Origin of the sequence: Geothermobacter ehrlichii (genome assembly GCF_008124615.1) — a bacterium.
GTDB classification, from domain to species: Bacteria; Desulfobacterota; Desulfuromonadia; order Desulfuromonadales; family Geothermobacteraceae; genus Geothermobacter; species Geothermobacter ehrlichii.
In genome coordinates this window covers 1-55,688 of the sequence record NZ_VNIB01000012.1, presented here as the reverse complement: position 1 = coordinate 55,688, position 55,688 = coordinate 1, and the positions used below count along the sequence as shown (strand labels likewise).

The window sequence follows — 55,688 nt, the reverse complement described above, 5'->3', positions numbered from 1 at the left end:
AACTACAAGCTGATCACCAACGCCGGCGGAACCCTGGTGGCCACGAACGAATGGCTGCCCATCCTGAAGGGCGTCCTGACTGCCATCGCTCTCGGGCTGACTCCGTTCATTGCCCTGTTTCTCCCGACGCCGCTGCTTGGCCGTGCGCTCAGCCTCTTTCTGGGCACGATGATCTGGCTGGTGTCCTGGGGTGTGATTGACGCCTTCCTGCACAGCTACGCCATCGACTATGCCGGCAGAGCCCTGGCCGATCTGGCGAGTATCGGGAACACGGCGAACGCCTTCGCGATGGACGCGTTCTTCTTCGCGCCGGGCGAGCTGGTGAAGGTCTTAGGTATGTTCGCCATCATCCGCAGCTCGGGGCTGATGCTGGCCACGGTCATGACCGGGATGCTGGTCAAGTTCGGTGGCCACGCCCTGGCCTCGATGGCGGGCAACCTGATGGGGCAGATCCAGGGCGCCGGACTCCAGGCAGCCCGCGTCACGATGGACCCGTCCGGCCGGGCGGCGGCCATCAGGTCCAACGTCGAGGCCATCCCCACCCAGGACATGGCCAACACCCACAAGTGGGGCTGGGGCTATGAGGGAATGCAGCACGCCGCCAAGCTCAAGATGATGCAGGAGACGGCGGCAGCGACAGCGCACGAACAGAAGGTGCGGGCCCTGCAGGAGATGGGACGTATCGGGGCCGGCGATCCCTATGGTGGAGCCGGTATGCAGGCGCTGGACGGCAAGTATCGGTCCGATACCTTCACGGACATGCAGGGGAACCCGATCCACTACAACGTCGGGGCAGGAGGCGTCGGGACGGAGACATCCCAGACCACACTTGCCAACGGCTGGACCCGGAAGAGCAGCGTCCGGACCCAGGGCGGGGAGGTGGTTGGCCAGACAACGACCTTTGTGGGGGCGGCCGGCACGATCACGGAGACGACAGGCCCGGACGGGCAGGTGACGACCCATGTCAACGCCCAGGGGCTGTCGGCCACCTTCGGCAAGGCGTACCAGGAAGCCGCCATAGAGAAGGGAGCGCACAGCCTGGCCACGGACAGGGGCTGGTCGCAGCACTGGCAGGAAGTGAACAGGGATGCCATAACCAGCGATGAGGCCCGGAGCTACCGGGAGGCGGTTTCCGATAGGATTGCCGATTCCGTGCAGCAGAAGGTTGAGGACGGGTCTGCGTTCAAGCAGGTGAAGGCAGAGACAAGAGAAAAAATGGTGGCTGCTGGTGTCAAGATCGGACTCGGAAAGACAGGGGAAGCCCTGCTTTCAGCGTTGACGCTTGGGACCGTGAGGATAACCCCTTCGGGAGAAGGGATGTATCGTTTGGCTGGCAAAGACGGCAAAACAGCGGAATTTACTGCCAGTGAATCTGAAATCAAGGCGCTGTCTCAGGAAATTGCCGGCATCCGGGAGGACGCGATTGCCAGGACACTGCGAACATCCGCCGGCAGGGACTATGCAGTGTCCTCCGCCGCGCGGGATAATGCCGCTGAAGGCTGGTCCCATGTGCGAGAGGCGATGACCCGCGACACGACTTCAACTGGCGTGACAATGGATCTGATGAAGGCATACGTCGACGACCGGGCGCGAAGTGACTATGGCGAGGTCAGCAACGAAACCCGGATGCGCGTTCTCGACGACATGAACAGGCAGCGCACCGGCTCCGGTGAGGGGCAGGACTCCCTGGCGGGCGACATCAACACCTGGGTGCGGAGGCGCTACGACGACTACCTGGACACTCCGCAGACAGGCAACCATGTGATGCGTGATATTGCCAGTATCAGGAACAGGGTTGGTGCGGGAATCGAAGGCCACCGGCAGGAAGGCTCCGGCGTTGTCGACCGGGCAAATGCGGCGGTTGGTGACAATTCTTTCAGCGATCCAAGACAGGGATTGAACGGGCCTGATCCTGAGAAGGCACAGCAGCGCCGGGAAGTGCGGCGTGGCGTCATAGACCAGATCTACCAGGACAACGGCAGTTTCGATTTTGGCTCGAATCCGCTCAAGCAGCTTGGGCGGGACGCGGCCAGCCCGTTTGTTTCACAGCCGCAGGAGCCGGACGCCAGGAACATGCCAGGCCTGGACCCGCAGGGTCCAGGGGAGCAGGCTCCGGAGCGGTGGCAGCCGCTACGGGGCGGGTCGGTGTTCGACGCGAACAGGCCGCCCCGATCAACGTTCAGGATGACGGAGAAGGAGCAGAAGAGGCTTGAAGAAATGTTGAAAAAGCTGGACTGGTAACCTGGAAAAGCCCCCTAAGATTCGGGGGCTTAATATTCATCCTCTCGGTAAAGATATGCTAGCGAACCAGGATAAGTTGGATCGTTTTGTCTGGAAAAATCCTCCATAGCCTCTTCCGTCGCCTCTTGGATGGCTTCCGCATTCTCCCGCAGAAACTTCTCCCGTTCCTGATACCGGTGCATATCATTCAGCGCCTTGGCGCGAAGCAGCTCTTCGTCCGTGCGATTGTCCAGGTGCTTGTCCACCGGGTCCTGGACGAATTCGTCATCAAAGGCCGGCAGCCGGAATTTTTTCAGCATGTTCAGGATCGACATGACGCCCTCCTTTCCGTGGTATCGGACGTTTCGGTGTCGAAGATTAACTCTTTACCAGAATATATAACACAGAGGGGAACCCACAAAGAAAAAGCCCGGCGCTTGACTGGGCCACGTAGAAGGGGGGAAGGTATCCGCCGATTCAGCGGCAAATTGACTCACACGGAATCCCATCCCCGTCTCTGTCCAGCCGGGTCAGGCCGCACTGGTTCAGGTAGAACATCGCCTCTTCGCACGACACCATCTCCCGGCAATATCTCTTCTGTCCACACCGGCCTGACGAAACCGTGGAAGATTGAGATGTCCGTTTCGCTTTTCCCCATCCGGCGCCATGCCTCCATTCCCACGGTGGGATCGGGTGCGGGTCGGACCAAAGACCCCGTTTGGCTGCTCTGGCTTCTGCTTCAAGCTTGAATAGAGCGGGGTCGTTTGCGTACCGGCGATATGCCCAGGCAAGACCGGCCTGCACCAGACGGCTGTTAAGGGTGGTGCCGTCATCAAGGAAGACCTTGCCAACGATACGGCCGTAGCGGTCCTTGGTGACCACATCGACTAGGACGGTTTTGCCGCCTACCAAGTCAAGGACGAACTTTTTGGCGGCTTGACCGAACGGTTGCCCAGGCTTCTTTGGCCCGTGACTGGTTTCTGGGCAGTCGATCTCGGCCAGGCGGACTTTTACTGCCTGACCGCTATCAAGAACCTGAATCGTGTCGCCGTCGGAGACTTTGATGACCTTGCCGGTAAATGCGAGGCAAGGAAGGGCTGTCAGGAGTGCTAGGGTTAATAACAAAACGACGAGCTTTTTCATTGAAAGTTATCAATAGGTGTTCTAGTAATTTCGACATGAAGTTCTTTGTCTATTCTGTAGGCCATCAAATTTATAACAGATCCAAGCAGACAATGTATTAGCCCTGCGACCTCAGCAATAGATATATTTATAATAGAATCGCAATCTATTTACATGATTATATCATAATGTCAGATGTCGGCTTTCTCTGCGGGACTATTCTTGTGTGCCGCAATAATTGTTGTTACACCCTTTCGCTATCAAGCAAAGCTTGATAGCGAAAGGGTGCGTTCATTGTCGATTGATTAATTTTGTCTGCCTTTTTCAATAATTTTAATTACCCTGTCTAGTAGATCCTTTAATATATTTGAGTCGGATGCCCCTTTTTTGGATGTTTCAACTCTTGAAGGAAGCGGATTCTCAAAAATTTGCCTTATAGTTTCAATTACAAATTGACGATGTTCTCCGTTTGAATCGGCAGATTCTTCTTTTAATTTTCTAACAAGATCAAGATATGGTGAGAGAGAAAATGATAGAGATGACTTAAAACCGTAAAGCTCTTCATACTCACGTTCTCTTGCATATTGATGTATGGAGTAGCCTATGAAAAAAATGATAGGAATGCTGACTGTGACACGTAAAAGGAAACTAGGGGCTTTGTAAAATGGGATGTCTGATTGAAGTGTTTGCACATGTTCAGCAATCCAGATAATGACAACTGCTTGAGCAACAATTGCTGCTGTAGTGAGGAGAGCCCAAACCCATTTTGAAAATTCTATCCTTTTTTTGCGTTTTTCAAAAGCGCTAAACAAAGATGCACCAACGGCTTTCAGTAAGTGTTCTTTTGTTTCGGCTTGTAATTCTTGATTTTTCGTAATTATTTTTTTAGTTTCTTCTTTGCAATATTTAACCGTAGTGTCCGCTAAGTTTCTGGACTCATTTATTGTATTCTTTGTTGCCTCAATTTCATTGAAGAATTCCCTTATTTTTGCTTCGATTGCACCTATGTCATCTCTGAGCTTCTGTGACGCATCCCTATTAGTTTGTGACTGATTCTTAAAGTTAGTAATTTCAGTTGCTTTTTGTGAGCTTTCTTCAGACAGCATCTTTAGTTCATTTAACAATTTTTCCGATTCAGTTTTTGCCGATTGTATTATTTTCAGGAAATTATTTGCATTTTGTTCGTGCTGTTCTGCAGAGTCACTACTTTTTTGCGCTTTCTTGCTTGCGCTGACTGCCTTTTCTGCTTCTTTGATAAGGGCAGAAAGACGTAAAGATTGTTGTTCTATCTCTTGATCGGATGGGCCAGTAGAGCGTGGGAATGCTTCTAATGCTAATAAAAATAATTTTTCTGCTAATTCATCGGTGCCATTTTGAATGGTGACATTCACATGGCCGAATGAAAGGTTGGAAGTCACAGTTACTGTTAAGTTATTGCTGCTTGGGAAAACAGCTCTGAAGTTCACCGTTGTAAATCGTTTGTCAGTAATTTGCTCAAACTCGTTACGAACCTGGTTCGGGTCGCCAGTCAATTGTATAGGAAGAACTCCGCCCGAAAATGTAATTGACTGGTTATGAATAGGACCAAAGTCCGATATTTCTTGCATTTGATCTGCAAAATCTAAAAACCTTTCAGCCTTAAGTATGTTCTCGGAGGATAACCATGATAGTTGACGTTGGTTTACTGGTTGTTGCATTTCTTGTGTTCCCTAATATTGCGATTAATTTTTTAAAATTTTCTGCCGTTTCTTTGAGTGTCAATCTGTGCTTTTCTTCAATTGCCCTACTATGACTTCTTATCCATAGGCAATGGACTTCAGTATCTATAATCGGTTTCACAGTTCAAAGAACAAAAGCCGCCCGAAAGGATCTCTCCCCGGACGGCTTTGTTCATCGTGTCATAATCCCCCCCCTCCTGCATGACAAGCTTTTGTTAGCGCTTTTTTATCACATTGTCAAGATTGTCTCGGCGCACCATTCCCCAGAGGTACAAGAACGTTTTGTTCTGCCAAGCTCCCTGTCATCTCTTCAGCTCCACCGGAATCTGCCGCGTGTACCTCGCCTGTCCACGCTCTACAATGTGGGCATAGCCGGCAGACGTAGAAATGTTGCTGTGCCCGAGTGTTTCCTGGACGGCCCGAATGTCCCTTGTCGCCTGGCAGAGCAGCGCCCCGCATGTATGGCGTAGGACATGGCAGGAAAGCCCCTCCAGTTTCAGACCAGCCTCGAGCAGATATAGTTAATGACCGAGTTCACGCCCTGCCTGGTGATCCGGCCCTCAGGATGCCCTCCCTTGCGGACCTGGACGAAGAGAGGTTGCCTCAGTTCGTCTCCGAAAACAGGGCCACGGGCTACAATGTGCCATCATCAAGTAAGACCTTACCAATGATGCGGCCATAGCGGTCCCTGGTGACGACATCGACGCGCACGGTTTTTCCGCCCACCAGGTTGAGGACAAATTTCTTTGCTGTCTGGCCAAAGGGTTGGCCGGGCTTCTTTGGGCCGTGGCTGGTTTCCGGGCAGTCAATCTCGGCCAAGCGGATTTTGACAGCCCGACCACCATCAAGAACCTGAATAGTGTCGCCATCGGAGACTTTGACGACCAGGCCGGAGAAAGAAGAGGCAAGGCTGGGAGGGGCGGTCAGAAACGCTAGGGCTAATGCCAAAACAATCGTTTTTCGCATTGAATTCGCCGGCTACTCTTTTGCGTTTACGGACTTTTTTACTCTTAACAGCCGGGGGCCTGATAAGTATTATGCGCCTCTCTACCTCCAGTAAACGAATGTTCCCATGCCGTCGAGGCCCAGAAGCTTTTTCATCTCGATCTCGGCCCTGTACCTCATACCTTTGTGATCTCCTTCGTCGTCAGTGAAAGCACTCAAGCGATATGCGTCCCGGAAGAAAAAAAACGCCGTGATCTCATCGCCACGCTCGGCAGCCTTCTTGCCGAGATTGAAGTAGGCTTGATTCCGGTATGACTTCAGCCGATTGGACAGTACGACGTAGGCGTCATGAAATGGAGCAACCTTTTCCTGCACGAAATCATACCGGTAGTTATCACGGTAGTACTGCTGGTATCCTTCAAGAATAAAACCTACGAAGTTGGCGGCTGCGTTTGCCTGCTGGGCAAGGTCTTCTAGTTCCTCATCAGCCTGCTCAGACAGCGGTCGACTAAGCAGGGCTTTTGCCTTGGACTCTACATCGGCCGGTTTCACGAGGCCATCAACGTTCCAGCGTTTGAGCATCTCAGACCGTGCCGCCTCGATGTCCTCGGACTGAGTATCTTGAGCAGGCACTTGAGCCGGAAGTAAGAGAAGTAGGACCGTTAAGACAAACATGATAGGTCTTGTGGGCATTGTATCCTCCTTATGGCGCAACAGGTTTCTTATGGCCGCATAACCGGCTGGCAATGGAGCGCAGCGGAATTGCCAGTCCGAGTTGATGCGGTTGTTATGTGCATGTTTTCATTATTCAAATTCTATGTTGGTAATCTTCGCGGAAACAGAACCTTCTTTCCATTCACTCGGGACAGAATCTGCTTTATAGAATTTACCTCTTTCCATTTGCCATATATAGTTTGGTTTGAGTGGCTTGTTATTGCCGCCGAACGAATATTTTGTGACCAAAACAGGATAATAATCTTCCTCGGCAATTATGGTGCCATTTGCATCTTTAAAATATACAGTTACTTCTACTTTTTTTAGGGTCTTATCGCCTTTATTTTTTATCTTAAACTCAACGCCTGGAACCTTTTTTTCTAAAAATGTGTCGTAATATCTAGCTTTTAGGTCATAAAGTACTACTTTTTTTATATACGCTTGTTTTTTCTCAAATGATTTTATCTCTTTTTTTGTTTCTTTAAGACCTTCTTTAGCGTCAACCATTTCTGAATCAAGCTCTAAAATCTGTTCATATTTCTTGACTGCCCCATGGAGTTTCTTTGATTTCTTTAGCTCTTCTGCTTCAGCCAAAAGTGCCTGAATCTTTGCCTGTCTTTCTTTTTTAATTTTTTCGGCTTTCCAGTCCAAAAACACCTTCCAGCCGTCTTCTTCCTTTACCAAATTGAAGGTTTCTTTCTTGGTTGTCAGTGGAACTTCACCACTTTCAAACTTTTTGGCCAATATTTTTTCCATCTCCTTTTCGTCTCCACCACCAAAAGCCGATTTGAATGCGGCCCCCATAACATCGGAAAAGATTGATCCAAAGTCTGGCAAAGTTATCTCGACATTTGCTGTAGCTGTCTTTTCTGATTTTTCAAGGCTTAAAATCTTGTATGACACCTTGCTGACAATTGCTTCAGTGAATGGACTATTTTTTTTCTCATTTTCCTTGAGATAACTTTGTAAATCCTTTACTGCCTTATCTGCGGCAGACACATAAGAATAGGATTCCTCGTATCTTCCTTTTAGGCAGGCATCCAAATATTGGTTCAAAACTTCATTTGGACTCGGGCCAGCTAATTTTTCACATGCCGTTATTGCCAAACAAGCAAAACAAATAATTGCAAGTTGAATTATTTTTCCACGCATTCTTTTCTCCTCCTTACACATAACTATTTATTATCTCTCCCCATCATTTAGCTTGGCGGCCTACCGTGATTCCACTTCATGCTATGCCTAGAGCATTCCGATCCGGCACTAATCCTTTTTTTCCAAATCATCCAATTTATTTAGCGTCATCATTTCCTCTCCAGCCTTCACTGGCAATCACGCATCTGTAGCAGGATTTATATATTTCACCCTGAAAGCACCAAGAATACGCTCATGGGTTATTTCGACCGTCCAACCCAGACAACGATCAATAGCACTTTTTTGGGGCTAGTCACCGTGCCTCATCACCTACGTAGCATGCAAATCCACACCATTTTGGGGACTATTGTATGGACTTGATCTCAAAAATTTCTCAAAAAAATCAAACTATGCTAGTCGTCCCCGAAAAACTCGGCAACTTACTCTCAGATGAGACTTAATTGACATCCAAAGCTTGGCTCTAGAGAAGTTATGCGTTCCACAAGAGCCGCCAAGGCAATTCTGGGCGACAAAAACGCCGATTTGAGCCGTACCTGCTCTTTGAAAGCAAGCCATAGTGAAAGAGATTGTTGTGCAATGCTTCAGCTCACTTTCGTCAAAGGCGTGTTTCAGGTAGTGCAGGCCCACCATCGGCCGGGTCGGTTTGCCGGGACGGCCTTTCTCGGAATAGAGGGCACCGAACTCCTGATCGAAGACCACCCAGTCGATACGATTGGCCAGGACAAACATCTCTGGGATGCCTATCAGATGAACGACTTGTTGGCGGTTCGCAGTGGCAACAACCCTAGAATTCGTAGTTCTATTGCCTAACCGTCCAAATGTCGTACTCGGTCATAGGGGTTGACCTCTTCCGCAAGAAAGAGTCAGCCTGCCGCTTCCCTTCGGTTGCAGTGCCCGCTTTTTTTATTGTTGTAATCCGCCAACCGCTGTCATTGAGGGAACTCTTAATGAGATCCAGCGGATTGGCGCGTCTGTCTGTGATTCCGCCGAATCGAATGACCATTATTGCATTTTCCACACTAACGTTCTTTGCATTGCGCCATACTCGACGCAGGTCCGCAGAATATTCCTCGGGGCTAGAATGAACAATTTGATTGCAATTGGTGTAGTTGACAACGTCGGGGCCACCGACAAACCAATTACGGAGCCACTGATCGGGAATGTAGGTCCGCATACCGTAATACGGAGGCGAAGTAATGACCCAATTGAAGCGGGTATCTGGTGATTCCGGCTGGAGGGACTCGGCCTTCCGGCTGTCTGCCAATCGTACTGCTCCAGTGGTATCGGATGACATGCTGTAGTAACGTTTCGCTCGGCGTTTGATCACGGCTAGGACATCGATGGGTTCAGGTACAAGCCCACGCTCCCGCCAATAGCGCGTAGCATAAGCAGGCTTGGGGGCGTAGGTGCGGGGACATTGGTTAGAGAAATAGCTAGGGAAAGTCTTTTGTTTTGGGCCGTGCAACGCGCCTAGGACTATGCCGCGGAGCGCAATGCGGGCGTCTGATGTGCAATCCTCTAGGAATGCCTCCCGGAATCGACACAGCGCGTCCAGCACGGTTGGATCAAACGCCCATTGCCAAAACTCGCCCTCCGGTATGTGACTCGCCTCACGTTCGGCTAGAATCCTCCGTGCTTCGTCGAGGATTTCCTCGACGCTCGCCATCACTAGCTTGGAGGCAGCAATGGCTGTGGCAACTGGACTGGAATCAACACCCAAGGACCGCAGGCCGACGAGTCGCGCGGCGAAATTGGTGGTGCCACGACCACAAAAGGGGTCAAGCACCACATCGCCTCCTCGTGCTTTCCGCTGCAGGATGTTGAGCGGGAAGTCGAGCGGGAACATCGTGAAATAGGGGCAGATCCCGTTTAGGGCGGTATTGCTGAGCTGAAAGCCGTAGGTCACTTGTTGGCCCTTATCCACGTTTTCCCCGTGGTCGGATTCTTAAAGGTCTCCCATGCTGCGGGCTGTGGTCCAAACACAGCAGTCATGGCTTTTGAGACAAGATTGTAGGCAAACTGACGTCGGTCTTCCAAGTGTTCTGGCAGGTGGTCAATCAGGAAATGTTGAACGCCATACCAAGGCATGCCGTTCGGAGACTCTAGCTTTTGGCGGATGTCTTTATCCCCCCGAAATGCTTCAATTGCCCGCTGCTCGATGTTTGCCATGACATCCACCGGTTCGGCTTCTTCTGCTTCTACCTCTGTAGGAAACAATGTGCCTGTACCTTTGGTTTCGGGATTGTGGGCTGTCTTTGCAATCTGTCTCATTTCAGTGAAGATGCTGCGCAGCGTCTGAGCGTAAGTGCGACCGGCGGGTTTGTTGTAGTCATGGTCCCGCATCGAGTACATCTTTTCGAATGACAGTGCGCGAAGGCTGACTGGATAGGGCTTGCCTCCCACCGAGCTCCAAAACACACCTTGCCCCGGGATGGGTTCGTTGAGAAGAGAGCTCAACAAATCGTCGCTAAAATGGGCATTGGCTTTCTTCAGTGAAGTGAGATCCGCTGCCGACAACAAATGGAAGATAAACCAGTTGTCGCCCTGACTGAGAATCTCGGAAGGGATGCTGCCTGGCTGTTGGGTGATCAGCAGTGCACCAAGGTCGTACTTACGACCCTCCTTCACCCAGGCGATATAGGGTTCGGCAGCCGGTGCATTTTCGTTCAACACCGACTGTGCCTCTTCGACAACTGCGATCGTCGGGATGGTCTTTGGATCGGCCGCTGTGAACTCCTGCTGGTTCCGATCGAAGATCCGGCGCAAGATCAGACCCGAGAGCACCAACGACTGGCCACCGCGCATCTGCGAGACGTCAATAACACACAATTTCCCCTCGGAGAGCGCATGAACCAGCATGTCCATGAGTTGGCTGCTTTTGTCATGTAGCATCTTCACGATTGTGGTCATGTTGCCTCTAGCAGCGAGCGCTTCAGCCTCTTGAGAGTCTTGCAGATCGAGAAGCTTTTTGAGCTCACCCAGATCTGCAGAGTTGCCGTTGGCATCAATCAAATCAACCAATTCCTGCCATTTGGCCTGTGGAAGCCCACGCAACTTCCGAACATTTTGCTGCTCTTGACGTTCTGGTCCGAGCGCAATTGCGATTACATCGCTTGGGCGTAGACGGCGAATGTCTAGCTTGATGCCGCCGGCGACAAACGATTGGTAGAAGGGGCTTGGATTTTTCTTGTCAGTAAAAACAACAACTTTGTCCTCAAGGGCGGGAACATCGCATAGACCAGGACGGCCCTTGTCGTCAGGCCAGAAATATTCACCATCGGGGTCGAAAATCACGGTGCCTACGGGAACTTGCTTGCCAGCGCGTTTTGTAACGAAGGGCGTTCTCTCATAAAGCTTCGAGAAAAGAAGCTTGTTGAGATTGGATTTGCCAAACCCAGCTCGTGCAAAGATGAAACTGCGGCGAGATACAAGAGATTCTATCGGGAATCGAACCAATACCTCCGGAGAAACCACCTGCATCCACTCTTGTGACTGAAATGAACTGTTTCCTGCTGCATATATGTACTCGCCGAAGGCTAGGTGGCCGATGGGCGCCCCATTGATGTTGTGGCCGGCGATCTCGCGTAGCACCTCATCGCTCGGAAAGGCTACCTTGCTGCCTACATGCGGGAGCCGTCGATGCGACGGGACGAAGGTCAGACCTTTGCCATTACGCCGCAGTACGCCAAGAACTCGGATGTTAACCCTATATTTCAGGTATTGCTCCCTAAGATCTTCGGGAATCGGCCGATCCTCACGGACCGCGCGAATGTTGAACTCTTCGCCGGAACCAAAAGACAATTTGCCCTCCGAGGATAAAGAGGCGATGCGGCCTAACACAGCCTCATCGGGCGTCTCCAATTGCACAAGTAGGAATTGTCCGTGCATCGGGATGTTCTGGAACTCGTTCCGGTACGGCAAGACTAGGTCGGCGTGGAACTCCATGCCTCCTTGTTGGAAGCCTCGGAAAATTCCTACGACCTTTTCCTTGGGAAAGAGCTGGAGATCTGTCATGTTGTCCCTCCTTACTTATCCGTACCGGCGTTGCGCGGGGTCGGCATCCTGAAGATGAAATACGTCTAGGGTCTCTGCATCGTCGCCTAAACTAGATCGGACGCCCTCGTAAATGAAATCTTGCAGAATATCGAAATCAAAATCGACTAAGGCCGCATTTTCATGTGCCTTTTGCAGGCAAAGCGGATAGTGGGGTACCGGGAAGCCATTGATAGCGTCAGCGAGCATCGCACCTAAGATGGCCTGAGCTTCCCCGACTTGCGGCACAAAGATGTCCACAGGCCATACTGGGTCGCTGCGATGTGAGCCGAACTTCACTAGGAACATCTTGCCACCGACGAACTTGTTGATCTCCCTGCCTTCCACGGAGCGGTCATCACCTCGTGCGAACTCCGACCAGACGTAGGCCTTTTCTTCCACTTCGCGTGGCACCTCTACGTAGGCGGGGTAGTCGGTTTGGAGTACTCCTTCTAGGGCCATAGCGAGGCGGTATCGTGAAAGCACTTTGCTGTGTTTGGCTACACCGGCCAGATACACACGACGGCGGCTCTTACTCCACTGCAAGTCGATACGGGATTTAATGCCTTGAAGCAGGCGTTGGAACAGATCCTTAGCGAAGACCTTGCTGCGTAACAAGCCGTCGCAAACAATCAGGGTGTCGGTTCCGAAATCCTTCTTCAGGATAGCGAACAGGATCGCCCACTCGACCAGCTCCCGGTAGACCTGGACCCAGCTAGGGGAGACCGGTTTACCTTTGTCGGTTGGCCGAATCATGTGGGAAAGCGCCGGTAAACTGTCCACCTCCAGAAAGGCCATCATCTCGCCAAGAGCTGTGCGCGGCGACCCGTCCACGGCAAATTGACGATTGTTGAGCTTCTGAATTGGCGTTGTGGGGGAGACTGCCTCCAGACAGTACTCGTTGTTGCTGCTGTCCACCACCCTGATCAACTGAATTAGAAAAGGGTCGAAGTGAAGTTGATTGTTGCCACCATCGGTGCCTACTAGCGAAATCGATGTTGTGGCTCGTAGCTGAATTCGGCGTGTGGCGCTTTTTAGAGGACGGATCTCTTTCCGCAGGATATCTAGCACCCCTTGGTCGGTGCTAATGCAATCAGCAATCGCCTCTTTCAGCTGCGCTTGACTGGCTGGGTCGATCATATGTTATCCATTGAAATATCGCTGCTGTGACAGTTCACTTTTGACGCCTAGCGAACATGTAGAAAACTAAACAATGATTTTTTATAAAAAAATAACTTCGTAATTTAGCTTGTATTAGACGTTCTCGTCTTTGTGCTGTTTTGAATCCTTGCGTCGCCAATATTCCTAATTTGTGTAGCTTGATTTTTTTGATCGTTCATATTGTAAGCGTATAGCAAAATTTCGTATTTATATAAGTCGTGTTTTTATAAACATTGGGCTTTTCCATGGCGGTGCTGGGTTTTTTGTCGACCAAAGCCCATTTTTTTGATTTTGCTTTCCTTTCAAGGTTGAAAAAAAGGATCGTTTCTTACTTGATATAAAAGGTCTTCATTTTACGCATTGCTTGTAAAATGGATCACATCTGAATCCAGTCGGGCAATCTACGCTAGATATACAGCCTTCGTCTAGTCTTGGTCCCACACTGTCGGCTTGGGGAGGATCAAAAGACTGAATGCCATATTTATCAACTCGTTTTACACAGATTCCTTCAGAACGATATGGTTTTTTCATGCACATATAACCAATTCTACATGTATAGTCTGACCTACATTTAATTGCCTTGCTTATCTTTCTTTTAGTCGTTTTTCTTTTAACGCCAAACATAGCATCACAAATTGTTTGTGCGACTGATGTTCCAATTTTTAAGTTTATAATAGCCCCTGATGCTGTTTTTGCACTGGAGCCACCAACTGCCTTGCTATATTCTGCGTAGAAGCACTCACTATAATTAGAATACTTGTTGCTTTGACTGGAGTGCCCATGTTTTTTTTGTTCCTGGTTGAATTTGCTTGTTTCCAGGTTGTTCAAAACTTTTTCCTCGTCGTCAGCAAGGTTATAGCGTAATCTATAAACCCAAGGTTGGACATTGTTTTCAATTGCCCATAAACCTTTTTTGCTTTTTCGCGCTTCCTTTTCAAATTTTAAATAACGGCTGCTAGGGCTTCTCTCGTTTTTGTCTGCCCAAGCATAGCCATTAAGAATGAGTTGAGCATTCAAGCTTTTCCCATTCTCAAAAACGATACTTGCTTTTTTTTGTTTATGAAACATGCTTATAATTATTAATTGCTTGTTTTTGACGAGATTGAATAGGTAATTCTTTGCTTCATTTCCATATGCTTGAGTCAATTCAGGAGCGTCAACACCATAGAGACCAATAATGCCATTATATCTCTGGCATTTAATGGTTAAGCTGTCTCCGTCAATGACGTTCGATGCGCGACAGAGATCCATTGAGTAGACTGCTGTATCAGTAAACAAAAAGAAGAAAAGACATAACGTCATGCAGAAATATTTCATGACTATGTCTCGTTTTGGTATGTGCTCAAATAACGCGATCATGGATTGTCTTAGCGATGTGCCAGTATATATGTTCACAATCTGCAAAAGATGGATGATCTTTCATGGACACTTGCGGTGAAACCACTAATAGTAGTTAACAAGAAAAGAAATAATTCCAGTTATTAATCCTCCTAGGACGGCTCCAATTATCGCGGCGACCAGAGTTGCCTTAGCTTGTAGCTTGGCTATTCGTTGTTTGAGAATGTACTCCGCTACGATTTTTCTTTTTTCGCTTTCTGCGTCTGTGTCTGCAGCAATGATCTTTGCCAGCCCGATAGCATCCATTGCCGCCTGTTTCTTCTCTTCGTCGGCAAAGTGGTTAAACCAATATCCGAATTTATCCTTGGAAAAGAAGCCCTTCACTCTATCTATTAAAGATACATTCATTTTCCCAAATATTTTAATTGTCTCTCTCATTGCTTTATATGGATGGCCTACTTGCATCCATTCCCGTTCCACGCTTGTCGCTCTTTTAGGGCTTTGATATCAATGTGTTAGGGGGGCTTGCGGACAAATTACACTGCTATGTCTGCTCATCAACAGCAACGGATTCCAATATTTGTCCACGTTTTTCCATCTCGGAGAAAAAAAACAAAAAGCCGTCCGGTTGGGTTGCTCCCCGGACGGCTTTTGCTCATCGTGTCATAATCCCCCTCCTATATAACAGCTTTTTGTTAGCGCTTTTTTATCGCATTGTCAAGGTTGTCATCGATGCACTACCCCAGAAGTATAAGAACGCTTTGAGCTGCCTGATTCTCTCACCTCTTCAGCTCCACCGGAATCTGCCGCGTGTAACGTGCCTGCCCACGCTCGACGATGTGGGCATAGCCGGCGGAAGTGGAAATGCTGCTGTGCCCGAGTGTTTCCTGAACGGCCCGAATGTCCCTCGTTGCCTGGTAGAGCAGGGCCCCGCAGGTGTGGCGCAACGCATGGCAGGAAACCCCCTCCCGCTTCAGGCCGGCCTTCAGCAGATAATGGTTGATGACCGAGTTCACGCCTTGTCTGGTAATCCGGCCTTCGGGATGACCACCCTTGCGGATTTGGACAAAAAGGGGTTCCCCCAGTTCGTCTCCGACAACAGGGCCACGCGCAACCAGGTAGTCCGCCAGAGCCTGGGCCGTGTCCTCCCTTGGGTAGATAAAACGGTCCTTGCCCTTGCCGTGGATCAGCAGCCGCATGTCCTGCCCGCTCCCCTCAATATCGGAAACGCAGGCCCGAACGATCTCAACCCGGCGAAGGCCCTCCAGTGCCATCAGGCCGATCATGGCCCGGTCCCGCAGGGCCTTGATACCGCCATCTGTCGGGATGGCGCGGAACAGAAGTTCCGCCTCGCCCGCCGACAGGTATTTCATCTGCTCCCTTCTGGCCCGGCGTTCCCGAGGGGCCCTGACGTTGGCTGCCGGGTTCTTGTCGATCAGTCCCCTGTCCACAGCGGACTGGTAAAACCTGCGGATGGTGGTCAGCTTGAGCGAGATCGTCGAGGGCTTCGCGCCGGCGGCGATCAGGGCCTTCCGCCAGGCTTTGACATCCTCGGTTGTGGCCTGTCCGGGATGGACATTATTCTCGCCGCACCAAGCCAGCCAGCTCTGGATCTGTCCCTGGTAGGTCTTCAGGGTGTCGGCGCAGGCGTCCCCGTTGGCGACATCGAGGTTGAGCCAGTCGGCAAGCAGGTCAGTTAGGTCCGGCGCGAAGGCAGGGGGCAGGGATGTTTGGACAAGTTCAACATGTTTATTTTTCTCCATATAGTTTCCCGGCCATCTATGCTCGACCACTGGTCGAGCGGAAATTTTCAAGAGCGAGGCGCCGATGGTGCCTTTTTGGGGCAATCCGACCCTGAATCCTGGGGTTTCTCTTCAGTCGCACCTGTGGCCATCTGGGCTTGTGTCGTTTCTTTTTCATCTTGTTCTAAGGGCAGGCTCACATAGTCCTTTGTTTGTCGCTCCATCAATCTCGACAGAAGTTCCTGATTGCGATTTTTGAAAACAAACGGAATTGCGATGACATCGACGGGTATAGATACGTAGAGATCGTAGAAGCCGACGAAAGGCGTAAGAACCCCGTAGGTACGCCAACCCCACCCTTTTGAGAACGGGCACAGAAGGATTCTCAAATCCTCGATGGTTGCGCCAAAGTATCTTGTCGCGGGTTTGCTCCCATTGTATGCGATTGTGGCTCCGCAGCCAGCCAAGGTTAGAGCCATCACAGCCACGACAAGTTTGCGCAGAATTTTGCTGCCCGCCTGGACCACGGTCACCTGTGCCTCCTTGTTCTATTCTATTGGCTCGTCTGCTGGACTTTCTCAGGAGGCACAATCATGCAGGTGCGCTCCTTGTGCTGCCACTTGGTGGCTCCAGCCCACCACGCCGGCCTCTCATGGTCGGTGAGCAGAACAGTGAGCCGTTTGCTTTACAGAAGGTCAATTATGTAGAGTAAAAATCCGTCCAAAAACCGGGTCGCAAAGCCCGGTCGTCAATCAACAGTCACACTGGATAACCAGCCCGTTTTCTGTGGATAAGGTCGTCCCATGTTTCGGGACCGACTTGGCCCGTTGCCGTCTGCCTGTTTTTTAGGCAACGGGAAAACAAGTTCACTTCCACCAGGACAGCAGCCACTGAATCTCGACGGCGAGAAAGTCCATCGAGAGGAAGCCCCGCTTCCCGGCAACAACCAGGGCCAAGGCAACAATCCCGGTCACCACGAAGGTTTCCGCGATGGAGTCCGTCACGTACCAGCCGGCGCCGAATTTCCGGCCAGCCGGGTTCAGCAGCGGAATACCGCCCTTGCTCAGTCCGTCTTCGGCCAGATGCAGCAGGCAGCCGACAACCAGGCAGGCCGTTACCAGCCATGTCCACCAGGATATGAGCTTGATAGCCGGCAACAGGACAATGATCGCCAGAACATAGATGACCGGCCAGTGGGTCAGCGTCCGGTGCCGGACAAGTCCGGCCTCCAGCACATCCGGCAGGATCGAGCCGAGCCCGGCAATGAAGGCAGGCAGCAGTCGGCCGGTGGCGGCGAACATCACGCAGAAGGTGCAGAGCTTGTGGTTGCGCCATTTCATGGCCCGCTTATTCGTCGGCGTAGAAAGGCTTGCCGTCTGACTCCCTGATGACAACCGGGGCCTCGTCCGGCTCGACCACCGGGCTGAACACATTGCCGGTCACAACCTGTCTGGTGTTGAGCAGGATTTTTCCAGGCAGCCCCCGTTCGATGCCAGGGCCTGGCGTGACAACGAGGGGCTTCTCGGTGGCGGGAACTCGGGACGGTTCTTCCGCGATCAGGTGGTAACCAAGGTATCCGGTAAGCACCGCAAGGCCGGCGACCTTAACCCACGTCGGAACGACTCTGGTGACCTTTTTCATGGCCTGCCCACCAGTCAATAACGTCCTCCAGCGACCGGGCGACCAGGTGCGGGATGCCACTGCGACGGCAATGCTCCCGAAAGTCCCTCTGGTCTTTGCTCAGGCGGCCGCCGGGCGCCTTGACTTCGATGAAGCCAACCCTGACAACGGGATCGAGGACCATCAGGTCTGGGCATCCGGGAAACCCGAAGCGGATGAACCGTTCCTCCGCCTTCAGCGCCCCGGAGTTAAGCCGTTCGCAACGGACGCCCCTGATGGCGAACCAGTCCAGAATCGACTTCTGGATGCTGTTTTCGATCCTCCGGTTCTGCCGTCTTGTCGAATCTGAACACCGCGCTTTCGGCATCTTGAAGCGCGGAAGGACGATCACGGCCATCGGCTTCCTCTCTCCGGGCGATGTCCTCCAGAAACTTCTCCCGCATCTCCGGCCAGGCCGCCATAACCTCCAGACACCAGCTTTTGAGCTTGGCGAGACGGTCCGTGGCGGCCAGCACCCTGTTCGGCTCCTGTTGCCAGGCCGCATCGTCGTTGATGACGGCCAGATGCGAGCGGATTACCGTCAACCCCTCGACCCATTTCTGGGCGATCTCTTCATTGGTCATAGCCTTGCCCCCCTCCTTCAAGAGAAAAGTTCGAGCTGTGCCGGCGAGGGGACTTCCCGATAGACCCTGCGCCGGCCATCTTTGGTTTTGTTTCTGAGAATCCTGTCGTAGACCTTGCGGGCCGCCGCCTTGTCCCACCGGAACCAGGCTTCGGTGTGGGCCTTGCGGCCACGGCAGCCGGAGTGCTTCTCGATCACGAACCCTTCGGCAAGCTGGATCAGCTGCAACCGATACCAGGCGTGGCCGGGGGAATCGGCTTCGAGGTAGGTCTGCTGCAGGATGGTCATGGCTTTTCCCTCACCTTTTATATGATTGCGGAGGGAATATCCAAAAAAAATAGCAGGGCGGGGACTTGCGTCCACGCCCTGCCTTTTACCCCATGCTCAGAATTTCCACCGGAGCTTTCGGGGCCTTTCTCAGGATCAGCTTCTCGAACTCATCCCAAGAGAGAGTGAATACGCGATTGTTGATCTTGACTTTGACGGACATGGCAGCCTCCTTTTGCTGGTGAAGTTGAACCCAGAAGGGCTTCCCGCAATCCCCGTCGAATCTGGACAGGGACTGGAGGAAGCCCTTCTGGACTTCACCCGGAGGCAAGCGGGGCCGTCAGGCCCCGCTATGTCCGCTCAGGCTTATTCGGCGGCTTCCTTCTCCTTCGCCGCCTTTTCCGCCAGATATTTCGCCCTCCGTTTCCGGGCCTCTTCAACGGCCTTTCTCTGGGCCTCCTTGTCGGCCTCGGTCAGTTCGGGCTCCGATCCGGCGTTTGCGATTTCAGCGGCCACCCAAATAGGGGCGTGAATGATCGCTCCAATCGGGTTGGCCAGCCCACCAATCCGCGTGGTCTTTTCCGCTTTCCGCAGACCTTCTGCCGAGCAGCCACTCAGCAGGAAGGCCATGACAATCAGAACCACCAGCTTCTTCATCTCAACCCTCCTGTGACGTGTTTTCCTGTTCCCGCTCTTCCTCCGGCTCCAGCCCCGCGTGAATGCGGATGGCCTTGCCGATGGCGTCGACGCAGGACGTGATCATTCCGCTGTCGTCGTAAACCGGAGCCTTGTGACAGCCGTGGCCGATCAACCCCTTGATGGCGTCGGTTACGTCCATTCCGGACCGAAGTCCGTAGGAAGTGATGATGGTAAGGGCATTGGCGACCAGGCTGGCGCAGGTTCCGGATTTTCCGAACCGGACGAAAATCTCCATGAGATTGCCGGTTTCCGGATGGTCGTTCAGAGTGACGTAGATTTTGCCACAGGGGGATTTCATTTCAAGAGTTTCCCCCCGGACAACCTTCGGACGTGCTTTCTTCGCTACCATGGCTACCTCCCTGGGAGGAAACTCCCCCACGACGGAGGATGATTCCCCCCGTCATGGGGTTGGTGTCATTCGATTTCCTCCAGAGGAATACTGTCCGTCTCGAACCGGACATCCGTGTGCTTGACGTATCCGGTCCAATAGAAGTCCGAGTCCGTGACGTTCAACGTCACACACTCGACCCGGCAGGCCATTTCCTCGAACCCGTCCTCCGGCGGACGGGGAGTGACCGACTCTTCATGCTCATGGTCCTGCATGAAGAACTCCGGGTAGCCGTTGAACTCCCGGATGGCGTAGACATTCAGGGATTTGACTGCCGAGGCGAGTTGCCGGACACGGGATCTGAGATGATCGTCGATCTCGACGACGGCCACCTCCGGACCTTCCGCGAACTCGTTACTGATTCTGACTTTCAGGACTTTCTTCATGGGCTTCTCCTTGTGAAATACGGACAGGGAGAAGCCCTCCCCGCAGGGAGGAATTTCCCTGCCGGGGACTGCTTTTGGGCGCAAAAAAAGGGCAGACCTGCTTACGCGGATGCCCTTCTCTTCTTTTTCTATCTGGAGTTGGGGTTACTTCTGGTGCTTCTGGCGCCTGTCCACGATCTTGTCGCGGATGATGACCACAACGCCGAAGAGCACCAGGACGACCCCGGCAATGACCATGTAGCCCATAAGATCCTCCTTTTACAGTTTAGGATAATGGTTTGATTTCCTTGCCGCAAGGAGAGGGGCTACGGGTCATCTCCTTCTAGTTTCATGCTGTCACCTCCCTTATGGCACCAGACAGGGAGGCCCCGGACAGGGGCGTTTCCCTGTCCGGGCTGGACATGGTTCGTTGTCAGATCAGTGCTTCCTGGAGCATTCCGAACAGGGCGTTCGGCAGCCCCGTTATGTCGTTGATCGTGCGGTGGTTTTGGAAGAACCGGCCGCAAGCGCCTCCATCACTGATCCCAAGCGCCATCAGCTCGATTCCCTGGGCATCCAGGCGTTTGAGGTAATCGCGGGTAAGTGTCGTATGGTTTGGCTGTCCGTCCGTGACCACCAGCAGGACTTTTCGCGTCTCCTGCCGCGTGGCAAACTGCACGGCGGCCCAACCAAGCGCCTCGTGCAGTGGGGTTCCGCCTACGGCGCTCAGGCCGTAATTTCTGGCCGTCCGCGCCGGCGACATCCCGAAGGGAGTCATGACAACGACGGAATGCCCTGCCGCCGGGAACGCTGCGGTCGCCACGGCGACGCCGGGAATGGTGTTCATGGCGTCCGCCACGGCCAGCGTGATGTCGGCGGCGAGAGCGATTCGCTTGGCCATAGATCCCGAACGGTCGAGCAGGATGATGACTGCGGTGTTGACCGCCGTCTTTTCCTCCTGCCGGCGGAAGATCCGCGTATCCCCGACCGGCAGCCGGGACAGAACCCGGTGGTCGATCCGCCTGCCGGACCGACCGGCGCACGACCGCTTGAGACGGGACGCCTGGACCAGACAGCCTAGCCTGGCGCGAAGCGCCGAGGTCTTTCGCCGAACATCGTGCAGATCGACCGGGCGATCCAGATAGTCCTCCGGGTCGCCATCGCCGGCGTAGACCATGCACGATGTCTCCTGGCTTGTTGCTTCCGACCTGCTTTCCAGTTCGCTGGCGACGATCTCCCCGATGTTCCCGTATTCCTCCGTATTGGATGGATTCAGGATCTGGTCGAGGAAGTCTTGCCGCTTCTGCCGTGATTCGGCTCCGGCGGAATGGGCTTCCGTGTCCGCGTCGGAGACGGACTCGTTGCCCTGTTCCTGGTTCCCGTCGGGGCTCCCGTTTCTCTCGCCGGAGAGTGAATCCTTTTCCCTGTCTTTTGTCTCGGCCCCGTCTGAAGACCGATCCCTATTGTCAGGTTGGCCTGCATCCTCGCCGTTCTCGCCGTCCATGTCGGACGGAGAGTTTTCGGCCGGATGCTGATCCTGCCGATCTGACGAAGGGGATTCATCGCTCTTCCCGGACGGTTCGTCCTGCTGCTGTTCCTGCCGGAGCAGGTCGAGGATGCGTCTGGCGAGGGCGTGCGCGTCCGAAGTGGACAGCAGTTCGCCAACGCCATCGAGCAACCGGGCGACTTTGCCGAGCAGTTCCGGGCCGATGACAGGTTCCAGGAGCTGGTTGGTTCTCTCGAAAACGGGGACAAGTCCTTCCTGCCTGAGAATCCGGCTGCGACAGCGGGAAACGACCCACCCTAGGAACAGCTTGTCCGGTTCGCCAGGGTTGAAGTCGAACGCTCCCTTCGCCGCCAGGTGATTCGCCAGGTTTCGCAGGTTGACGGCGCAGCCCGGATAGAGCTGGCCCATCCCCTTCTCGATGCGGATGTCTTCGATGATGTTGGTCAGGTTGGCAAGGAGCGGGTCGGCCCCCTTGTCCACGGAGAAATCCGTCATCCGGACGTGCCCGGCCTCGTGATCGAGGAATCCCCGCGCCAGGAGCAGGGCTTCCCCGTCGTTCTCGGGCAGGGTTGGCAGGTAGATGGTATCCCCATCGGTTCTTGCCATTCCTCCGCCGATGACGACCCTGACTCCCATCTTGTCTCCCATCGCCTTGGCGACGACGGGAAGTGTGCTGGCTACGTTCATGCGACCTCCATAGACGCCCCCCGTCCGGGGCGTCGGAAAGATTCAAACGCCCCAGGACGGTGGGGTGGTCCATGAAGGGACTGCCTGCCCTAGAACCAGGCGACCGGCGGCGCGACAGCCGCCTGCCGCTGTCCGGTGATGGGCTGGAAAACATCCTCCACGTCCACGGTGGACGGAGATTCCTGTTCTTCCTGGACCGGATCGATCTCTTCTTTTTCCTGTCCGTCCTCGACATGGAGATTGATCCCGTCGAGGCTGGCCAGGGTGTTCAGGATGCCGACCAGGGCGAAGAAGTCCGGGCCCTTGAGAGGCCCCTCACTTGGCAGCGCGTCCAGCTCCGCTTCGATTGCGTCCAGCACGTCCGCCAGGCCGGGTTCGAGAAAGACGAGCCCGCGTGCTTTCTCGTGGATACGCCGGATGGGATTGACCGCTGACACGCGGACCTGGTTGCGCCCGCGAAAGGACGTCTCCCAGGTCTGCCTCGCGGCCTGGGCAATCTCGCGGTAGAGCTGGCTGCCAAGCCCGCTGGCGGCTTACTCAAGCCCCCTGTTCAGTCCCTCGACTCCGGTGACCTGGAAGGTCTGGAAGTCGAAGGAGATGCGGGTTGCAACGTACTCGGGCGACTCGACGGCCCTTTCGACCATCGGCCGCCACTGTTCCGGAAGGGATTTGAGCCACGCCGCCATGTTGGTGGCGTAGCTTTTCAGGAATTCCTGCTTCTCCGCCTCGAACTCGGCTGCGACCTTCTCCAGATCCTGGGCTACCGCCTGGGCCTTCTCTTCCGGGACGGCGTAACCGCCCAGGAAGCGAACGCCTGTCGCTTCGCAGATGCGTTCGGAGCGGCGGCGCAGGGCCTGGAACCGGGTCAAAAGAGCCGGATGGCAGATTTTCTTGACCCCGAGAGTGGCAAGCTCTTCCGGGGGAATTTCCTCGCCGGCCAGTCCCAGATCGGCGGGAGTGAGTTTCTTCCGGCCGGACCAGATGTGAATGTCGAGACTGAAGCAGACGAGCTTTTGCAGCAGATCGAGCATGGTGTCTTCTCCTTGTCCGAGATGGACACGGGAGAGACACCATCCCCGCCAGGGGAGAATGTCTCCCCCGTGCCGGGGTTGGTTGATAGTCGGTTGGTGCGGTTAAAACCACGAAGCACTCACCCCGCCGTTGATCCAGCGGGACAGGGCTTCGCTTACAGTGTTGTTCTCGGGCGGTTCGGGCGGTGGCGTCTCTTCTCCGGGTTCGTGGATTCTGGACACCACGTAGTAGCCCTTCGCCTGTTTGCTGGCGGCACGCTTCAGAAGTTCGTCCCGAGGGGTCAGGTGGCACTTGTGCGCTGGAACCACCCTCGACTGGAGAGTGCTGCCAGTCCTGCCCCACCAGATATGGAGTCCATCGGGGCGGTCCTCGGCGATCCAGTCTTTCTGTGTGCCATTCGGGTTGTCGAATCTCAGGTGGATTTGCATGGCCCCCTCCTACCCGAAGATGCGCTGCGCGATCTCCGCCAGCGCGTCGCGCGTTTCGGGTGAAGCCCGGAAGGTGAAGGCCCGCTCAAGAGCGTGGTGGAGCGGGTTCTTTCCCTGGCTGGCCAGCGGTCGGAAGAATTCCGCCAGCCTGGCCCACCGGACCAGGGTCCGGGTGGAGAGGGTGACTTCGATCTGTCCCGCCATGAAGAGCTTTCGCACCTCCGTGGCGTAGGCGATCATGCCGCTTCTGATTTCCTCCGGGATGCCGGGCGCGGCCTTCGCCAGGATGGTCCGTTCCTGTTCCTCTTCCGGATAGCCGACCTCGACCATCCAGAAGCGGTCCATGAACGCCAGGTTCTGGCGCAGGGTTCCCTGGTACAGTCCCGTCTGGTCACCGGAACCTGCCGTGTTCCCGGTGGCGATGAAGCAGAAGCCGGGAGCGGGAACGACCATCTCCCCGCCCTTTTCGGGAATCACCAGGGGCGAACCCTCGACGATCCCGTTCAGGCCGGCGGCCGTCGCCGGGTCGAGCAGATCGATCTCGTCGAGAAGGAACCAGTGCCCCTCCCGCATGGCCGTGGTCAGCGGCCCGTCGACGAAGGTCATGGAGCCGTTGACCAGGGCGTGGTGACCGACCAGCTCCGGCGTTTCCAGCCGACTGTGGGCGGTGACCCGGTGAACGGGAATGTTCAGCCGGGCGGCGACCTGGGTGACCAGGGTGGATTTCCCGGACCCGGTGGGGCCGGTCAGGTACAGACCTTCAATTCCGCCGAGCATGTGCCAGGCGAGAATGTCCGAAAGGAGGTCCTTGCGAAACTGATAGTCAGGGTCGATAGCCGGGACGAACGGAGTCCGTTCGGCATAGCCGCGAACCGTCAGCTCTTCGGGGATGCCTTCCAGACCGAAGGTCTTGGCGATGCTGTATTGCTTTGGCGTCATCGTGTCTTCCTCCTTGTCGATGTTCGACCGGGGGGAAGACACGTCTCCCCCGTCCGGGGAAGAGAAGTCTTCCCCCGGACCTGGGGTGGTCAGTTCCTGTCAGGTTTCACCTTCACGCCTTCCAGACCGAGATGATCCGGGGAATGCCTCCCGCCTTTCTGGCGACGATGACCAGGCCCCGGTAACGGAACCGCAGGGGGTTCTCGTTCAGGATCGGGGCGGCGATACGGCAGGCTTCAACGGCGTCGAAGGGGATGTTTCTTTCGAGGATGCGGTTGGCGGCGTGTTTCGTCAGCGCGACCATGACGACACCTCCCGCATCTGGCGATAGTCGGCGTAGGCTTCGGCAAACTGCCGGCTGTTTTCCTTCGGCCTGGGCGTGACCATAAGGGCCAGCAGTACCAGGCTCAGGATCACCACCACCAGCAGCGACCTGTTCTTGAACATGGGCTTCTCCTTTCCGGGGCGCGATACGCCGCTCCGGAAAGGAGTCCCCCAACGGGGCGGCATAAAGCGCCCCTGGTGGGGGTTGTTCTGAGTCAGGCCGCAGCCTTGGCAGCCTTCTTCTCGACTCTGGTGACTTCGAGCCGGGTGTATCCGGCGCGTTCCTTCTTCACCTTCTCGTAGGCCTCCGGGAACTTCTCCTTGAGGCGCCTGGTGTCCACGGTCTCAGAGGGTCCGACCTCGAAGGCGCAGACCTGAAACGAGTCCGACAGCCCCCTGAAGTCCGGCCCGGTGAAGCCAAGGATCTCCTCTTTCAGTTCCCGGATGTCCCTGTCGAGGGCCTTTTTCGTTTCGGTCTTCTCCAGGTAGCGGGCGGCGAGGGTCCGGATCTCTCCGGGGATCTCCACCGCACCTTCCGTAAAGGCCGGGCAGTCCGCGCGGTAGTCGCAGGAGCCGCACAGACGGCCAGGCTCGGCCTGGGCTTTTTCCGGCTGTTTGAGCGAGGCCAGAATGTGCCGGCCCTTGGTAATCAGGGCGTCGAACAGGACCCTGTTAGGCGTGTAGGAGTTGAATTCCCTCCACTCCCCGGCGTTCAGGTCGACCGCCAGGATGCTTCCGCCGATGGGTGCGCCTGGGTTGTTCAGCTCCAAGAGTCCCATCTGGACATGGAGCTGGTTGACCCATCCCTCGTAGGGAGCATCGGGGATGCCGCCGACCGTTTTCAGTTCCATGACGTGAAAGCGGCCGCTGGCCCTGGAGTGGAACAGGAAGTCGATGTGACACTTGATCTCCGGGAAGTCCGGGTGGCTCAGTTCGACTTCGCGCTGCGGAGTCAGGCCACCGGCCCGGAAGATGCTGTCGATCAGATCTTCGGCCGCGTGTCCCCGAGAGAAGCGCAGCAACGTGGCCGCGTCATGGGGCTGCGGGTTGATCTTGGACAGAACCGCCTTGCGGGGGCAGCCGGCGATGTCGGACGCTCCAACGTACCTGCTGCGATCCCCAAGGTGGCTGCTGTTCTTTTTGGACTGTTCGCGAAGGGCGTTTTCGAGAAATGCCTGAAGCTTGCTCATGTCCGCCTCCGTAAATGGCAAGGGGCGGACACGAAAAACCCCGCGAGGGGGGCTTTCGTCCCGCCCCTCGTGGGGTTGGTGTTCCTTGTTGATGATGGACTATCCGATGATTACTTTCGGCGCTCCTGGTAAATGGCGGCCAGCAGTTCTCCGGCCCAGTCCGCTACTGCCACGCGGTTGCGGATGGCATCCGGGTCCTTGCTGAAGATTCCGCCAACCGGAGCGTCCTCGTAGTTTTTCATCAGATAGCGGTTGAATACATGCAGATCGGAAATCAGGGCTTCGTGAGCCATAGTCCGGTTCTTGTCCAGGACCTCAGTCAGCTCCCGCAACTCTTCGCCATCAATCCTCAGTCGGGCGAGCCTGACCCGGGTTTCCATTTCAACTACCTTTGAGAAGTAGTGTTCGGCAGATGAAATGAGCTTTTCCAGCAGGCTTACCGCTACCTCATCCTGGCAGACGAGGCGGCTGATGATGTTGAATCGGTCGAGAGCCGAAAGGTCCGGGTTGAAGTAGGTCATGACGTAATCCTCAAGTTGTCGTCCTGCCATCCGGCTCCTCCTTTCTACCACGAAGGAAAAGCCGCTGGCTACCGGGTGAAGGCCAGGGCCGCGACAACGAGCGAGCCGAAGGCCACGCCGGTGACGATGTTCCTGTGATTTACATTGAGCAGAGCGAAAATGAAGTTTTCCATGTCCTTGTCTCCTTGTGATGGTTCACAGGGGAGACAAGGCCCCTGGCGGGGAGCGCGTTGTCTCCCCTGCGGGGTCGGTTCAGAAATCGTTGTCCAGGTCCCAAGGGCCGTAGTGCCCAGTCTCGAAAGCCATGCGGCGGGCCTGGTCCCTTGTGTACCTGGCGAGCTTGCCCGGCTCGTCGACAATGCGCCCGAACAGGTAGTACAGTTCTTTCGGAATCTGGACGTTCCTGCCGTTGGACCTGTCGATCACCAGGGTCATCCTGATGCCGGGAAGCAGCTCGACCTGTTGTTCGATCCAGGCGTGGGTGAACCGCAGCTCGGGAAAGTCGCCGTGGCTGACTTCGCCATGAACGAGGGTTGCCCCCTCCATGTCCATGACGAGACGGAACGCCACAACGAAACAGTCCCCGTCTGTTCGATACCCCAACGCCTCAAGGTCTTCTCGGGTTCTGGGGTTCACGTTCATATCCCACGTCCGTTTCTCCAGGGCCGGCTGTCCTCCCGGCACCACGGACACCTGTTAATCAGGACGCCGTTGCACCTGGGGATTCCTCTCCTGGCATCCAGAGGAAAGTCCGTCCCACACTCCGGGCAGGTCCGGTAGTTCGGAAATTCCTTTCCCCGTATGACCGTTGGCACGAGCGCCCCTTTCATACCAGTCCTCCGATGCACATGGCGGCAACGAGGCTGGAGCCGAGGATGGTGCCGGTCAGGATGTTTTTGATGCGGACGTTGGCGAGCGCTAAAAGGATGTTCTCGATCATGGGTCTTGCCTCCTTGTCTGTGTTGGACACAGGGGAGACAAGACGCGCCCCTTCCGGGGAGATTCGCTGTCTCCCCTGTGAAGGGTGTTGGTGTGCTGCTTGGGGCCTTCCTAGAAGGTCATGGCCCACATCTTCATGGTTTTGTCCCACCGGAAGCCCATGCTCTTGAGCAGGTTCCGGTGTTCGTAGCTCTCGGCGTAGACGGTCCTGCCGTCCTCAGACAGCTTCGCCTGAATCCGGTGAGCGGCCAGGGCCGACAGGATGGCATCAACGCTGCGCGGAGGCTTGATCGGTTCTCCGTTCATCTTCCTCCGCAGGGCGTCGCATGCCTCCTTGTACTGGCTGTGCGGCAGCTCTTCCAGGGCCGTGACGCCGAGGTATTCAAGGAATTTCTGCCGGTCCGCGCCGGATTCCCGGATCATCCTTTCCAGGGTGGCGATCTGCCCCTTGGAGATCAGGACTTCGCCTTCCTGGGATTCGTCCGGGCCGGGCGCTGGCGGTGGGTTGTCGGTCTGGCCGTTCATGCCCGTAGGCGGAAATTCCTGGACAGGTTCGCCGGCCTGGTCCATCTCTTCGTGGAGATAGATGCCCGACAGGTCCTGCGGGAACGCCCTTCTGATGGCCAGGGCCTCGGCGACCTTGGCGATCATCAGATCCGGCATGTTCGCCCAGAATCTGGTGAGTTCCCCCTTTTTGGTCCGCTGAGCGTAGGTGCTGAACCTGGCGACGGCCCACAGGGGTTCCTTGAAATCCTTGCGGATGACGCCCACCTTCGCGGCGAAGGGTGGCGTGGTTTCGTTCAGCCAGACCTCGACCCATCTGCCGTCCTTGCCACACCAGTAGGGGCCGAGCTGGCCGGCGTACTTGCCGGTGCGCTCGGCGATGAGCCGGAAACCGTCGATGGAAGTCTGGATGGTCATGACTTCCCGGTTCTGGCTGGAGTCCCACCTCTTGATGGCGTGGATCTGGCGGGCGAAGGGGTCCAGGCCAGTGCGGTTGCACTGGTTGATGAAAAGCTGTAGTTCATCGTCGGTTGCTCCCTTGCAGATCGTCCGCTTCAGAAGCGCGATCTTTTCTCCGTCCAGAACGGACGGCGGGGCGAGAGCGTGACTGGTCGTGGTTGCGAGTTGAGTGGTCATGCTGTCTGCCTCCTTCCTGTTGGCTGGAGCCACACAGGGGAGACAGACGCACCCCTTCCGGGGAGAGTCGATGTCTCCCCTGCGGGGCGGGTTACGTGAATTGGTTGTCAGAACGGAATGTCGCTGTCTTCGGCGCGGTTGCTGTCGCCGTTTTTCTGTGACGGCAGGGCCTTGATTTCGTCCGCCCTGATTTCCGTCACATACCTGGTATTCCCGTCCTTGTCCTGGTATCTGCGGTGCCGGATCGAGCCTTCGACGAGAACCAGCAGACCTTTCCCTTTCGGCTCATCGCCTCTCTGGGTCAGGTAGAGCAGAAAGTTGTTGGCCAATGGTTCCCAGGCGACGATCTGGTGCCATTCCGTCTTTTCGGCATATTCCCCGTCTTCCTTTCTGTACCGTTCCCAGGTTGCCAGCGGAAATGAAAGCACGCCGGCTCCCTGTTTGGTGGCCCGGTATTCGGGTTCCCTGCCGATGCGACCTACGAGAGTGACTTTGTTGTACATGCTTTGACCTCCTTTCTGTGGGTTGCCCCGGCAGAAAGGAATCCACCCCGCAAGGGGGAAGATGCTCCCCGCTGCCGGGATGGTTGATGATTTCCGGGCAAAGAAAAACCCATTGAGGCGGCTGCCTGAATGGGTTGGTTCGGAAAGTTTCTGGTTGTGTGTGTGAGCGTGCGAGAAACAGGCTCACGTGGGGTGGTTGTCAGCCGCGAGTGTCCACGGTGGACGGTGGCGCGGCGCTGTAATCATGCAGGGGAGTCCGCTGTCGCGTGCGGATCGGGTCACCGGGCTACGGTTTCTCCCTGCACAGGGTTCGTCCCATGCCTGGGGCTTTTCGATCAGGGGCTTTCCCTGAAAGTTTGTCCTGGCGGGCAGGAGTCTCTACTTGGAGGTAGAGTGGAATATTGCCTCCATTGTAAAAATCTCATCTGGGCTGTCAAGAAAAAGATTCCGCCACTTGCAATCGGCCACAGAATCGGCCAAAAACTCCCTTGAAAAACACTTGATATGCAGTTAAAGTGCAGCTATGGCTTTAATTTCCTAAAAGCAACTTCGGCCAGAACATCGGCCAAGTCCAGGCGTCAAGGGTAATCCGGATGGCAGAAACATCCCTGTACAGCAACATCTCCGAAATGGAGCCATTGCTCCCTTCTGTCGGCGATTCGAGCCTGACCGATCTGGCCGTCGAGGTCATCCGCCGTTCGGCGGCCCTGAGTTCGTTTCTGCACCCGGTCACAAGGCGGGCGGTTGTCGAGCTGGTCCGTTCGATGAACAGCTACTACTCGAACCTGATCGAGGGGCACAACACCCACCCGGTCGACATCGAACGCGCCCTGGCCAGGGACTATTCCCACGACCCGGCCAAACGGGCCATGCAGATGGAAAGCGCCGCCCATATCGAAGTGCAGAGGCTTATCGAAGCCAGGTTGCGGAAATCCCCCGATCTGGATATTTGCTCACATGACTTTCTGTGCTGGATTCACCGGGAGTTCTACGCGCGATTGCCCGAGGAGTTCTGCCATGTCCAGGCTCCGGACGGGTCGACCAAGCAGGTGGTCCCCGGTGAGCTGCGCCAGGAGGACGTGACCGTCGGACGCCATGTCGCTCCTAGCCATCATGCCCTGCCCGATTTTTTGTCCCGCTTCCAAGCGGTGTACAGCCCCGAGAGGCTGAACGCCGTCAACAAGGTCATCGCGGCGGCGGCTTCCCACCATCGCCTTGCCTGGATACATCCGTTTCTGGATGGGAACGGTCGGGTCACCCGTCTGTTCACTCACGCCTACCTGATCAGGGCACAAATCGACGGCCATGGCCTGTGGACCGTATCGCGGGGGCTTGCCCGTAACCGGGAAGCCTACCTGGCTGCCCTGGCGGGAGCCGACGCGCACCGGCAGGGGGATCTGGATGGACGCGGCAACCTGTCGAACCGTGGGCTGGTCGCCTTCTGTACCTTCTTCCTGGAAATGGCCCTCGATCAGGTCCATTTCATGTCCGACCTGTTGGAGCTTGACGGTCTGCAAAAAAGGATGACCGGATACGTGGAGCGTCAGGTGAGCTTCGGAGAACTGGCACCCGAGGCCGCCTACCTGCTTCGTGAAGCCCTGTTGCGCGGTGAAGTCCCTCGCGGGGAGGCAGCCCGAATAACGGGACGCCCCGAGCGGACCGCCCGCCGTATCCTCAAAAGCCTGCTGGACAGAAAACTGCTTGTTTCCGACAGTGAAAAAGGGCCGGTTCGACTGTTCTTCCCGGCCAGTGTCGCCGGCTACTATTTCCCTAGGCTCTACCCCGAGGGCGTCGAGTTTTCAGAGCCCCGATAGACAAAACGCGGGCGTGCGGGGCCACCATAGTCGGTTTCGGGGTTCTCCCTACAGGTGGACGGAATCCTCCCAGACAAGGCTATAGCTGACGTTTCGTCCTCTTTGCTGGTTCTGTCGCAGGATGCCCTTGTTGACCAGATCGGCCAGCTCCCTTTGCGCCGTTGCCCGGCTGACATGTGTCATGCCGGCATATTTGCGGTTGGTCATGCCCCCCACGAATCCGTCCGGGCCGGCTTCCAGAAGGCGGTTGATGACCTTGCGTTGCCGGTCGTTGAGTTCCGTCTGGACATGGCGTTGCCAGAAGCGGGCCTTGACCAGAACATTGGTCAGCAGTTCGTTTGACCGCAGGATGGCTCTGGACATGCAGTCGAGGAACCACAGGAGCCATCCGGTTATCTCGCCATCTCCCTTGTTGGTCCGTTCGAGGACGGAGTAATAGGAAGCGCTGTCAGCCATGATCTGCGAGGACAGGCTGTAGTAACGGATCGCGAGGGCTTCGTCCTGGGCCAGTGCCATTTCGGTCAGGGCGCGGGCAATCCTGCCATTGCCATCGTCGAAAGGATGGATGGCGACAAACCACAGATGGGCCACCGCCGCCCGCAGAAGGCCGTCTTCCTTCTGGCTGCTTTCTTCCCACCAGTGTAAAAACCGCTCCATCTCGCGGGGCACCCGTTTGGCGGGAGGCGCCTCGTAGTGAACCTTCTCCCGTCCCACGGGACCGGAAACGACCTGCATCGGGCCATCCAGGTCGTCGCGCCAGGCTGCGACCCGGATCTTCTGCAGGCCTGAGTATCCGGTAGGAAAGAGCGCCGCATGCCAACCGAACAGCCTTTCAGCCGTCAACGGTTTGTCATGGTTCCGGGTTGCGTCGAGCAAAATCTCAACCACGCCATCGGCATGTCGGTCCCGGATTTCCGGCAAGCCGGCCGTAGGCAGGCCCAGCCGGCGGGCTACTGACGACCGCACGGCCTTCGGGTCGAGCTTTTCGCCCTCGATCTCAGAGGTTTTTAACGCTTCCTCGATCAGGACTTCGGCTCTGGCCTGCTGCCGGACCTCCATCCCCAGCTCGCGCATTTGGGCCAAGAGGGAGCCCTGTTTAAAGCGGCATTCTCCAAGGGGCTTTATCAGTGCCTCACTGTCCTTGCGAAAGTTGGGCCAGGACGGATGCTGCCAGATGTATTGCGGTTCGTGAGTCATTTGGCTCGCCTTATCGCCTCAAATATTGAGTCAATAATAAGCCAGATTCGCCTCACATGCAAATTTATCTGCAAACCATCTGGCATGACTTCGTCATGCAGATATTTCTGAACATATTACTGACCAAGCTGGGAAAGACGTTATCAAGGCACTTAAGCGGTGCAGCGTTGACAATATAAGTTTTATGATATAGTGATTGAAGTTAAAAGGTGCTCTTGTTTCTGGTGGAGGTAATGTTATTTGTTCAATGTTAGATCGTGAACGAGTATGCTAAAAAATCGATATGACGATGTTGCATGTATACTCGGCGATATTGGAGGATGGAGATGTGATAGAGAAATGAAATCTACCTTGGAATGCCATATCAGATAAACAATCAATATGGTTGCATAACTTTTTGATTATAGCACAATTAAATAAAGAAATACAAATAGGCCGCAATGTTTGTGTGTCATAAAAAAGAAATTACTAATGCATGAAAACACAAAGCAAACTATATTTAGAAGGAGGGTTCTGAATGTTGTATAGGATTGTTTGTTGGCTTTTTGCATTGTCGGCTCTGTATTTATTTTACATAGGACAAGTTTCGATTGGTAATAGTTGTTTGTTGGGTTCTTTTTTTATGTATTTTAAATATAAGACAAGACAAATATATCACAATTTAAAATATAATATGATAGCAATTGCGTGCAATGTGCACATTGAGATAGAGCTAGATATAGAAAATATATTAAGCAATGAAATAATTAAAAATATTGTTGAGAAGAGAAAAGGGGATGGCTGTTTTCAAGAAGTGCATGAGCTTTGGAAAAAGCAAATTTTAGATACATTTATAAAAACAAGAAATCAAGAAAGTCATACATACAAGTTGACTTATGATGTTGTTGGCGGAGCGTTATTGCTGGAAAACAACGAGATTAAATCAGACGGCCTTATTTATCATGAAATCTTTCTGCCGCGCACGGAGGATGATATAGAAAATGTCGATTTGATCTATAAACCAGAAGGTGTGCCTTATTGTGGTCTTCTGCTAAGAGTTTTTATAAAAAACGGTGTGCTAAGACTTCAGGCTGGAAGGTTTGGTGCTTTTTCGCAGGATGTTATACAAGAAAAACTGTTTGGAGAAAAGGACCATTCTAAATATATAGAATTTATCACAATTGCAAGTTTTCCATTGATTTATTTTCCGGAAATAATTCAATTGCCTGATTTCAATTTTCAAAATATGGTTTTTGAAATCGATAGGGATTATTTTAACTCAAGCTCCGGGGCAAGTTTTTCAAATTATAAAACTGCAACAAAAGAAATAAACAATTATTATAAGATTATAACATATGGACGCAGTGAAAACATGATTTCTTCACTAAGGAGAAATATGGTTATCAATAAATTTGCCAAAAAAAGGGACTCGTGGCTCAGGGAAGAAGGATATGTATGTTTAAAACATGCCGACCATTCATTTTCATACAAAAATGATTGTATGACAATAAGTGTGGCCAATAACAGATATATAAAACAGAATAAAATATTAAATGATATGTTTAACTGGAGTGAATACTCATCTTTTGATTGGTAGATATAAAATTTTATTTTGACAGGAGCTTGCCAATCCTCCAGATTTAAGGTGGCAATATTTTTGTCAGCCACCAATAAAACCAACTAAAGGAGAAACAACATGTCGGAAATTCTTCAGATGGCCAAGGACCTGGTCGAAGCTCAAGCCACTTCCCGTTCGATGTCGACCGAGGAAATGATCACGTCCCTTTCGGAGATCTACAAGGCGCTCCAAGGCCTTTCCCAGCAGCAGGAGGCGGGTGCCGGAGAGAGTGAGGCCGGTCCTGTTGTGAGCCGCAAAAAGGCTTTTGGCAAAGACAAGGTTTACTGCATGATTTGCGGCGAGGGAATGAAAACCCTTGCCCGCCACCTGCGGACCAAGCACGACATGACGCCGTCCGACTACCGCAAGCAGTTCGACATTCCCAGCTCCCAGCCGCTGGCCGCCAGGAGCTATTCCGAAACTCGTCGGCAGATGGCTATCGACGCTGGTCTTGCCGATAACCTTGCCAAGGCCAGGGCGGCCAAGGGCAAGAAGAAAAAATCCGCCAAAAGCTGAACTCATGCTGGAAACGCCAAAGCCCCCGTCATGGGGGCTTTGGTTTGTCCGGCTTTGGTTTTCCAATTGTTTGTGGCTACTTCTAGCTTCGTTCCTTTCACCTCTTGGTTGCAGGCTTGACAGCTCAATAAAAACACGCTAACAAAGAGTTGTTATATGGGAGGGGGAGAATGACACAAAAAATAAAAGCCGTCCGGGGAGGAAACCAACCGGGCGGCTTTTGTTTTTTTACCGAGCTGCAGAACCGCACAGATATTGGAATCCGCTGTTATGGATGAGCCGACATAACAGGGCAATTTGGTTGCTGACATATCTTAGGCATTGAAATCAAGGTAATAATGCTCCTTAGGCTTGGCAGGACGAGTGGGTACACGGTCGACCATCTTGGGTTATTAGATGGAGAGAAATAACAACAAGTTAGTCTATAAGGACCAATATGCTGACCAATTTAGACAAGTACAAGAGTGATCTCGATTCATTGATCAAACTCGGGAAAACTATGGAGTTAGATCTTACCTTTAGACACCTAGAGGAAGAAGGCAAGCTATCTGCGGAAGACAAGGAGACCTTTAAGAAATTCAAAGGTTCTTTTGAAAAAAACTATCAACGCTGGTACACAGAATCCACAGCGATAATAAGGCAATTGCTCCCCGATAGAATCATAGAGTTTGAACACCTATACAAAGGTGACGGCAAGAGAAAAGAAATTAACAGTACTACTTACAATGTGCAGGATTGGCTTAATGGTATTCGCGCTGGCGTGAACAATTTTACGGGAGAGAAATATTACAATGATTTTGCAGTGGTATCGATGCGGTTCCATACGCAGATAGAAATACTTAAAGCCGTCAAGGCTCGTTTTGAAAGCTCCTTATTTGATATTCGTCAACTTGTACAAGCAGACTTGTTTGACTCAGAGCTTGATGCGGCAAGGGAACTTTTAAAGAATGGTTTTCTTCGTGCTGCTGGGGCAATTGCAGGGGTTATTTTAGAAAAACATCTCGCACAAGTTGCAAATAACCATAATATTAAAACTCGCAAGAAGCATCCCACAATAAGCGACTTTAATGACCTGCTCAAAAACGGCGGAGTCCTTGATGTACCTACATGGCGTCAGATACAAAGATTGGGAGACATCAGGAATCTTTGTGATCACAACAAAGATAGAGAACCGACGAAAGAAGAAGTAGAAGAACTGGTGGGAGGCGTGGAAAAGTTTACAAAAACATTATTTTAACAAGGCTAACAAAGAATCGTTATACAGGAGGGGGATTATGACACGATGAACAAAGCCGTCCGGGGAGTAACCGACCGGGCGGCTTTTTGTTTTTTTAAATGAAATCATGGCAGGCCATACAAGGAAAAGGATTAATAGGTTGGGCACTAGGAGGAAAGCATGGAAAAAGAGAAACTTATGTTTTCATGTGACGTATGTGGCAAACAATACCAGCATGGGCCAGGACGATATGAAGGGCATAAACTAGAGTTATATGGCGGAATTTTTTGCTGTGATTCGTGCTGGCGAAGTAATTGGGATGGTTGGTCAACACATTATGAAGAGATTCTTCTTAATCACATCAAAAATAAAGGGCTTCCAATCCCAAAAAGAAATATAAAGGGTCTTCTTCCTCGAAACTGAAAGCGCAACATTTAACAATTTCTTGAACCATTGCTCTGTATTTCCTTGGTAAGTGCACAATGCGCTTGTTCGGACGCAAACAACGCTGCACATCGTTATCACCGTACTGCTTTACAGTTAGCTCTAATAAACTGTGGTTGATAATGTTGATTCTTAGGTGTGCTTGCAAATTGAATTAGCCAACCATTTCCAGTGACAACCAGATGATGTTACAACAACCAATTTGAGTTATTGGATGGCAATATGGAAATTTTAAAAAAATTATGCACATTCACTGGAGCTCTTGTTGTGTGCGCCATCTTGATGCCCATTGATGAAATTCCTGTTGCTGGAGCTCAATCGATAAAAGCCGAAGATGCAGTAGTGAACACAATATATCAAATCCAGCACGTTCTGCTTAATTTTTACACCTCGAGCGATGTAGAGAAAATGATAATGGTTGCCCGTGGCAAGGGGGCCACATCTTATAAGTTTGTTCGTTATTATGGAGGAGAGGTGGGATGGTCAGTGTCTGACAGCAGAGACAAAGAGGTGTTCAAGGTTATGCTTACGCCTGCTGAGGGACGAATGAGAAAAGGAAAATATCTTGGGCCGTTGATGGCGCTTGATAATTCAAAAAAAACTCATAAATGGCATCGTGATATTATGTCAAAATATTATAAACAAATCGCAGTTGACAGGTTTTACTTGGGGGATGGCTGCACAGGAGACATGAAGTTGTTTCGAGGGGGTGCGGGATATGGAAGAACGATAATTACTGTTGAATGTCAATGATAATGTAAAGCGAAATCGAAAAGCAAAGAGCCAATTAGACACAAACAGAAGGAATATTGGTGTTATATGATATCGTTATTGATTACAATAATGGCTTTGTTTGTTTTGTTGATTTATTTCTGTGGTCCGTGGATTGTTGCAGAAAAAAGAAATTGCGCCCATAAGAGGATTATAAAAATTTTTACGGTAGTTGGTCCTCTTTTAATGTTATATCCTTCAGTTGTAATGTCCGGATGGTTGGGTTATGTGCCAACGTTTTTGTTGTATATTTGGTGTTTTCTCGACAAAAAAAATACTTAGCTATTAAGTTGTCCAGACCAGCCATTCAGTGCACACTGAAACCCCTCCATGTGTTCTCGTAAAGGTCTTTACTAGCTCCAACGTCCAGTCGCAGCCGGTTATTATGACCATTGAGGCTTGCTCATGAAATATTGTCATTGGCACCTGCAACATCAATAAGTTGGTTGATGGCGATTTCCGAAAAGACCATGGATTTATCAGGATGTAAACCAAAGCCCCCATGACGGGGGCTTTGGTTTACTTGGTCTTCGCGGCTTTCTTGTCCTCGACCACTTCCAGTTCCGGTTCCGTTTTCAATGGATTGTCGAATCCACGTGGCGGACGGTACTCCATGCCCATTGCCGCGCACATCTCGGCGTTGAGTCGGTTCATCTCCTGCCGCAGCTCTTCGTTGCGTTCCAGAAATCTGATTGCCTGTTCGACCGGAACCCCATTGCGCCTGCCAAGGCGCTGCCGCAGCCGGTTGATGATGAAGTCGTTGGCCGAAAGCAGGCGGATAAAGTCGTTCGTTTCCGCCGCCCGCCGGGGGACCACTTCCACGTCGTCCCGCTTCGCCATTTCGATACGGCGCTCCATGCGCTGCTGCCGAATGTCCTTCGATCCTTTCTTTGCCATATTTACCTCCTGCGTTAACCGTTCTTGGGCATCAGCCGTTCTGCCAGCCCTCCGCTGAATCGTTCCTTCAACTGCCTTCGCACCTCGTCGGAAAAAACCTTGCGCCGGCTGACGTAGGTTTCCAGGGCGTTGAGTTCGCTCAGCGTCGCGGCCAGGTCCTTCCGCACCGCGTCCATCAGCTCCCTGGTCCGCTCCTGCACCACCGTGATCTGTGCGGCGGCTTCGTCCACGTTGTCGATCCGGCAGGTCGCCGTGCTGTTGTTGCCGGTCGGGTTGTTCTGCGTCGACATGATGGACTGAGCGGTGTAAAGCAACCGGTCGGTCTTGGCGAAAAGGTCCATGAGCAGGCGGTAGGCATAGGCCCTGCCGGCTACCTCGCCCAGGTAGAGCATTTCGGAGGACTCCAGGCCGGACGCCACGGCGTTCTCGAGAATTTCGACCGCCGGCAGGGGCAGCGAGTTGAGAAACGTCCGGTCGGCGGCTGCCAGCGGCTGCCGATTAGCTATCCGGTCGCGGATGGCGATGAGCCGGGCCCGGACGTACTGTTGCAGGTTCTTGTTGGCGTCGGGGATGGGCGTGCAGGCTCCGGCAGCCGCCTTGCCCTCCGCGTCCCCGTTCAGGAAGTCGTCGAGGCCGGTGTTCTTCTCACAGGGGGGATCGTAGACGACCTTGTAGGCCGCGACCCCCGTTGCCGGGTTGGGCGCCTCGATGTAGATGTCCCCGATGTAACCTCGCATCAGCCTGATGTAGTCGGCGTTCGTCAGGCCGATCTTGGCCGCCGCGTTGTCCAACACACTGCCGCCGGCGAACACGTCCCTGAACTCCGCCGAACAGCCGGACATGGACCCGGCGGCGGCCGCCGGGTCTGGCTTGTCGTTGTCGGCCTTGCGAAGCTTCTGGAATTCGGTCCAGAGATCCCCGACTCCGGTTGTCTGCCACCAGTCGGCCTGGATGCGGCTCAGCTTCGACTTCTGTTCCTCGCTGCGGGCCGTGGGAGTCATGAGGGTGGCGACAAGAGACTTGGAGGCCCGGCACTCGTCGAGCTGGATGTTGTTCAGTTTCGACGCCAGGGATTCCATCGAGCGGATGGTGTCGCTCACCTGCGGGGCAAAGACCTTCAGTGCCACGTCGAAGGCGGCGGCCGGCGCGGCGTTCATGATCCGCTCCAGCTTGGCCACCAGGTAGTCGGTGTTCAGAAAGGACATCCCGCCCATGAAGGCGTCGATGCCGCCGCAGCCGGTCTTGAGTTTCGGGAGGGTGATGCTCCACAGGTAGTCGTTCCGCAGGTTCCAGCGGGCATCGAAGCTGCCTGCCGTGAAGTAGCCACGTTTGGCCCCGGAGTAGAAGTTCGGGCTGGACGAGGTTTTCTGCGTCACCCAGTCGTCGACCCAGCCGGCGGTGGCGGGCGTGAGGCTGCCCGTGGCCAGGGCCAGACAGCCGGCCAGAGCGATTCTCCTAGACCAGACGCGGACGCGGTGTGTCCAGTTGCGCATGACGACGTGCCTCCTGTTCCAGCGCGTGCGGGTTGAGAGTGAGGGTGTCGACCGGGATTTCCAGGCTGGCGGCAGGGATGCCGGCCATCTTCATGATCGTCTTCGGACTACGGTGATACCACTCGACGCTTCCGCCGGGGCGGACTCTTGCTTCGGCGTAGCGGTCGCCACCTTCCGGTATCCCGTAGATGGCCCTGTCGTTGTAGTGCTCGATCAACAGCGGATGCTGTTTGGCCTGATGCGGAAACTCGGTCAGGATGGCCCACCAGACGCCCTCGATGGCGTTGGTGACGGAAGGACCGGGATTGTGTGTCAGCTCACTGGCCAGAAAGACTGTCCGTTTTTTGCCGGCAATGACCCGCAGATGGCAGATGCCGATGGAGCCTGGCATTTTGCCGCCATAGACCAGAAAGCCGTCCTGAAAGTCAGCGTCGGGCCTGGACATCGTATCCGCCTCCCCGCTGGAAGTCGTAGAGATTGAAGTTTTCCGGGGTGACTTCGCCGCGCATCAGGCGGATCGCCCGGAACAGGTGCTTTTCGATTTCCATGACCGAGGCCACGCCGGTCGTCACCGGGAAGAAGTCATCCGATCCCCTGCGGATCAGGATCAGGGACGGTGTCGTCTCGACGCCAAGCCGTGCGGCCAGGTCGGGATTGTCCTCGATGTTGATCGGCTTGACCTGCCAGCCGACACGGGAGACGAAGTGCGGCATGATCGCGTCCTGCGCCTGGCAGAAGGGGCAACTGTCGGAGCGGAAATAGAGCAGCGCGAACTCGTCTTTCGCCTTCATCAGTTTCCGGCGCCGTTCCTCGACCTGCGCCCTGGTCAGCGCCTTGCGGCCCGGCGTGGTCAGAGGATTGTCCTTGGCCGTGGTCAGCTCCGGGTACTTCTGCCAGACCATCTCCGAGGTGTTGACGAAGGCCAGGGCCTTGCGCCGGATCACGTCCTGGACCAGGTAGTGCCGCCGGACGTTTTTCTCCGTCGGCACCCGGACGGCCTCCTTCAGGACCTGCTCGGCGTATTCCCTGAGCCGGTCCGGGTCCATGTTCATCATCTCGTCCACCGTGTAGTCCGGGATGGCCGGCTTTTCCCTGTCCTTCTTCTTTTCTTCCTGCGGTGGCCGCTCGTACCACCAGTAGCCCCGTTTCGGATCGTCATGCCGGGTGTCCGTGGCGGCTCTGGCATGGCTGGCGGCCACGACCAGCAGAAGCAGGGCGACCCATGCCATGCGCCGGCTCATTCGTTCTCTCCTGTCTGGTTCGGCAGCTTGACTTTCCGCACCATCTGCCGCAGCAGGGGGCTTTTCAGGGCTTCGAGGTGGGACGGCAGGACGCCAAAAGCTTCGGCCCGGAAGGGAATCAGCAGCGACCTGAATGCCTTGCCGCTGCCCATGACCACCAGGCATTGCGAGGTGTAGTAGCCTTCGGCGACGATGCTGGTTTCGATGGCCTTCAGCTCACTGCTCATCCGCTCCACGACCGCCGCCAGAATCTTTCGTTTCGTTTCTTCGTCGGCATCGCCAAGCAAAAGCTCCGGTGTCCGCTTGCCGACCCGCCTGATCTCCTTCCAGAGTGCGTCCGGCTGGCAGAGAACCAGCCCTTCCGGGATGGAGACGACCGACCAGCGTCCCTTCTCGATCCTGTTGATGCGCTTCTTGAGACCGCTCAGGACCGCTTCCAGGTCAAGGTTGTCCGGGAAGCCCTTGTTCGTGGAGGCTTCGGACAGTTCCTCCTGTTGCCCCCCGGAGTCCTCCGGGTCTGTCTTCTCCCCTTCTTCGTCAGCCGCCATGTCCGGCGCGGACTCTGCCCCGGTTTCCAGTCGCGTCTCTTTGTCCGTGGTGGACGTCGAGGGTTCTTCCCCCTCACTCTCTTGAATGGTGTCCGGGGGCACCTCCTGTTCGTCGTCCGGCTTGAGACGGATATCCCTGCCGGCGGGAGACAGGCGGCTGATCTCGTCGAGCCGGGTTTTCTGGTCGGCCTGTTTCAGGGCGGCTCCAAGGGGATTGTCCGGGGCGACCAGGTGGTGCTGGCGGATGGCCTGGGCTATGTCGTCCGCGTTCGACATGGACTCGAAGCCGGGAACGCGGTGCAGGGCGATGAGGGATAGGACGGGATGGTCTCCGGTGCGGTAGAGGGCGTACTGGTAGGACGGCAGCTTGCCCAGGTCGTGGCCGAGGCCGGCGATCAGGGCGTCCGGGATCATGACGGCCTGCTTCATTCCTTCGGCCAGGCGGGTTGCCACATCGAGGCTGTGTTGCCAGAGCGGAACCCGGGAAAGCAGGGCGAACACGTCCCTGTCGTATTTCTTCTCCGCCTCATTCGGGTTGCGGTGAACGACGGAGGGACAGTCGCCCTTCTGGTCGAGGATGGACAGGATCTTTTCGATGACCAGTTTCTTCTCGCCCCGGACGGTGGCCGTATTGCACCAGCGGGCATGAAAGTCCCGGATCTCCTTCCTGGTGTAGTTCGGGGCCTTCTCCTGTTGCTTCCGGGCGGCTTCGGGCGTTGTGCGCCAAATCTGGGCGATCTCCCGGAAGTCGACCACTTCCCCCTTGCCGGTCCATAGCCGGGCGATGTCGGCCAGCAGGCGGCGTTCCTTATTCTTTCCTTTCGGGGCCGGGCGAAACTGCCAGGCGGCGTAGCCGATCAGTCCCAAGCAACAGCCGATTCCGACAGAGGTGATGAGATCAGACGGCATGGCGCTCCCCGATGCTCCGGTCGGCCCGGATGATGGCCGGGGCGTCCGGAAACTGGATGGTCAGCTTCGGGTCCTCGACCTCCGCCGTTTTTCCCCGATACCGGCCCGAATAGGTCATGATGAAGAGTTCGCGTGGCTGAAGGTCCAGAACGTCCTGCACCCTCAGCACGTCCTCTTCGATCTCGCGGGTGGTGACCTGGGCCGGGTTGTAGATGGTGGACAGGGTTTTCTTCCTGCCGAAGTGCTGCACCACGTACTCGGCGGTTTCCGGGTCGGGCGCACGCATGAAAATCTTGGTGTTGGTGTTGTCGAGAATGGCCTTGGCCGCTGATTCTCCCAGGACGGAATAGAGCTGGTTGACGCTCTGGGCGAACGCCTGGACCATGACGCCGGCGGACCCGGCCTTGGCGAACAGGTCCTCGACGCCCCTGTAGAAAAGGGACTGCGCCTCGTCGATGTAGATGGACAGCCCCCGGTCGATTCTCTGGCGGCCGGAAAGGTAGACCCGGCCCACGAAGGACTGGATCATGGAGAGGATGACCCGTCCCAGGGTTTCTCCGGCCTCGCGGGTAATCATCGAGCCGGTATGGACCACCAGGATGACGCCCTGCCCCTGTTCCAGGCGTTCGATGAAGAGATTGGATTCGGCCTTGCCGATGATCTGGCCGATGTTGCCACTGGACAGTTCGTTCAGGGCGGTGCGGAGGGTGGTGCTGACCTTCTCGTAGTAGCCCTGCGGTGAGTCGAGGATGTCCTGAAGGACTCCCGCGACAGATTGCGCCTCGGGGTCGGCTATCCGCTCCAGAGCCTGGCGCATCTCTTCGAGGGCGGAGCGGCGGATGGCCTGACGCACCAGGTCGATGTTCATGATCGGTGGGCGGCCCTCGGCCCTGGCCAGCAGGATGGTTCCGGTGACGACTGCCGTGGCGACCTCCTTGGCGACGTTGCGGTAGAAAGGCTCCTTGCCGTCCTTGATGCCGGCAACCAGGTGGCCGACCAGTTCATCGGGCATGAAGTAGTAGGCCATAGGGTCTATCACAGCCGAGTATTCGGGATAGATCGGCGTGACCAGCTGCATCTCGTTTTCCCTGCCGCACTGCCGGGCCACGTCAAAGATCTTGGTGAAGATCTGCTGGTCGCCCTTGGGATCGAGAAAGACGATGTTCTTGCCGGCCCGAATGTCCTGCTCGATCATCAGTTCGGCCAGACGGGTCTTGCCGACTCCGGTGGTGCCGAAAACGAAGGTGTGACGTTTCCGGTCCCGCTCCGGTAGTCGAATGGGGACAATCCTGGTTGGATTGTCCAGGTGGACCCCGGTGCCGATCAGCGTGGACGGTTCAGGCGGTTTTCTTCTCCGGAAGAACGACACGGACGATGATCCTTTCTCCCAGTTCGTCGGCGACCTTGCGGATCGCGGTTTTGGGAAGAAATTGCGGTGACTCGATCTCGCTGAAGGCGCCGGCGATGCGCCTTGTGCAGCGTATGCCCTTGACGCCTGTTTCTTCCCGTAGCAGAAGCTTGGGCAGGGTTTTGGAAGTTCGGCTCAGTCGAATCTGGACTTTGTAGCGGTCCTTCTGCTGTACGGGCAGGACACTGGTGACCAGGAAGGAACGGACGACGCCTGGCTTGAAGGTGCCTCGTTCCTTGGGAGGGACATGTCGGAACGGGCAGAGGCCGGTGATGGCGACGTTGCGGAAGTGGTCCTCGACTTCCAGAACCACGGCCACGTCACCGGAAGAGGATACCTGGCGGATTTCGCCCTTTACAATCTGTCCACGGAGAGAGCGCAGCAGGTTCCCTTCGTGGATGGCCTGGCGCTTTTCCAGCTCCCGCTCGATCTGGTAGCGGATCTGCCGCCGGACCTGTCTGGAGAGGCCGCGCGGATCGATCGGTCTGGGATCGGTGTCCAGAAAGGACTTGCTCAGGGCGTAGATTTCAAGCCGGTCGTCGAGTCGCACCAGAATGTCCAGATCGAACATGGCGGAGAGGGTGCGAGAGATGGCCTTTTCGATGGCGTCGGCGACCTGATCTTCAGGGAGGTTGTACTTCTCCAGAAGGTCGTGGGGGATCATGGATTGCCTCCTTCCTGCTGGATGGAGGCGATTCGGGCCGGATAGGGAGTTCGACTGTAACAGCTACCGATTGCCTGCTGGTAGCGGCAGACGCGAGGGTTGTGGCAGGAGCGGGTAAAGAATGTCGGGCTTGGTTTTGCCACAGGCGACGGCCTCCGAAAGGTGTCGCCTGTGAAATGGGGTTGGGGGGAAGGGGCAGTTTCATTGAGCCGTTTGTCGGATCAAGAACAAAAGGAGAAGTGGGTTTCACTACTGGTTTGGGATTCCTCGTGAGAGGACTGTGGCGGCAATAATTTTATGAGCCCGCCTAGCTTGAAATGTTTCTTTTGCTATCTAAACACCAAGAGCCAGCTTGAGGAAGCTGGCTCTTGGGAGATTGCGAATTCTCGGTCAATACCCGGAGTAGTGCGAACGGTGGCTGTAATGGGACTCGTGGGAGTAATGAGATTCGTGGCTCCTGTGTGAGTAATGCCAGCCGACGACAACCTCTCCGTTAGAGACTTGGGACGGCGCATGGTCTAGATACAATGGGGTGTTTTCGTCGACGTTGGCAATGCCTTGGTCAGCCTGAACTGAAGTGTTGGCTCCGCCAAGCGCAAGCAGGCCTGCAACAAACAATCCGACTTTCGCAATTATTTTTTTCATATATCCCCCTACCATCTCGTGTTGTCAAATGGTCAAACCAACTAAACTAAGACCAAATAAAGCACAGACATTACCCATTGTCAATCTTCTCCAAAACGGGGCGCAAATAGGCACTTTGCCTGCTAGATGTGGCAAAAACCCCGGCGCATTGTTCTTTCACCGCACAGGGAGCACATGTTTCGACCAGACTGTTTTTCCATCTGGATATAGACTGGCGAGCAAAATCCCAACCCGCTCGGGGAAGCAGGCATAGGGGCATGTTGTAGATCGACACCGGCACTCCCCTCAGGGCAAGCTGGTTTGCTGCATGTCTCATTTGTTCTCCGTAATCGAACGGATCGATCCAGATCGTGTCGATATTTTCGTCAGCCAAACCCCGTATTTCCATAGCCATAAAAGCGACATGAACGACAAAGGGGAAATTTCGGTAAACAAAATCTGCGAACCGCCCCATCTGTCCTGCATTGACACGGTTGACCACAAAGCGAATCTCGATGGGCACTCTAAGCTTGGCTAGATTGGTAATTCCTTTGACGGTCTTGGCGAAACTCCCCTTAACCCCGACAATCCTATCGTGATCACGGTCATTATCGGCATGCAAACTCACGCAGAAGATAACTTGTCCCCCCGCAGCGATAGCACATCTCTTAGCGTACTCAAAATCGGAAAAATTCTTGCCGTTGGTAAGTAGGACCGTAGGTCGATCCTTGAAGCGGATTCGGATCATCTCGAGTATCGCGACGAATTCATCCCGAAGCAAAGATGGTTCACCACCAGTCAAGCAAAGCCCTTCGACTTCTTCTGGGGTGAGCATGGCAAGAATATTCCTAGCAATTTTCGGCAGGGCAGGGTCATGCTTCTTTGGCGGCTGAGGGCACATCAGGCACCGACAGTCGCAGGCTTCGGTCAGGAGCAAGCTATTCTGTCGCGACCCAGCTTCCCATACCACTGAAACCTCCCCCGCTGGAGAGATCAGGACTATATCGTTATCTTGAAGATCAAGGGATAGGAATTCGTGGGGGAGGTTGCCGACTCCCTTAACCCCTGGGCCTAATTTATTGGAGGAAAGGCAGGCCGCATATCCATAGGCGCCCTCGTCTCCCGTGAATACGTAGTTCCGTCTACTCAGAAAGCTCTTAGGGGTTGTCGTTACACGGGCCAAAACTGTTCTGGCGAGACCAAAAGGGGTGCCTTTCGACTGTTTCATGATTTGTCTCCGCGGCCCAGTGGTCGCCTAGTGATCCAAGACCAGAATACGGCCATTTCTTGCTCATCGTTTCGCTGCAATTTGTCGAATAGGATATCGAACACCCCCATGGCTTTTTGGCAAAAATCGCTCTCAGGCCGATGTCCGACAACATCTCCTGTCTCTAGGTAATTACGTACTGGGTCAACACCACAGTACGCTTGGTAGACGCAGGAGGCACAGCTAGGCATCACTTCCAAATTTCCTTGTTTAACGATGTCTCGCAACTTGCGACCGTTAAAAATCTCCTTGAACGTCGATTCCCAAACATTTCCGAGCCTGAAATAGTTGTCCCCCATGCGGGACAGCATGCGCGCTTCGTCGGAAGGGAAAACATCCCCCTGATAATCGTAGATTGCACCGGCAATTCCAGCTCCTGTTGGCGATTGTAAGTCCACGAATCCAGTGGCGAAAGGCGTCAAGATTCGTGTCAACAAGATCGTCGCGAAAAATTCAGGGAAATGGTGTCCTTCGAGGTTCTTAGCAATTATGTAGTCTAGGCCTGAACGATAGGCAGCCAACCACTCAGCTGGAGTATAGGCAAGGGTCGTCTGATTTTCTGCTGCCATGCCATAAGGGTTTAGAGATCGGAAGAATACGCCTTGGAATCCGAGCCGGATATATTCATCCACAACTTGCTGGAGGGAGTCTAAATTACTGCGCGTCGTAGTCATCAAAGCCGAGGCTGCGTTATGTCCGCAGATTTCACGGGCTAGGGCGAGGTTATTCAGAAAGGCGGTATAGGTGTCCCTGCCGTTACGCAGTATGCGGTGTTTGTTGTGGATGTTGGCTGGCCCGTCCAGAGAAGTTGAAATGCTTACATTGTGGGCCCGAAAAAATTCAAGTTGTTCGCGGGTGATCGAAGTCAGATTTGTGCAAACGACAAAGGACAGATTCCTGCCAGCCACCTGGTTCAATGACTCTGCATGTTCAACAGCCGCGGTCAGGGCTGGCCAGTTAAGGGTCGGCTCTCCTCCCTGAAATTCAATTTTGATATCGTTCGACGGTCCCTCGAAGATTCGCTCTACAATGATGCGGGCTGTCTCAGGACTCATATCGAACTCCCGTGCCGTATCGTTTTCGGCCGAGACTTGGCAATACTGACAATCTTGGTTGCAACGTAGGGTTATGACCAACATGTGTAGAGAGGTAAAGTCCCTCAAAAACCCTTTGCGCGTGCGATATTTGTTAGCTAAAAGATCAATCGCCAGTGGCAGGTCGTCCTCGGCAACAAAGTGCTTGCCCTTGAGGGTCTTGAAAGTTTCCGTGTTAGTGTCAAGATCTTGGCAGACAAAAGCTTCGAACTGTTGGGTCGGCAAAAAGACGTAATCGCCAGCTTCGTTGACCATCAGCACGGTGTTGTCTTCCCTTCTCTTAAACTGAAAGGGAAGGATATGATAGCGGTTAGTCCTTGCCATTGATCTTGTCCTCGAGGTTCGCCACTGGCTTGAATGCCTGTTCAACAATCAGATCACGTAGCCTTCCAAATTGGCGGTTTAGTTCTTGACGCAATTGTTGGTCGTTGACTTCGCGACAGAACTCTTCCACCAGTTGTTGGCCTGTGACGCCGTACTCCAAGCTCTTTATCCCGGAGAAAGTTACTAGTACCTCGTTTTCGCCCTTAGGCTCGATTTGGATGGTCGCGAATCGATTTAACTTGTAGGCAGCAGCAAAGATGGCGGCTTTTTCATAGAAAGACTTGGAAAGGTTTATCGTCCATTTGTTATTATCATTTTTTACGAAAATTTCTTGGTTTTTAATTCTTGGCATGGCCGTTCTTCCTTATCTGTAAATACACGTAAATACACCGGGTAACCCCGGCTTTATGGGGGACTAGCAGAGTGTTGGGGGGAATTTGAAAGCGTCCTCTCTGTGAACCGCTCAAAGTTTACAGAGGGGAAGCTTTCATTGGACAGCACACAAAGCTTATGTCATTCAGTTTGGGACTGCAAGTATCACGTAGTTTGGACATCGAAGTGCCGTCAGAGAGTTCTTGATGGCCGGGTTCGGCAGCATTTGGTAGAGGAGAAACAAGAGTTAGCCCAGCAACGAGAGATTCACGTTTTGGAAGGTCATTTGTGCCTGGGCCACGTCCATGTGTACATTGCGATTCCACCGAAGTACGCGCGACTCCCGATTCATTCTCTCCCCTCACCCGACCTCCGGAATGCTCTCCCAGCGTGTCGTGTAGGCTGGCGACAGGTGCGCCCGACGCATGAACCAGTCCTTTTGCGGCCGCTGGCCGCCGAACCAGATCTTGCCCCTGCCGCTGTGGTTGATGGCGTCGACGGCCTGCATCAGCTTGCCGTTCCGGTCATGGTCCGTTCCGGCAGAGAACAGATCGGGCTGCACCTGGTCGGGAGTGCAGAAATCGCCGAGCATCACCCCGGCCTTGGCGTAACGGCAGCCGTCCTTCCAGATGCCGTCGAACAGGCGGGTGACCATGGCCAAAATCGCCAGACTGTCGGCGCTGGGACAAGGCAGCGTGCCGGTGGCGGCGTTGCTGTAGCCGGGGCCGGTACCGTCGAACGGGCTGGTGCGGATAAAAAGATGGACCATGCGGGCCAGCAGTCCCTCCCGCCGCAGCTTTTCGGCGGCGCGGGCGGCGAACTCGCACACCGTCTGGCGTACTTCCCCATAGTCGGAAAGCTTCTCGCCGAAGGAGCGGGAGCAGACGATCTGCTTTTTCGCCGCCGGCATCGCCTCCAGCCCGATGCAGCTTTCCCCGTTCAGCTCGCGCACGGTCCGCTCCAGCACCACCGAAAAGCGCCGCCGGATGCGGCGCGGCTCCCTGCGGGCCAGATCGAGCGCCGTGGTCACGCCCAGCTTCTGCAGGCTGGCGGCAAGCCGCCGGCCGACGCCCCAGACCTCGCCGGCAGGCGTGATCGCCAGCAGGCGCTGCCGCTTTTGTGGGTCGCTCAGATCGACAACACCCTGGGTTGCCTTGAACTTCTTTGCCGCGTAATTGGCCAGCTTGGCTAGGGTTTTGGTCGGCCCGATGCCGACACTCACCGGCACGCCGACGTGCTTGTGGACGGTGGCGCGGATCTCCTGTCCGTACTCGACCGGCGATGTGACGCCGCTCAGGTCGAGAAAGGCCTCGTCGATGGAGTAGATCTCCAGATCGGGACTGAACCGTTCGAGGGTCTGCATCACCCGGGCGGAGATATCGCCGTAGAGGGCGTAGTTGGAGGAAAAGACCCGGACGTTGTGCCGTTTCACTGTGTCCCGTACCTTGAACAGGGGCACGCCCATGCCAATCCCCAGTGCTTTGGCCTCCGGGCTGCGGGCGACGATGCAGCCGTCGTTGTTGGAGAGCACGACCACCGGCACCTTTTTCAGGTCCGGACGGAACAGGCGCTCGCAGCTGCAATAGAAGTTGTTGCAGTCGACCAGGGCGAAGCGTCTCATGGCTTGCGTAAACTATGAATGACCGTGGTCACCACACCGAAGATCTCCAGCTCGGCCCCTTCTGGCACCGGCACCGGCGCGTGCCGGCTGTTCATCGGCACCAGCCGCACCTCGGGTTTCAGTTCCAGCTTCTTCACCGTCAGCTCGCCGTTGAACTCGGCGATGACGACATCGCCGTGCCGGGCCTCCAACGAGCGGTCGACCACCAGCACGTCACCGGGAAAGATGCCGGCCTCGACCATCGAATCCCCCTGCGCCCGGACAAAGTAGGTGGCGGCGGGATTCCTGACGCAGAGTTCGTTCAGATCGAGGGTGCGCTCCTTGTAGTCGGAGGCCGGCGAGGGAAAGCCGGCTGGCACCGCGTCGAGAAAGAGGGGAATGTCGAGCCGGGTGGTCTCGCCGGCGCGACCAATCAGGTTTGCCTTCATGCAGGTCTCCAATCTATCCACCTGTTCGCATCGCGAAGAATACAGGCCGTTTGTGACAGAACACGACACGCCATGCGGCCTTTCAAGTTTCGTTTGAACATTTTGCCGCAGGTGTAGGCATGGCTTCCAGCCTTTCTTCCAGAAATTCCTCAATGACCCGCATGTTCCGTTTGCAAGGGGTACGGACCCCTCTCAACCATTCTGAAACCTGTTCAGGATGACGCCCCAGCTCTTTCCCAAGCATTACCAGGTCCAATCCTTTGATTCGCTTGTACCATTCAAGCCTTTGGATTGTTCCTTCCGGTATAGGAATAGGATTGTAGCCGAGAAAGCGAATGATTTGAGGGTAATACTGCCAGTTAATAGACCATCCGTTCTCCCAGTTCCAGATGGTTGAGACGCTGACCCCCAGCATGGCGGCAAGCTCTTTTTGCTCCAGACCCAATTCAATCCGCTTCCGGCGCAGGTGCTCGCCCAGGGTGGCCGGCTCTTTCTCCAGCTCAGGAGGCTGCGGCAGCGTCAATTCGGTGGCGATATTAAAACGTGGTGGGGGGAATTGATGATTGTTGGTAAAGGGGCACACACCCCTGCCCTTGCGGTTTTCTGGGTGATCCCCAGCACCCCTGCTCGTGCACGCCGGTGATGACCCAGCGCTACCGCAGCCGGCTCTCCGGCCCGCTGCTCGACCGCATCGACCTGCACATCGAGGCGCCGCGCGTCGCCCACAAAGACCTGGCCGCCACCACCGGCGCCGAGCCTTCCGCCGCCATCCGCGCCCGGGTGGAGGCGGCGCGACAGATTCAGCGGCAACGCCTGGAACCCTTCGGCCTGCACACCAACAGCCAGATGCAGGCCCGGCACCTGAAGCAGTTCTGCCGACTGGACAGCGAAGGGGAAAAGCTGCTGGAAATGGTGGTCGACCGGCTGGGGATGTCGGCCCGCAGTTACGCACGCATCCTCAAGGTCGCCCGCACCATCGCCGATCTGGCCGGGGAGGAGCGGATCCGCCAGCCGCACCTGGCCGAGGCGGTGCAGTACCGCGGGCTGGACCGGAAGCTGGGATAGTCCACCCCAAAACAACCGGTTCTCCTCTTGATCTACCATATCCATAGAGATAGGGTTTTACTAAAACCATTACTTGCGGAGACACCATGAAAGTCACCATCAAAGGACAGGTCACCATCCCCAAGCACGTGCGGGAAAAGTCTACCTGCAATACCGACGTGCGGGAGGGGATAAGACCGCTCCTTTGCCCGATTTTTTTCATAGACGCCCATGCCGCCGTCTCCCAGCTGCCCCTTCTTTCACGGGACAGGGCCAGATTTCAAACCTACTTTCCCACCGTTGAACTCATCACGCCCGACACCACACCATGACCTAAGACCACGTGCACCATTGGCGACTTGACAAGAAGAACACACCCGCCAGCCTCAGCCCTTATCGCATTGGGAACAATTCTCAGCCCCAAAGGAATCCACACCAGAGGAATAGCCCTTGCCTGGCGTAAAAACTCTGACTATGATGCGAAAATATCTTGACTTCAAAGCAGGCACTGACCATATGAACACAACACCAGAAAACCCACCTACAAACCAACAACCTCAGATCCCGAAAGGGAGCTACGAACTCCGCATCCTCCAAGCGTTACGACGGATTATCCGTGCGGTAGATATCCATTCGCATAAACTATCCACACAACACAACATCACCGGCCCGCAACTAGCCTGCCTATTGACAATCAACGATGAAGGGCCATTAACAAGCGCCAGCTTAGCCAAGAAGGTTTACCTGAGCCCAAGTACAGTGGTTGGCATTATTGATCGACTTGAAGAAAAAGGGCTGATAGAACGGAACCGGAATAGCAAGGATCGCCGTCAGATCCATATTTCGATAACCACTGCTGGTAAGCAACTGGTTGAATCGGCCCCCTCTCTTCTTCAGGACTCCCTGTCCAGCGCCTTGGTAAAATTGCCGGAAATTGAGCAGGTTTCTATCACCTTGGCACTCGAAAAGCTGGTTGACCTGATGGAGGCCCGCCAAATTGAGGCGGCGCCAGTGCTCGAAACCGGTTCTTTATCCTCAGACTCCTAACCCCCCCTTAACGTAAACTGTCTGCTTGACGGGGAAGCTTACGGAAGGGCTGTTCCGCGAGATGCGCCGCAGGTTTTATGAAAAACCGAGTGTCCGCAAGAGACGCAAAGCCAAAGAGGCCCAACGCCGCTTGCGCAAAAAGCTGAAACGGCTGCAAAGAAGGTAGGGGCCCATTTATCTCCGTTGTCTGGCAAACGAACAAGAGCCGGAAGGATTGTCCTTCCGGCTCTTGCAGTTCATTTTCCTTATAGATGGACCGACCTATTTGGCTGCCTTACGTGCCGCCTCAAGCCAGCTGTTCCATTTTTGCTGGTTTTTTTGAATCCACTCCTTGACGTGACGCTTGATATCCTTCGGCGAGTTTTCGCCATCCTGCATGCGAGTGTTCTGCTGGTTGATATCGGAAAGCGGTAAAGTAAAAACCTCGAAGAATTTCTTAGCAGCCGGGTTTTTGGCGAGAAACTTCTTGTTGGCAACAATCCGGATGTCGCTGACAACAAAACCTGCTTTGAGGGGGTCGGTAACTGCACCCGTAACGCCGCTGACAGTCATTCGATCCTTGCCCGGCATCTGGGATTCTTTTGGCACGATCTTCGGTACGTTAATCCACATCACGTCCCGGCCCGGCTTCAGTTTACCGATGGTCCAGTTCGGTGCCCAAGTGTAAAAGAAAACTGGTTTGCCAGCTTTGTAACGGGCCAAGGTGTCGGCCATGCTGGCAGAGTAGCCGGCTTTGATCGGATTGATGTGGTCTTTCAAGCCGTAAACGTCCAGATGGTGACTGATGACCTTTTCGCAGCCCCAGCCGGGAGGGCAAGCGGTCAGATCTGCCTTGCCGTCACCATTGTCGTCAAAAGCCCTCTTGACCTCTGGACGCTTAAAGTCATCCAGCGACTTGATGTTGTATTTTTCAACATCCTTTTTTGAAACCAAGTATCCCTGCAGACCACCGGCTTTTACAACATAACCGACAATTTCCACCTTATCCTGCCACCCTTTTGGCATTTGACTGGTGTGGTTCGGAAACCATCCGTTTGGCCAATAGTCGACGTCACCAAGCGCAACGGCCTGATAGAAAAGCGGATTCTGCAGTTCTTTGGTTTTTTTTAGTTTGTAACCTAGCTCCCTAAGCCCTTCCTCGACCAAAGCGGCCTGAAAATAACCGGTATTCCAGGTGGCGCGGGCAGGCCGTACCGTAACACCTTTGCCCGGCTTGTCTGAACTCGCGTAGCCCGGCATGGCCAAGGCCAGAATCAACAATGCAAACAGCAGTCGTTTCATAAAACCTCCTCTTTCTTAGAAAACAGATTCAACTGATGGGAGTCGCAGCCTTATCAGCAATCAGCAAGCATTCCCGATCAATCGGTGGACGGCTCAACACAAAAGCGGGGCAATTCTGCCCTCATACGATCTACACCCTTATCCTTCAGTGCGAAGGAATAGTCCTTCTCAATGAGTCTTTTATTTCTTACCAATCCCCTGAGTGATCCGATCCAAGACCATCGCAAGCAAAACTATGGCTAAGCCACCAACGGTAGCCATACCGATCTCCAAGGTGTTGAGCCCCTGAACCACTGGGTTACCAAGCCCACCGGCACCGATCAGGGCAGCGATGACTACCATGGACAACGCCATCATGATTGTCTGATTAAGGCCGGCCATGATCGACGGCATAGCCAACGGGAATTGTACCTTACGCAATACCTGCCAGTCTGTAGCACCAAAGGCGAGAGCCGCTTCGACCAGTTCGGGATGAACTTGACGGATACCAAGGCTGGTCAAGCGAATGATCGGCGGCAGGGCAAAGACAATGGTGGCAAGAATTCCCGAGACAGTGCCGATACTGAACAGCATCACCACCGGTACCAAGTAGACAAAGGCCGGAGTGGTCTGCATGGCATCGAGGAAGGGACGCAGGATCATTTCGAAACGGTCGCTGCGGCCTGCCAATACCCCCAGCGGGATTCCAGTGACGGCACAGAAGGCCACGGAGCAGATCACCATCGACAGAGTGGTCATAGTATCTTCCCAGAGGCCAAGACTGCCAATCAGAAGGAAGGTCATTACGGTAAAACAGGACACCCGCTTGCCCGCAAATCGCCAAGCGGCGACGGCAAAAATCAGGATCACCAGCCAAGGAGGCAAGGCACTGAAAAACCACTCAAGCCCCTTCAGGCTCCACTCTACTGGAGTCTTTACGGCTTGGAAAATGTCACGATAATTGGCCACCAGCCAATCGACAAAGGCCTGGACCCACTCGTCCAACGGGATAAGCTGCTCTTCAAAGTTGAAAAAATTCATCGGCACAAATGTTCATTTAAGCTTAGGCAATCATTGTCGTGATTCACTGCGGTGAAGGGTGCGCAGAAATAGATTTTTGGAAATGGCCCCTAGATACTTGCCATCGTCATCAAGAACTGGCAACGGCCAAGGATGCTTGGTGATTTCCGGCAGGATATCCTGCATAAAATCGTTGACAGATGCTGGTTGAACGCCTTCAAGGTAAGCATTTGGAATTGTCTGTTCCGACTCTGGCCGCTCAATCACTTCACGCAACGAATCGGTCGATACAATACCCTTAAAAGTTCGGTTGCTATCGACCACATAACCGTAGCCACGGTCATTCTTGATCAGTCGCTGCAATGCGGCACGGGGACTTTTCCCGTCAACAATAACGATTGTGACTTGATTGTCGACAGCTATGTCACCTGCTGTAAGGATATTGGTTGGGTCAACCCCTCGGAAAAAGGCGCGCACATAATCGTCTGCCGGGTTTTGCAAAATCTCTTCTGGGGTGCCAACCTGGACAACTCGACCTCCTTCCATAATTGCGATGCGATCCCCGATACGCATCGCCTCATCAAGATCGTGAGAGATAAAAACGATGGTCCGTTTCTGATTCGCCTGCAGTTTAAGAAGCTCATCCTGCATTTCAGTACGGATCAATGGGTCTAGAGCAGAAAAGGCTTCGTCCATCAGCAAAACATCAGGGTCTGTCGCCAACCCACGAGCCAAACCGACCCGCTGCTGCATACCGCCAGAAAGCTCCTCTGGCAGACTCTGCGCCCAAGCTTCAAGACCAACCTGTTTGAGAGCCTGGAGAGCCCTGGCTTCACGGGAGTTACGATCTGCACCGGCCATCTCCAGACCAAAGGCAACATTTTGCAGCACTGTCAGGTGTGGCATTAGGGCAAAGGACTGGAAAACCATACTCATCTTCTCACGGCGCAACTGAATCAGCTGCTCCTTGCTCATTTTGGTGATCTCTTCACCATCAACGAATATTTGGCCGCTCGTCGGCTCGATAAGCCGATTAAGCATACGGACCATAGTAGACTTTCCTGACCCTGAAAGCCCCATAATGACGAAGATTTCGCCGTCGTAAACTTCGAAACTAGCATCTTGAACAGCGATAGTGGTTTCAGTCTTCTCAAGGATCTCTTCTTTACTTAACCCCTGATCAAGCAGTTTACGTGCCTTTTCCGGATGGGGGCCAAAAATTTTAAACAAGTTTTTAACTGCTATCTTGGGAGTCATGTCCATTTTATATCTTCACAGCTTTAACTGGATACTATAGTTTTACAATCAAACCTTATTTGTGCAGAGGCGGAACATTATTACATTGTGCATCGCTGCCCCTGAAAGCGCCTGCAAAAACCCAACACCATAAACGCAGACATGCACCATATTGTTATCTATAATTGCTTACATCAATCTCCAATCTCCAACAACAGCCAGACCCGGTGGATTCAATTTGCAAGTGCACCACCCCTGGCTTCATCGAACACTTCCTGGGGCGTCCGGTAGCCGAGGCACTTTCTCGGCCTGTTGTTCAGT

Annotated in this window: 59 protein-coding genes and 5 pseudogenes (1 of these 64 running past the window's edge); 12 read left to right on the top strand and 52 right to left on the bottom strand. The window is 54.4% G+C overall.

The window, feature by feature from the left end; genetic code table 11:
• Nucleotides 1-2,241: the 3' portion of a conjugal transfer protein TraG N-terminal domain-containing protein gene (locus tag EDC39_RS11920; protein WP_187426782.1), read on the top strand. 990 nt of this gene lie to the left of the window's left edge; the window shows 2,241 of its 3,231 coding nt (coding positions 991-3,231); its start codon lies beyond the left edge, outside the window; it ends in the stop codon at nt 2,239-2,241.
• Between the two features lie 29 nt (nt 2,242-2,270).
• Here EDC39_RS11920 and EDC39_RS11915 read toward each other — a convergent pair whose 3' ends face one another.
• From EDC39_RS11915 to EDC39_RS11755, 35 genes and pseudogenes are all read right to left on the bottom strand, one after another.
• Nucleotides 2,271-2,555 (bottom strand): hypothetical protein, encoded by a 285-nt coding sequence (locus EDC39_RS11915; protein WP_148896617.1) that lies wholly within the window; start codon nt 2,553-2,555, stop codon nt 2,271-2,273.
• A gap of 142 nt (nt 2,556-2,697) precedes the next feature.
• Nucleotides 2,698-3,363: a thermonuclease family protein gene (locus tag EDC39_RS11910; RefSeq protein WP_148896616.1), complete on the bottom strand. Its 666-nt coding sequence runs from the start codon at nt 3,361-3,363 to the stop codon at nt 2,698-2,700.
• 284 nt (nt 3,364-3,647) lie between these two features.
• A complete protein-coding gene (locus EDC39_RS11905) occupies nt 3,648-5,039 on the bottom strand; it encodes a hypothetical protein (protein ID WP_148896615.1) in 1,392 nt (463 codons plus the stop codon).
• 323 nt (nt 5,040-5,362) lie between these two features.
• Nucleotides 5,363-5,509, bottom strand: coding sequence for a hypothetical protein (locus tag EDC39_RS15965; protein ID WP_407925439.1), 147 nt, complete (start codon nt 5,507-5,509; stop codon nt 5,363-5,365).
• Nucleotides 5,510-5,693: 184 nt separating this feature from the next.
• Nucleotides 5,694-6,026 carry a thermonuclease family protein gene (locus EDC39_RS11895; protein ID WP_148896614.1) on the bottom strand — a complete coding sequence of 111 codons (333 nt, stop codon included), beginning with the start codon at nt 6,024-6,026 and terminating at the stop codon, nt 5,694-5,696.
• An 81-nt stretch (nt 6,027-6,107) separates the two neighbouring features.
• Nucleotides 6,108-6,698: a hypothetical protein gene (locus tag EDC39_RS11890; RefSeq protein WP_148896613.1), complete on the bottom strand. Its 591-nt coding sequence runs from the start codon at nt 6,696-6,698 to the stop codon at nt 6,108-6,110.
• 111 nt (nt 6,699-6,809) lie between these two features.
• Nucleotides 6,810-7,871: a hypothetical protein gene (locus EDC39_RS11885; RefSeq protein WP_148896612.1), complete on the bottom strand. Its 1,062-nt coding sequence runs from the start codon at nt 7,869-7,871 to the stop codon at nt 6,810-6,812.
• A gap of 585 nt (nt 7,872-8,456) precedes the next feature.
• A pseudogene (locus EDC39_RS15960) lies at nt 8,457-8,603 on the bottom strand (IS5/IS1182 family transposase); the annotation flags it as partial.
• A 67-nt stretch (nt 8,604-8,670) separates the two neighbouring features.
• Entirely contained in the window at nt 8,671-9,777 is a 1,107-nt protein-coding gene (locus tag EDC39_RS11875) for a DNA methyltransferase (RefSeq protein WP_222862881.1), read from the bottom strand.
• Nucleotides 9,774-11,885, bottom strand: coding sequence for an ATP-binding protein (locus tag EDC39_RS11870; RefSeq protein ID WP_148896610.1), 2,112 nt, complete (start codon nt 11,883-11,885; stop codon nt 9,774-9,776). The genes EDC39_RS11875 and EDC39_RS11870 overlap by 4 nt, the downstream gene beginning before the upstream one ends.
• A 15-nt stretch (nt 11,886-11,900) precedes the next feature.
• Nucleotides 11,901-13,043: a hypothetical protein gene (locus EDC39_RS11865; RefSeq protein WP_148896609.1), complete on the bottom strand. Its 1,143-nt coding sequence runs from the start codon at nt 13,041-13,043 to the stop codon at nt 11,901-11,903.
• 369 nt (nt 13,044-13,412) lie between these two features.
• Entirely contained in the window at nt 13,413-14,381 is a 969-nt protein-coding gene (locus EDC39_RS11860; RefSeq protein WP_187426781.1) for a thermonuclease family protein, read from the bottom strand.
• 126 nt (nt 14,382-14,507) lie between these two features.
• Nucleotides 14,508-14,882 carry a hypothetical protein gene (locus EDC39_RS11855; RefSeq protein WP_148896607.1) on the bottom strand — a complete coding sequence of 125 codons (375 nt, stop codon included), beginning with the start codon at nt 14,880-14,882 and terminating at the stop codon, nt 14,508-14,510.
• A 299-nt stretch (nt 14,883-15,181) separates the two neighbouring features.
• Nucleotides 15,182-16,165, bottom strand: a complete 984-nt coding sequence (locus tag EDC39_RS11850; protein WP_148896606.1) for a tyrosine-type recombinase/integrase — start codon at nt 16,163-16,165, stop codon at nt 15,182-15,184.
• A 47-nt stretch (nt 16,166-16,212) separates the two neighbouring features.
• On the bottom strand, nt 16,213-16,677 hold the full coding sequence (locus EDC39_RS11845) for a YceK/YidQ family lipoprotein (protein WP_148896605.1): 465 nt from the start codon (nt 16,675-16,677) through the stop codon (nt 16,213-16,215).
• A 333-nt stretch (nt 16,678-17,010) separates the two neighbouring features.
• Nucleotides 17,011-17,484 (bottom strand): metal-dependent hydrolase, encoded by a 474-nt coding sequence (locus EDC39_RS11840; protein ID WP_187426780.1) that lies wholly within the window; start codon nt 17,482-17,484, stop codon nt 17,011-17,013.
• A gap of 7 nt (nt 17,485-17,491) precedes the next feature.
• Nucleotides 17,492-17,785, bottom strand: a complete 294-nt coding sequence (locus tag EDC39_RS11835; RefSeq protein ID WP_148896603.1) for a hypothetical protein — start codon at nt 17,783-17,785, stop codon at nt 17,492-17,494.
• Complete coding sequence (locus EDC39_RS15955) at nt 17,748-18,131, bottom strand: VRR-NUC domain-containing protein (RefSeq protein WP_407925438.1); 384 nt, start codon at nt 18,129-18,131, stop codon at nt 17,748-17,750. The genes EDC39_RS11835 and EDC39_RS15955 overlap by 38 nt, the downstream gene beginning before the upstream one ends.
• Entirely contained in the window at nt 18,013-18,387 is a 375-nt protein-coding gene (locus EDC39_RS15625) for a hypothetical protein (RefSeq protein WP_246140250.1), read from the bottom strand. The genes EDC39_RS15955 and EDC39_RS15625 overlap by 119 nt, the downstream gene beginning before the upstream one ends.
• A gap of 17 nt (nt 18,388-18,404) precedes the next feature.
• Entirely contained in the window at nt 18,405-18,674 is a 270-nt protein-coding gene (locus EDC39_RS11825) for a hypothetical protein (RefSeq protein ID WP_148896601.1), read from the bottom strand.
• Nucleotides 18,675-18,759: 85 nt separating this feature from the next.
• The gene (locus tag EDC39_RS15460) at nt 18,760-18,876 is read right to left on the bottom strand and encodes an RlpA-like double-psi beta-barrel domain-containing protein (protein ID WP_222862880.1); all 117 of its coding nucleotides are present in this window, start codon (nt 18,874-18,876) and stop codon (nt 18,760-18,762) included.
• A gap of 143 nt (nt 18,877-19,019) precedes the next feature.
• Nucleotides 19,020-19,310, bottom strand: coding sequence for a lipoprotein (locus EDC39_RS11820; protein WP_148896600.1), 291 nt, complete (start codon nt 19,308-19,310; stop codon nt 19,020-19,022).
• A gap of 1 nt (nt 19,311) precedes the next feature.
• The gene (locus EDC39_RS11815) at nt 19,312-19,701 is read right to left on the bottom strand and encodes a TSCPD domain-containing protein (protein WP_148896599.1); all 390 of its coding nucleotides are present in this window, start codon (nt 19,699-19,701) and stop codon (nt 19,312-19,314) included.
• Between the two features lie 65 nt (nt 19,702-19,766).
• A complete protein-coding gene (locus EDC39_RS11810; RefSeq protein WP_148896598.1) occupies nt 19,767-20,126 on the bottom strand; it encodes a hypothetical protein in 360 nt (119 codons plus the stop codon).
• Nucleotides 20,127-20,538: 412 nt separating this feature from the next.
• On the bottom strand, nt 20,539-22,299 hold the full coding sequence (locus EDC39_RS11805; RefSeq protein ID WP_148896597.1) for a cobaltochelatase CobT-related protein: 1,761 nt from the start codon (nt 22,297-22,299) through the stop codon (nt 20,539-20,541).
• Between the two features lie 89 nt (nt 22,300-22,388).
• Nucleotides 22,389-23,330, bottom strand: a pseudogene (locus EDC39_RS15620) (DUF3150 domain-containing protein).
• A gap of 102 nt (nt 23,331-23,432) precedes the next feature.
• On the bottom strand, nt 23,433-23,759 hold the full coding sequence (locus EDC39_RS11790; RefSeq protein WP_148896594.1) for a hypothetical protein: 327 nt from the start codon (nt 23,757-23,759) through the stop codon (nt 23,433-23,435).
• A 9-nt stretch (nt 23,760-23,768) separates the two neighbouring features.
• Nucleotides 23,769-24,698 carry a CbbQ/NirQ/NorQ/GpvN family protein gene (locus tag EDC39_RS11785; protein WP_148896593.1) on the bottom strand — a complete coding sequence of 310 codons (930 nt, stop codon included), beginning with the start codon at nt 24,696-24,698 and terminating at the stop codon, nt 23,769-23,771.
• 112 nt (nt 24,699-24,810) lie between these two features.
• Entirely contained in the window at nt 24,811-25,002 is a 192-nt protein-coding gene (locus EDC39_RS11780; RefSeq protein ID WP_148896592.1) for a hypothetical protein, read from the bottom strand.
• Nucleotides 24,990-25,145 (bottom strand): hypothetical protein, encoded by a 156-nt coding sequence (locus EDC39_RS15375; protein WP_187426777.1) that lies wholly within the window; start codon nt 25,143-25,145, stop codon nt 24,990-24,992. The genes EDC39_RS11780 and EDC39_RS15375 overlap by 13 nt, the downstream gene beginning before the upstream one ends.
• A gap of 92 nt (nt 25,146-25,237) precedes the next feature.
• Nucleotides 25,238-26,212, bottom strand: a complete 975-nt coding sequence (locus EDC39_RS11775; RefSeq protein WP_148896591.1) for a PD-(D/E)XK nuclease family protein — start codon at nt 26,210-26,212, stop codon at nt 25,238-25,240.
• A 110-nt stretch (nt 26,213-26,322) separates the two neighbouring features.
• Nucleotides 26,323-26,763 (bottom strand): DUF3232 domain-containing protein, encoded by a 441-nt coding sequence (locus tag EDC39_RS11770; RefSeq protein ID WP_148896590.1) that lies wholly within the window; start codon nt 26,761-26,763, stop codon nt 26,323-26,325.
• Nucleotides 26,764-26,985: 222 nt separating this feature from the next.
• Nucleotides 26,986-27,303, bottom strand: coding sequence for a hypothetical protein (locus EDC39_RS11765; RefSeq protein WP_148896589.1), 318 nt, complete (start codon nt 27,301-27,303; stop codon nt 26,986-26,988).
• 480 nt (nt 27,304-27,783) lie between these two features.
• On the bottom strand, nt 27,784-28,812 hold the full coding sequence (gene bet, locus EDC39_RS11760; protein ID WP_148896588.1) for a phage recombination protein Bet: 1,029 nt from the start codon (nt 28,810-28,812) through the stop codon (nt 27,784-27,786).
• A gap of 107 nt (nt 28,813-28,919) precedes the next feature.
• A complete protein-coding gene (locus EDC39_RS11755; RefSeq protein ID WP_148896587.1) occupies nt 28,920-29,315 on the bottom strand; it encodes a single-stranded DNA-binding protein in 396 nt (131 codons plus the stop codon).
• Nucleotides 29,316-29,908: 593 nt separating this feature from the next.
• Here EDC39_RS11755 and EDC39_RS11750 point away from each other — a divergent pair.
• On the top strand, nt 29,909-31,129 hold the full coding sequence (locus EDC39_RS11750) for a Fic family protein (RefSeq protein ID WP_148896586.1): 1,221 nt from the start codon (nt 29,909-29,911) through the stop codon (nt 31,127-31,129).
• Nucleotides 31,130-31,177: 48 nt separating this feature from the next.
• On the opposite strand, the gene EDC39_RS11745 is transcribed toward EDC39_RS11750, so the two are convergent.
• Complete coding sequence (locus tag EDC39_RS11745; protein WP_148896585.1) at nt 31,178-32,326, bottom strand: Fic family protein; 1,149 nt, start codon at nt 32,324-32,326, stop codon at nt 31,178-31,180.
• 517 nt (nt 32,327-32,843) lie between these two features.
• Here EDC39_RS11745 and EDC39_RS11740 point away from each other — a divergent pair.
• From EDC39_RS11740 to EDC39_RS11720, 5 genes are all read left to right on the top strand, one after another.
• Nucleotides 32,844-33,902 carry a hypothetical protein gene (locus EDC39_RS11740; RefSeq protein WP_187426776.1) on the top strand — a complete coding sequence of 353 codons (1,059 nt, stop codon included), beginning with the start codon at nt 32,844-32,846 and terminating at the stop codon, nt 33,900-33,902.
• 99 nt (nt 33,903-34,001) lie between these two features.
• A complete protein-coding gene (locus EDC39_RS11735) occupies nt 34,002-34,439 on the top strand; it encodes a MucR family transcriptional regulator (RefSeq protein WP_148896583.1) in 438 nt (145 codons plus the stop codon).
• Between the two features lie 436 nt (nt 34,440-34,875).
• Nucleotides 34,876-35,676: a hypothetical protein gene (locus tag EDC39_RS11730; protein ID WP_148896582.1), complete on the top strand. Its 801-nt coding sequence runs from the start codon at nt 34,876-34,878 to the stop codon at nt 35,674-35,676.
• Between the two features lie 159 nt (nt 35,677-35,835).
• A complete protein-coding gene (locus EDC39_RS11725; RefSeq protein ID WP_148896581.1) occupies nt 35,836-36,078 on the top strand; it encodes a hypothetical protein in 243 nt (80 codons plus the stop codon).
• Between the two features lie 243 nt (nt 36,079-36,321).
• Entirely contained in the window at nt 36,322-36,852 is a 531-nt protein-coding gene (locus EDC39_RS11720) for a hypothetical protein (protein WP_148896580.1), read from the top strand.
• 537 nt (nt 36,853-37,389) lie between these two features.
• On the opposite strand, the gene EDC39_RS11715 is transcribed toward EDC39_RS11720, so the two are convergent.
• The 10 genes from EDC39_RS11715 to hxsD all read right to left on the bottom strand — a co-directional run bounded on the left by EDC39_RS11715 (nt 37,390) and on the right by hxsD (nt 47,691).
• Nucleotides 37,390-37,767 (bottom strand): hypothetical protein, encoded by a 378-nt coding sequence (locus tag EDC39_RS11715; protein ID WP_148896579.1) that lies wholly within the window; start codon nt 37,765-37,767, stop codon nt 37,390-37,392.
• Between the two features lie 14 nt (nt 37,768-37,781).
• Nucleotides 37,782-39,260 carry a conjugal transfer protein TraH gene (locus tag EDC39_RS11710; RefSeq protein WP_148896578.1) on the bottom strand — a complete coding sequence of 493 codons (1,479 nt, stop codon included), beginning with the start codon at nt 39,258-39,260 and terminating at the stop codon, nt 37,782-37,784.
• Nucleotides 39,223-39,705 carry a hypothetical protein gene (locus tag EDC39_RS11705; protein ID WP_148896577.1) on the bottom strand — a complete coding sequence of 161 codons (483 nt, stop codon included), beginning with the start codon at nt 39,703-39,705 and terminating at the stop codon, nt 39,223-39,225. Before EDC39_RS11705 ends, EDC39_RS11710 begins: the two co-directional genes overlap by 38 nt.
• A complete protein-coding gene (locus tag EDC39_RS11700; RefSeq protein ID WP_187426775.1) occupies nt 39,686-40,501 on the bottom strand; it encodes a conjugal transfer protein TraF in 816 nt (271 codons plus the stop codon). The genes EDC39_RS11705 and EDC39_RS11700 overlap by 20 nt, the downstream gene beginning before the upstream one ends.
• Nucleotides 40,498-41,958: an HD domain-containing protein gene (locus EDC39_RS11695; protein WP_148896575.1), complete on the bottom strand. Its 1,461-nt coding sequence runs from the start codon at nt 41,956-41,958 to the stop codon at nt 40,498-40,500. The genes EDC39_RS11700 and EDC39_RS11695 overlap by 4 nt, the downstream gene beginning before the upstream one ends.
• Nucleotides 41,948-43,327: a type IV secretory system conjugative DNA transfer family protein gene (locus EDC39_RS11690; RefSeq protein ID WP_148896574.1), complete on the bottom strand. Its 1,380-nt coding sequence runs from the start codon at nt 43,325-43,327 to the stop codon at nt 41,948-41,950. The genes EDC39_RS11695 and EDC39_RS11690 overlap by 11 nt, the downstream gene beginning before the upstream one ends.
• Nucleotides 43,296-44,030, bottom strand: a complete 735-nt coding sequence (locus EDC39_RS11685) for a hypothetical protein (protein WP_148896573.1) — start codon at nt 44,028-44,030, stop codon at nt 43,296-43,298. The genes EDC39_RS11690 and EDC39_RS11685 overlap by 32 nt, the downstream gene beginning before the upstream one ends.
• 715 nt (nt 44,031-44,745) lie before the next feature.
• A complete protein-coding gene (hxsC, locus tag EDC39_RS11675) occupies nt 44,746-45,882 on the bottom strand; it encodes a His-Xaa-Ser system radical SAM maturase HxsC (RefSeq protein WP_148896571.1) in 1,137 nt (378 codons plus the stop codon).
• Nucleotides 45,879-47,339, bottom strand: a complete 1,461-nt coding sequence (gene hxsB / locus EDC39_RS11670; RefSeq protein ID WP_148896570.1) for a His-Xaa-Ser system radical SAM maturase HxsB — start codon at nt 47,337-47,339, stop codon at nt 45,879-45,881. Before hxsB ends, hxsC begins: the two co-directional genes overlap by 4 nt.
• Nucleotides 47,326-47,691, bottom strand: a complete 366-nt coding sequence (hxsD, locus tag EDC39_RS11665) for a His-Xaa-Ser system protein HxsD (RefSeq protein ID WP_148896569.1) — start codon at nt 47,689-47,691, stop codon at nt 47,326-47,328. Before hxsD ends, hxsB begins: the two co-directional genes overlap by 14 nt.
• 102 nt (nt 47,692-47,793) lie before the next feature.
• Here hxsD and EDC39_RS15870 point away from each other — a divergent pair.
• Nucleotides 47,794-48,036: pseudogene (locus EDC39_RS15870) on the top strand (transposase); the annotation flags it as partial.
• A gap of 36 nt (nt 48,037-48,072) precedes the next feature.
• Here EDC39_RS15870 and umuC read toward each other — a convergent pair.
• From umuC to EDC39_RS11645, 3 genes are all read right to left on the bottom strand, one after another.
• Entirely contained in the window at nt 48,073-49,332 is a 1,260-nt protein-coding gene (umuC, locus tag EDC39_RS11655) for a translesion error-prone DNA polymerase V subunit UmuC (protein ID WP_148896568.1), read from the bottom strand.
• A complete protein-coding gene (gene umuD, locus EDC39_RS11650) occupies nt 49,329-49,760 on the bottom strand; it encodes a translesion error-prone DNA polymerase V autoproteolytic subunit (RefSeq protein WP_148896567.1) in 432 nt (143 codons plus the stop codon). The genes umuC and umuD overlap by 4 nt, the downstream gene beginning before the upstream one ends.
• Nucleotides 49,761-49,842: 82 nt before the next feature.
• The gene (locus EDC39_RS11645; protein ID WP_246140249.1) at nt 49,843-50,343 is read right to left on the bottom strand and encodes a helix-turn-helix domain-containing protein; all 501 of its coding nucleotides are present in this window, start codon (nt 50,341-50,343) and stop codon (nt 49,843-49,845) included.
• 59 nt (nt 50,344-50,402) lie between these two features.
• Here EDC39_RS11645 and EDC39_RS11640 point away from each other — a divergent pair, with 59 nt between their 5' ends.
• The 4 genes and pseudogenes from EDC39_RS11640 to rpsU form a co-directional block, all read left to right on the top strand.
• Nucleotides 50,403-50,825, top strand: a complete 423-nt coding sequence (locus tag EDC39_RS11640) for a magnesium chelatase subunit ChlI family protein (protein ID WP_246140248.1) — start codon at nt 50,403-50,405, stop codon at nt 50,823-50,825.
• A 130-nt stretch (nt 50,826-50,955) separates the two neighbouring features.
• Nucleotides 50,956-51,136: pseudogene (locus tag EDC39_RS11635) on the top strand (type II toxin-antitoxin system VapC family toxin); the annotation flags it as partial.
• Nucleotides 51,137-51,254: 118 nt separating this feature from the next.
• A complete protein-coding gene (locus EDC39_RS11630; protein WP_246140247.1) occupies nt 51,255-51,851 on the top strand; it encodes a MarR family winged helix-turn-helix transcriptional regulator in 597 nt (198 codons plus the stop codon).
• Nucleotides 51,852-51,894: 43 nt separating this feature from the next.
• Nucleotides 51,895-52,017 (top strand): annotated as a pseudogene (rpsU, locus tag EDC39_RS11625) (30S ribosomal protein S21); the annotation flags it as partial.
• 95 nt (nt 52,018-52,112) lie between these two features.
• Here rpsU and proX read toward each other — a convergent pair.
• From proX to proV, 3 genes are all read right to left on the bottom strand, one after another.
• On the bottom strand, nt 52,113-53,132 hold the full coding sequence (gene proX, locus EDC39_RS11620) for a glycine betaine/L-proline ABC transporter substrate-binding protein ProX (protein ID WP_148896563.1): 1,020 nt from the start codon (nt 53,130-53,132) through the stop codon (nt 52,113-52,115).
• Nucleotides 53,133-53,312: 180 nt separating this feature from the next.
• Nucleotides 53,313-54,152, bottom strand: a complete 840-nt coding sequence (locus EDC39_RS11615) for an ABC transporter permease (protein ID WP_148896562.1) — start codon at nt 54,150-54,152, stop codon at nt 53,313-53,315.
• Between the two features lie 30 nt (nt 54,153-54,182).
• Nucleotides 54,183-55,394, bottom strand: coding sequence for a glycine betaine/L-proline ABC transporter ATP-binding protein ProV (proV, locus tag EDC39_RS11610; RefSeq protein WP_148896561.1), 1,212 nt, complete (start codon nt 55,392-55,394; stop codon nt 54,183-54,185).
• Nucleotides 55,395-55,688: the final 294 nt, after the last annotated feature.

Excerpts from the sequence above, each read along its gene's own strand:
- EDC39_RS11915 (WP_148896617.1), bottom strand. The coding sequence starts at position 2,555 with ATGTCGATCCTGAACATGCTGAAAAAATTCCGGCTGCCGGCCTTTGAT.
- EDC39_RS11910 (WP_148896616.1), bottom strand. The coding sequence starts at position 3,363 with ATGAAAAAGCTCGTCGTTTTGTTATTAACCCTAGCACTCCTGACAGCC.
- EDC39_RS11905 (WP_148896615.1), bottom strand. The coding sequence starts at position 5,039 with ATGCAACAACCAGTAAACCAACGTCAACTATCATGGTTATCCTCCGAG.
- EDC39_RS11895 (WP_148896614.1), bottom strand. The coding sequence starts at position 6,026 with ATGCGAAAAACGATTGTTTTGGCATTAGCCCTAGCGTTTCTGACCGCC.
- EDC39_RS11890 (WP_148896613.1), bottom strand. The coding sequence starts at position 6,698 with ATGCCCACAAGACCTATCATGTTTGTCTTAACGGTCCTACTTCTCTTA.
- EDC39_RS11885 (WP_148896612.1), bottom strand. The coding sequence starts at position 7,871 with ATGCGTGGAAAAATAATTCAACTTGCAATTATTTGTTTTGCTTGTTTG.
- EDC39_RS11870 (WP_148896610.1), bottom strand. The coding sequence starts at position 11,885 with ATGACAGATCTCCAGCTCTTTCCCAAGGAAAAGGTCGTAGGAATTTTC.
- EDC39_RS11865 (WP_148896609.1), bottom strand. The coding sequence starts at position 13,043 with ATGATCGACCCAGCCAGTCAAGCGCAGCTGAAAGAGGCGATTGCTGAT.
- EDC39_RS11860 (WP_187426781.1), bottom strand. The coding sequence starts at position 14,381 with ATGAAATATTTCTGCATGACGTTATGTCTTTTCTTCTTTTTGTTTACT.
- EDC39_RS11850 (WP_148896606.1), bottom strand. The coding sequence starts at position 16,165 with ATGGAGAAAAATAAACATGTTGAACTTGTCCAAACATCCCTGCCCCCT.
- EDC39_RS11840 (WP_187426780.1), bottom strand. The coding sequence starts at position 17,484 with ATGAAATGGCGCAACCACAAGCTCTGCACCTTCTGCGTGATGTTCGCC.
- EDC39_RS11835 (WP_148896603.1), bottom strand. The coding sequence starts at position 17,785 with ATGAAAAAGGTCACCAGAGTCGTTCCGACGTGGGTTAAGGTCGCCGGC.
- EDC39_RS15955 (WP_407925438.1), bottom strand. The coding sequence starts at position 18,131 with ATGCCGAAAGCGCGGTGTTCAGATTCGACAAGACGGCAGAACCGGAGG.
- EDC39_RS15625 (WP_246140250.1), bottom strand. The coding sequence starts at position 18,387 with ATGACCAATGAAGAGATCGCCCAGAAATGGGTCGAGGGGTTGACGGTA.
- EDC39_RS11825 (WP_148896601.1), bottom strand. The coding sequence starts at position 18,674 with ATGACCATCCTGCAGCAGACCTACCTCGAAGCCGATTCCCCCGGCCAC.
- EDC39_RS15460 (WP_222862880.1), bottom strand. The coding sequence starts at position 18,876 with ATGTCCGTCAAAGTCAAGATCAACAATCGCGTATTCACTCTCTCTTGG.
- EDC39_RS11820 (WP_148896600.1), bottom strand. The coding sequence starts at position 19,310 with ATGAAGAAGCTGGTGGTTCTGATTGTCATGGCCTTCCTGCTGAGTGGC.
- EDC39_RS11815 (WP_148896599.1), bottom strand. The coding sequence starts at position 19,701 with ATGGTAGCGAAGAAAGCACGTCCGAAGGTTGTCCGGGGGGAAACTCTT.
- EDC39_RS11810 (WP_148896598.1), bottom strand. The coding sequence starts at position 20,126 with ATGAAGAAAGTCCTGAAAGTCAGAATCAGTAACGAGTTCGCGGAAGGT.
- EDC39_RS11805 (WP_148896597.1), bottom strand. The coding sequence starts at position 22,299 with ATGAACGTAGCCAGCACACTTCCCGTCGTCGCCAAGGCGATGGGAGAC.
- EDC39_RS11790 (WP_148896594.1), bottom strand. The coding sequence starts at position 23,759 with ATGCAAATCCACCTGAGATTCGACAACCCGAATGGCACACAGAAAGAC.
- EDC39_RS11785 (WP_148896593.1), bottom strand. The coding sequence starts at position 24,698 with ATGACGCCAAAGCAATACAGCATCGCCAAGACCTTCGGTCTGGAAGGC.
- EDC39_RS11780 (WP_148896592.1), bottom strand. The coding sequence starts at position 25,002 with ATGGTCGCGCTGACGAAACACGCCGCCAACCGCATCCTCGAAAGAAAC.
- EDC39_RS15375 (WP_187426777.1), bottom strand. The coding sequence starts at position 25,145 with ATGTTCAAGAACAGGTCGCTGCTGGTGGTGGTGATCCTGAGCCTGGTA.
- EDC39_RS11775 (WP_148896591.1), bottom strand. The coding sequence starts at position 26,212 with ATGAGCAAGCTTCAGGCATTTCTCGAAAACGCCCTTCGCGAACAGTCC.
- EDC39_RS11770 (WP_148896590.1), bottom strand. The coding sequence starts at position 26,763 with ATGGCAGGACGACAACTTGAGGATTACGTCATGACCTACTTCAACCCG.
- bet (WP_148896588.1), bottom strand. The coding sequence starts at position 28,812 with ATGACCACTCAACTCGCAACCACGACCAGTCACGCTCTCGCCCCGCCG.
- EDC39_RS11755 (WP_148896587.1), bottom strand. The coding sequence starts at position 29,315 with ATGTACAACAAAGTCACTCTCGTAGGTCGCATCGGCAGGGAACCCGAA.
- EDC39_RS11750 (WP_148896586.1), top strand. The coding sequence starts at position 29,909 with ATGGCAGAAACATCCCTGTACAGCAACATCTCCGAAATGGAGCCATTG.
- EDC39_RS11745 (WP_148896585.1), bottom strand. The coding sequence starts at position 32,326 with ATGACTCACGAACCGCAATACATCTGGCAGCATCCGTCCTGGCCCAAC.
- EDC39_RS11740 (WP_187426776.1), top strand. The coding sequence starts at position 32,844 with ATGTTGTATAGGATTGTTTGTTGGCTTTTTGCATTGTCGGCTCTGTAT.
- EDC39_RS11735 (WP_148896583.1), top strand. The coding sequence starts at position 34,002 with ATGTCGGAAATTCTTCAGATGGCCAAGGACCTGGTCGAAGCTCAAGCC.
- EDC39_RS11730 (WP_148896582.1), top strand. The coding sequence starts at position 34,876 with ATGCTGACCAATTTAGACAAGTACAAGAGTGATCTCGATTCATTGATC.
- EDC39_RS11725 (WP_148896581.1), top strand. The coding sequence starts at position 35,836 with ATGGAAAAAGAGAAACTTATGTTTTCATGTGACGTATGTGGCAAACAA.
- EDC39_RS11720 (WP_148896580.1), top strand. The coding sequence starts at position 36,322 with ATGGAAATTTTAAAAAAATTATGCACATTCACTGGAGCTCTTGTTGTG.
- EDC39_RS11715 (WP_148896579.1), bottom strand. The coding sequence starts at position 37,767 with ATGGCAAAGAAAGGATCGAAGGACATTCGGCAGCAGCGCATGGAGCGC.
- EDC39_RS11710 (WP_148896578.1), bottom strand. The coding sequence starts at position 39,260 with ATGCGCAACTGGACACACCGCGTCCGCGTCTGGTCTAGGAGAATCGCT.
- EDC39_RS11705 (WP_148896577.1), bottom strand. The coding sequence starts at position 39,705 with ATGTCCAGGCCCGACGCTGACTTTCAGGACGGCTTTCTGGTCTATGGC.
- EDC39_RS11700 (WP_187426775.1), bottom strand. The coding sequence starts at position 40,501 with ATGAGCCGGCGCATGGCATGGGTCGCCCTGCTTCTGCTGGTCGTGGCC.
- EDC39_RS11695 (WP_148896575.1), bottom strand. The coding sequence starts at position 41,958 with ATGCCGTCTGATCTCATCACCTCTGTCGGAATCGGCTGTTGCTTGGGA.
- EDC39_RS11685 (WP_148896573.1), bottom strand. The coding sequence starts at position 44,030 with ATGATCCCCCACGACCTTCTGGAGAAGTACAACCTCCCTGAAGATCAG.
- hxsC (WP_148896571.1), bottom strand. The coding sequence starts at position 45,882 with ATGAAACAGTCGAAAGGCACCCCTTTTGGTCTCGCCAGAACAGTTTTG.
- hxsB (WP_148896570.1), bottom strand. The coding sequence starts at position 47,339 with ATGGCAAGGACTAACCGCTATCATATCCTTCCCTTTCAGTTTAAGAGA.
- hxsD (WP_148896569.1), bottom strand. The coding sequence starts at position 47,691 with ATGCCAAGAATTAAAAACCAAGAAATTTTCGTAAAAAATGATAATAAC.
- umuC (WP_148896568.1), bottom strand. The coding sequence starts at position 49,332 with ATGAGACGCTTCGCCCTGGTCGACTGCAACAACTTCTATTGCAGCTGC.
- umuD (WP_148896567.1), bottom strand. The coding sequence starts at position 49,760 with ATGAAGGCAAACCTGATTGGTCGCGCCGGCGAGACCACCCGGCTCGAC.
- EDC39_RS11640 (WP_246140248.1), top strand. The coding sequence starts at position 50,403 with ATGACCCAGCGCTACCGCAGCCGGCTCTCCGGCCCGCTGCTCGACCGC.
- proX (WP_148896563.1), bottom strand. The coding sequence starts at position 53,132 with ATGAAACGACTGCTGTTTGCATTGTTGATTCTGGCCTTGGCCATGCCG.
- EDC39_RS11615 (WP_148896562.1), bottom strand. The coding sequence starts at position 54,152 with ATGAATTTTTTCAACTTTGAAGAGCAGCTTATCCCGTTGGACGAGTGG.
- proV (WP_148896561.1), bottom strand. The coding sequence starts at position 55,394 with ATGGACATGACTCCCAAGATAGCAGTTAAAAACTTGTTTAAAATTTTT.